Annotated in this window: 50 protein-coding genes and 2 pseudogenes (2 of these 52 only partly in view); 29 read left to right on the plus strand and 23 right to left on the minus strand. The window is 70.6% G+C overall.

Annotated features, from left to right (window positions below; translation table 11 throughout):
• Both ACFYZQ_RS10290 and ACFYZQ_RS10295 read left to right on the plus strand, forming a co-directional pair.
• Positions 1-709 (plus strand): annotated as a pseudogene (locus ACFYZQ_RS10290) (amidohydrolase) (it extends 532 nt beyond the left edge of the window).
• A 125-nt stretch (positions 710-834) separates the two neighbouring features.
• Complete coding sequence (locus ACFYZQ_RS10295) at positions 835-2808, plus strand: YncE family protein (protein WP_389144179.1); 1974 nt, start codon at positions 835-837, stop codon at positions 2806-2808.
• 3 nt (positions 2809-2811) lie between these two features.
• Here the strand turns inward: ACFYZQ_RS10295 and ACFYZQ_RS10300 are convergent, their stop codons facing one another.
• The gene (locus ACFYZQ_RS10300) at positions 2812-3879 is read right to left on the minus strand and encodes a hypothetical protein (RefSeq protein ID WP_389144181.1); all 1068 of its coding nucleotides are present in this window, start codon (positions 3877-3879) and stop codon (positions 2812-2814) included.
• 87 nt (positions 3880-3966) lie between these two features.
• Positions 3967-5124 (minus strand): PP2C family protein-serine/threonine phosphatase, encoded by a 1158-nt coding sequence (locus ACFYZQ_RS10305; RefSeq protein WP_389144184.1) that lies wholly within the window; start codon positions 5122-5124, stop codon positions 3967-3969.
• Positions 5125-5275: 151 nt separating this feature from the next.
• Between ACFYZQ_RS10305 and ACFYZQ_RS10310 the strand changes: the two genes are divergently transcribed.
• A complete protein-coding gene (locus tag ACFYZQ_RS10310; protein ID WP_389144187.1) occupies positions 5276-5722 on the plus strand; it encodes a hypothetical protein in 447 nt (148 codons plus the stop codon).
• Between the two features lie 126 nt (positions 5723-5848).
• A complete protein-coding gene (locus ACFYZQ_RS10315) occupies positions 5849-6781 on the plus strand; it encodes a hypothetical protein (protein WP_389144190.1) in 933 nt (310 codons plus the stop codon).
• Here the strand turns inward: ACFYZQ_RS10315 and ACFYZQ_RS10320 are convergent.
• Positions 6672-8030, minus strand: a complete 1359-nt coding sequence (locus ACFYZQ_RS10320; protein ID WP_389144193.1) for a PLP-dependent aminotransferase family protein — start codon at positions 8028-8030, stop codon at positions 6672-6674. The two genes, ACFYZQ_RS10315 and ACFYZQ_RS10320, sit on opposite strands and share 110 nt — an antisense overlap.
• A 100-nt stretch (positions 8031-8130) precedes the next feature.
• On the opposite strand from ACFYZQ_RS10320, the gene ACFYZQ_RS10325 reads away from it, so the two are divergent.
• The 4 genes from ACFYZQ_RS10325 (at position 8131) to metG (ending at position 14433) form a co-directional block, all read left to right on the plus strand.
• Positions 8131-8934: an alpha/beta fold hydrolase gene (locus ACFYZQ_RS10325; RefSeq protein WP_389144196.1), complete on the plus strand. Its 804-nt coding sequence runs from the start codon at positions 8131-8133 to the stop codon at positions 8932-8934.
• A 7-nt stretch (positions 8935-8941) separates the two neighbouring features.
• Positions 8942-10900, plus strand: coding sequence for an FUSC family protein (locus ACFYZQ_RS10330; RefSeq protein WP_389144199.1), 1959 nt, complete (start codon positions 8942-8944; stop codon positions 10898-10900).
• A 77-nt stretch (positions 10901-10977) separates the two neighbouring features.
• Positions 10978-12552, plus strand: coding sequence for a VWA domain-containing protein (locus tag ACFYZQ_RS10335; RefSeq protein ID WP_389144202.1), 1575 nt, complete (start codon positions 10978-10980; stop codon positions 12550-12552).
• A gap of 159 nt (positions 12553-12711) precedes the next feature.
• The gene (gene metG / locus ACFYZQ_RS10340) at positions 12712-14433 is read left to right on the plus strand and encodes a methionine--tRNA ligase (RefSeq protein ID WP_389144205.1); all 1722 of its coding nucleotides are present in this window, start codon (positions 12712-12714) and stop codon (positions 14431-14433) included.
• A 187-nt stretch (positions 14434-14620) separates the two neighbouring features.
• Here the strand turns inward: metG and ACFYZQ_RS10345 are convergent, their stop codons facing one another.
• The 3 genes from ACFYZQ_RS10345 to ACFYZQ_RS10355 form a co-directional block, all read right to left on the minus strand.
• Positions 14621-15241 carry a hypothetical protein gene (locus ACFYZQ_RS10345; RefSeq protein WP_389144208.1) on the minus strand — a complete coding sequence of 207 codons (621 nt, stop codon included), beginning with the start codon at positions 15239-15241 and terminating at the stop codon, positions 14621-14623.
• 122 nt (positions 15242-15363) lie between these two features.
• Entirely contained in the window at positions 15364-15825 is a 462-nt protein-coding gene (locus tag ACFYZQ_RS10350) for a lactococcin 972 family bacteriocin (protein ID WP_389144211.1), read from the minus strand.
• A gap of 194 nt (positions 15826-16019) precedes the next feature.
• Positions 16020-17375, minus strand: a complete 1356-nt coding sequence (locus ACFYZQ_RS10355) for a polysaccharide lyase family 1 protein (RefSeq protein ID WP_389144214.1) — start codon at positions 17373-17375, stop codon at positions 16020-16022.
• A 96-nt stretch (positions 17376-17471) separates the two neighbouring features.
• On the opposite strand from ACFYZQ_RS10355, the gene ACFYZQ_RS10360 reads away from it, so the two are divergent.
• Complete coding sequence (locus ACFYZQ_RS10360; protein WP_389144749.1) at positions 17472-18170, plus strand: hypothetical protein; 699 nt, start codon at positions 17472-17474, stop codon at positions 18168-18170.
• A gap of 65 nt (positions 18171-18235) precedes the next feature.
• Here ACFYZQ_RS10360 and ACFYZQ_RS10365 read toward each other — a convergent pair whose 3' ends face one another.
• The gene (locus tag ACFYZQ_RS10365) at positions 18236-19171 is read right to left on the minus strand and encodes a dioxygenase (protein WP_389144217.1); all 936 of its coding nucleotides are present in this window, start codon (positions 19169-19171) and stop codon (positions 18236-18238) included.
• A 122-nt stretch (positions 19172-19293) separates the two neighbouring features.
• The gene (gene aspS, locus ACFYZQ_RS10370) at positions 19294-21057 is read right to left on the minus strand and encodes an aspartate--tRNA ligase (protein WP_389144220.1); all 1764 of its coding nucleotides are present in this window, start codon (positions 21055-21057) and stop codon (positions 19294-19296) included.
• A gap of 218 nt (positions 21058-21275) precedes the next feature.
• Between aspS and ACFYZQ_RS10375 the strand changes: the two genes are divergently transcribed.
• Positions 21276-23363 carry a SpoIIE family protein phosphatase gene (locus ACFYZQ_RS10375; RefSeq protein ID WP_389144223.1) on the plus strand — a complete coding sequence of 696 codons (2088 nt, stop codon included), beginning with the start codon at positions 21276-21278 and terminating at the stop codon, positions 23361-23363.
• 46 nt (positions 23364-23409) lie between these two features.
• Here the strand turns inward: ACFYZQ_RS10375 and ACFYZQ_RS10380 are convergent, their stop codons facing one another.
• Complete coding sequence (locus tag ACFYZQ_RS10380) at positions 23410-24387, minus strand: pirin family protein (protein WP_389144226.1); 978 nt, start codon at positions 24385-24387, stop codon at positions 23410-23412.
• 146 nt (positions 24388-24533) lie between these two features.
• A complete protein-coding gene (locus ACFYZQ_RS10385) occupies positions 24534-25004 on the minus strand; it encodes an SseB family protein (RefSeq protein WP_388792695.1) in 471 nt (156 codons plus the stop codon).
• Positions 25005-25216: 212 nt separating this feature from the next.
• On the opposite strand from ACFYZQ_RS10385, the gene ACFYZQ_RS10390 reads away from it, so the two are divergent.
• From ACFYZQ_RS10390 to ACFYZQ_RS10420, 7 genes are all read left to right on the plus strand, one after another.
• Complete coding sequence (locus ACFYZQ_RS10390; RefSeq protein ID WP_389144229.1) at positions 25217-27058, plus strand: acyl-CoA dehydrogenase; 1842 nt, start codon at positions 25217-25219, stop codon at positions 27056-27058.
• Positions 27059-27146: 88 nt separating this feature from the next.
• Complete coding sequence (locus tag ACFYZQ_RS10395) at positions 27147-28445, plus strand: M18 family aminopeptidase (RefSeq protein WP_389144232.1); 1299 nt, start codon at positions 27147-27149, stop codon at positions 28443-28445.
• Positions 28446-28552: 107 nt separating this feature from the next.
• Positions 28553-28840, plus strand: coding sequence for a hypothetical protein (locus ACFYZQ_RS10400; RefSeq protein WP_389144235.1), 288 nt, complete (start codon positions 28553-28555; stop codon positions 28838-28840).
• 155 nt (positions 28841-28995) lie between these two features.
• Positions 28996-29616 carry a TIGR03086 family metal-binding protein gene (locus ACFYZQ_RS10405; RefSeq protein ID WP_389144238.1) on the plus strand — a complete coding sequence of 207 codons (621 nt, stop codon included), beginning with the start codon at positions 28996-28998 and terminating at the stop codon, positions 29614-29616.
• Between the two features lie 59 nt (positions 29617-29675).
• The gene (locus ACFYZQ_RS10410; RefSeq protein ID WP_389144241.1) at positions 29676-29933 is read left to right on the plus strand and encodes a DUF6458 family protein; all 258 of its coding nucleotides are present in this window, start codon (positions 29676-29678) and stop codon (positions 29931-29933) included.
• A gap of 306 nt (positions 29934-30239) precedes the next feature.
• Positions 30240-31283 (plus strand): glycosyltransferase, encoded by a 1044-nt coding sequence (locus ACFYZQ_RS10415; RefSeq protein ID WP_389144752.1) that lies wholly within the window; start codon positions 30240-30242, stop codon positions 31281-31283.
• A gap of 55 nt (positions 31284-31338) precedes the next feature.
• Positions 31339-31503 (plus strand): hypothetical protein, encoded by a 165-nt coding sequence (locus ACFYZQ_RS10420; protein ID WP_388792685.1) that lies wholly within the window; start codon positions 31339-31341, stop codon positions 31501-31503.
• Here the strand turns inward: ACFYZQ_RS10420 and ACFYZQ_RS10425 are convergent.
• The 3 genes from ACFYZQ_RS10425 to ACFYZQ_RS10435 are packed head-to-tail and all read right to left on the minus strand — an operon-like array spanning position 31500 to position 35305.
• Positions 31500-33347 carry a thioredoxin-like domain-containing protein gene (locus tag ACFYZQ_RS10425; RefSeq protein ID WP_389144243.1) on the minus strand — a complete coding sequence of 616 codons (1848 nt, stop codon included), beginning with the start codon at positions 33345-33347 and terminating at the stop codon, positions 31500-31502. The two genes, ACFYZQ_RS10420 and ACFYZQ_RS10425, sit on opposite strands and share 4 nt — an antisense overlap.
• 30 nt (positions 33348-33377) lie before the next feature.
• On the minus strand, positions 33378-34856 hold the full coding sequence (locus ACFYZQ_RS10430; RefSeq protein WP_389144246.1) for an ATP-binding protein: 1479 nt from the start codon (positions 34854-34856) through the stop codon (positions 33378-33380).
• A gap of 41 nt (positions 34857-34897) precedes the next feature.
• The gene (locus tag ACFYZQ_RS10435) at positions 34898-35305 is read right to left on the minus strand and encodes an ATP-binding protein (protein ID WP_389144248.1); all 408 of its coding nucleotides are present in this window, start codon (positions 35303-35305) and stop codon (positions 34898-34900) included.
• A 227-nt stretch (positions 35306-35532) separates the two neighbouring features.
• Here ACFYZQ_RS10435 and ACFYZQ_RS10440 point away from each other — a divergent pair, with 227 nt between their 5' ends.
• Both ACFYZQ_RS10440 and ACFYZQ_RS10445 read left to right on the plus strand, forming a co-directional pair.
• Complete coding sequence (locus ACFYZQ_RS10440) at positions 35533-36378, plus strand: helix-turn-helix domain-containing protein (RefSeq protein ID WP_389144251.1); 846 nt, start codon at positions 35533-35535, stop codon at positions 36376-36378.
• 9 nt (positions 36379-36387) lie between these two features.
• Positions 36388-36570 carry a DUF397 domain-containing protein gene (locus ACFYZQ_RS10445; protein ID WP_389144254.1) on the plus strand — a complete coding sequence of 61 codons (183 nt, stop codon included), beginning with the start codon at positions 36388-36390 and terminating at the stop codon, positions 36568-36570.
• 25 nt (positions 36571-36595) lie between these two features.
• On the opposite strand, the gene ACFYZQ_RS10450 is transcribed toward ACFYZQ_RS10445, so the two are convergent.
• Positions 36596-37459 (minus strand): calcium-binding protein, encoded by an 864-nt coding sequence (locus ACFYZQ_RS10450; RefSeq protein ID WP_389144257.1) that lies wholly within the window; start codon positions 37457-37459, stop codon positions 36596-36598.
• A gap of 220 nt (positions 37460-37679) precedes the next feature.
• Between ACFYZQ_RS10450 and ACFYZQ_RS10455 the strand changes: the two genes are divergently transcribed.
• Positions 37680-38171, plus strand: coding sequence for an LURP-one-related/scramblase family protein (locus ACFYZQ_RS10455; protein ID WP_389144260.1), 492 nt, complete (start codon positions 37680-37682; stop codon positions 38169-38171).
• On the opposite strand, the gene ACFYZQ_RS10460 is transcribed toward ACFYZQ_RS10455, so the two are convergent.
• On the minus strand, positions 38172-38990 hold the full coding sequence (locus ACFYZQ_RS10460; RefSeq protein ID WP_389144267.1) for a carbon-nitrogen family hydrolase: 819 nt from the start codon (positions 38988-38990) through the stop codon (positions 38172-38174). It abuts the gene before it with no gap.
• 180 nt (positions 38991-39170) lie between these two features.
• Between ACFYZQ_RS10460 and ACFYZQ_RS10465 the strand changes: the two genes are divergently transcribed.
• Complete coding sequence (locus ACFYZQ_RS10465; protein ID WP_389144271.1) at positions 39171-39995, plus strand: maleylpyruvate isomerase family mycothiol-dependent enzyme; 825 nt, start codon at positions 39171-39173, stop codon at positions 39993-39995.
• 82 nt (positions 39996-40077) lie between these two features.
• Here the strand turns inward: ACFYZQ_RS10465 and ACFYZQ_RS10470 are convergent, their stop codons facing one another.
• Both ACFYZQ_RS10470 and ACFYZQ_RS10475 read right to left on the minus strand, forming a co-directional pair.
• On the minus strand, positions 40078-41388 hold the full coding sequence (locus ACFYZQ_RS10470; RefSeq protein WP_389144274.1) for a nitrate/nitrite transporter: 1311 nt from the start codon (positions 41386-41388) through the stop codon (positions 40078-40080).
• Positions 41385-42059, minus strand: a complete 675-nt coding sequence (locus ACFYZQ_RS10475; RefSeq protein WP_389144276.1) for a GntR family transcriptional regulator — start codon at positions 42057-42059, stop codon at positions 41385-41387. Before ACFYZQ_RS10475 ends, ACFYZQ_RS10470 begins: the two co-directional genes overlap by 4 nt.
• A gap of 234 nt (positions 42060-42293) precedes the next feature.
• Here ACFYZQ_RS10475 and ACFYZQ_RS10480 point away from each other — a divergent pair, with 234 nt between their 5' ends.
• The 3 genes from ACFYZQ_RS10480 to ACFYZQ_RS10490 all read left to right on the plus strand — a co-directional run bounded on the left by ACFYZQ_RS10480 (position 42294) and on the right by ACFYZQ_RS10490 (position 44301).
• Positions 42294-43196: a D-alanyl-D-alanine carboxypeptidase family protein gene (locus ACFYZQ_RS10480; protein WP_389144278.1), complete on the plus strand. Its 903-nt coding sequence runs from the start codon at positions 42294-42296 to the stop codon at positions 43194-43196.
• A gap of 89 nt (positions 43197-43285) precedes the next feature.
• Entirely contained in the window at positions 43286-43837 is a 552-nt protein-coding gene (locus ACFYZQ_RS10485; protein ID WP_389144281.1) for an RNA polymerase sigma factor, read from the plus strand.
• On the plus strand, positions 43834-44301 hold the full coding sequence (locus ACFYZQ_RS10490; protein WP_389144284.1) for a hypothetical protein: 468 nt from the start codon (positions 43834-43836) through the stop codon (positions 44299-44301). Before ACFYZQ_RS10485 ends, ACFYZQ_RS10490 begins: the two co-directional genes overlap by 4 nt.
• Here the strand turns inward: ACFYZQ_RS10490 and ACFYZQ_RS10495 are convergent.
• On the minus strand, positions 44292-45200 hold the full coding sequence (locus ACFYZQ_RS10495) for an alpha/beta fold hydrolase (protein WP_389144287.1): 909 nt from the start codon (positions 45198-45200) through the stop codon (positions 44292-44294). The genes ACFYZQ_RS10490 and ACFYZQ_RS10495 overlap by 10 nt on opposite strands.
• A 234-nt stretch (positions 45201-45434) precedes the next feature.
• Here ACFYZQ_RS10495 and ACFYZQ_RS10500 point away from each other — a divergent pair, with 234 nt between their 5' ends.
• Together ACFYZQ_RS10500 and ACFYZQ_RS10505 are read left to right on the plus strand one after the other, a co-directional pair.
• Positions 45435-45686, plus strand: coding sequence for a WXG100 family type VII secretion target (locus ACFYZQ_RS10500; RefSeq protein ID WP_389144290.1), 252 nt, complete (start codon positions 45435-45437; stop codon positions 45684-45686).
• 147 nt (positions 45687-45833) lie between these two features.
• A pseudogene (locus ACFYZQ_RS10505) lies at positions 45834-46019 on the plus strand (contact-dependent growth inhibition system immunity protein); the annotation flags it as partial.
• Between the two features lie 44 nt (positions 46020-46063).
• On the opposite strand, the gene murJ reads toward ACFYZQ_RS10505, so the two are convergent.
• Complete coding sequence (murJ, locus tag ACFYZQ_RS10510; protein WP_389144293.1) at positions 46064-47716, minus strand: murein biosynthesis integral membrane protein MurJ; 1653 nt, start codon at positions 47714-47716, stop codon at positions 46064-46066.
• A gap of 150 nt (positions 47717-47866) precedes the next feature.
• On the opposite strand from murJ, the gene ACFYZQ_RS10515 reads away from it, so the two are divergent.
• Positions 47867-48823, plus strand: coding sequence for a Bro-N domain-containing protein (locus ACFYZQ_RS10515; protein ID WP_389144296.1), 957 nt, complete (start codon positions 47867-47869; stop codon positions 48821-48823).
• A gap of 89 nt (positions 48824-48912) precedes the next feature.
• Here the strand turns inward: ACFYZQ_RS10515 and ACFYZQ_RS10520 are convergent, their stop codons facing one another.
• The 3 genes from ACFYZQ_RS10520 to pdhA are packed head-to-tail and all read right to left on the minus strand — an operon-like array spanning position 48913 to position 52551.
• A complete protein-coding gene (locus ACFYZQ_RS10520) occupies positions 48913-50334 on the minus strand; it encodes a dihydrolipoamide acetyltransferase family protein (RefSeq protein WP_389144298.1) in 1422 nt (473 codons plus the stop codon).
• 10 nt (positions 50335-50344) lie between these two features.
• The gene (locus ACFYZQ_RS10525; RefSeq protein WP_389144301.1) at positions 50345-51331 is read right to left on the minus strand and encodes an alpha-ketoacid dehydrogenase subunit beta; all 987 of its coding nucleotides are present in this window, start codon (positions 51329-51331) and stop codon (positions 50345-50347) included.
• Positions 51332-51333: 2 nt separating this feature from the next.
• Positions 51334-52551: a pyruvate dehydrogenase (acetyl-transferring) E1 component subunit alpha gene (pdhA, locus tag ACFYZQ_RS10530; RefSeq protein ID WP_389144304.1), complete on the minus strand. Its 1218-nt coding sequence runs from the start codon at positions 52549-52551 to the stop codon at positions 51334-51336.
• A 435-nt stretch (positions 52552-52986) separates the two neighbouring features.
• Between pdhA and ACFYZQ_RS10535 the strand changes: the two genes are divergently transcribed.
• The gene (locus ACFYZQ_RS10535) at positions 52987-54003 is read left to right on the plus strand and encodes a phosphotransferase (protein WP_389144755.1); all 1017 of its coding nucleotides are present in this window, start codon (positions 52987-52989) and stop codon (positions 54001-54003) included.
• Between the two features lie 48 nt (positions 54004-54051).
• On the opposite strand, the gene ACFYZQ_RS10540 is transcribed toward ACFYZQ_RS10535, so the two are convergent.
• Complete coding sequence (locus ACFYZQ_RS10540; RefSeq protein WP_389144306.1) at positions 54052-55644, minus strand: protein kinase; 1593 nt, start codon at positions 55642-55644, stop codon at positions 54052-54054.
• 345 nt (positions 55645-55989) lie between these two features.
• Between ACFYZQ_RS10540 and ACFYZQ_RS10545 the strand changes: the two genes are divergently transcribed.
• Positions 55990-56542: the 5' portion of a protein kinase gene (locus ACFYZQ_RS10545; protein WP_389144308.1), read on the plus strand. The gene runs 1085 nt beyond the window's last position; 553 of the gene's 1638 nt are visible here — the first part of the coding sequence; its start codon is at positions 55990-55992; the stop codon falls past the right edge of the window.

The raw sequence follows: 56542 nt of genomic DNA on the forward strand, positions 1-56542 counted from the left end.
TGTACCCGCACGCGCCGGGGCTGATCATGTCCGCCTCGACGGACGTGGACATCGTCGTGCACGGCCGGGGCGGACACGGGTCCCGGCCCGAGGCGACCGTCGACCCCGTGGTGACGGCCGCGTACCTCGTCACCCGGCTGCAGACGGTCGTCGCCCGGGAGACCGCCGCCGCCGAATCGGCCGTGCTGACGGTCGGCCGGATCGAGGCGGGCACCCGGCACAACATCATCCCGTCCGAGGCGCGCATCGCCCTCAACCTGCGCACCAGTCCGAGAGGGTGCGGGAGCGCATGCTCGCCGCGATCCGCCGCATCGCCCAGGGGGAGTGCCTGGCGGCCGGGTGCCCGCGGGAGCCGGAGGTGACGGTCGGGGCGACCTTCCCGGTGACGGTGAACGACACGGACACCGACCGCCGGGTCGCCGCCGTGCACGGCGAGGTGTTCGGCGCGGCGACCGTGTTCGACCCGGGCCCGGCGATGGGCAGCGAGGACTTCTCCGAGCTGGCGGCGGGCTCGATCCCGTACTCCTACTGGTTCGTGACGACCACTGCGCACCCGGTGTGGGAAGCGGCCGAGGGCACTGACCTGAAGGAGAAGCTGCAGGGCGTGCCGAGCAACCACAGTCCGCACTTCGCTCCCGATCTGTCCACGGTCGCCCCGGGAGTCCGCACGCTCGTCTGCGGAGCACTGGCGCTTTTGTCAGTGGCATGACCTAGTGTTCGGCACCTAGGCTTCTCACATCCGCCACACACGGCCCCCAGGGGACCCACACATCAGCGGCCGTGTTCCGTGGCGCCCTTCATCATTCGTTCCGGGGGGTTCGAATCAGCGTGCGTATGCGCACCCTCACGACCGCCACGACCCTGGCGGTCCTCCTCAGCTCGGCGGCGCTCGCCGCCTCTCCGGCGTTCGCCGACTCCAGCAAGGTCCTGCCGGTCAGGTCGACCGGCGACATCGTGGTGGACGGCGTCCACCAGCGGGTCTTCATCAGCGACCCGAGCAACGGCAAGATCGTCGTCACCGACTACAGCGGCACGGTCGTCAAGCAGCTGACCTCCCTGCCGAGCGTCAACGGCCTCGCGCTGTCGGCCGACTCCGGCACCCTGTACGCGGCCGTGCCCGGCGGCACGGACGCGATCGTCGCCTTCGACACGGCGAGTGCGACCGAGTCCGCCCGCTACCCGGTCGGCGACCAGACCAACCCCGAGTACCTGGCCTTCGCGGGCGGCAAGCTGTGGTTCGGCTACGGCTCCGCCACCGAGGGCAACATCGGCACGGTCGACCTCACCGCGCCCGAGCACACCGTCTCCCTGGCCCAGGACAGCACCAGCCCCTGGTACTCCGCACCGATGCTGGACGGCGCGCAGGGCACCCTGGTGGCGGGCATGCCCGGGCTGAGCCCGACCGAACTCGGCGTGTACGACACCTCGTCCGGCACCCTCACCCGCACCGCCCGCGGCAACGTGGACGGCGGCAACATGCGCGACCTCGCCGTCACGCCCGACGGCAAGGACGTCGTGGTGGCGGACGGCTCGCCCTACTACGAGGCCGTCTACAAGACCGCCGATCTGACGGCCGAAGGGCAGTACCCGGCGGGCGCCTACCCGAACGCGGTGAGCATCGCCCCGAACGGCTCGGTCGCGGCCGGCATCGACACCGGCAGCCAACCCGACGTCTACGTCTTCAAGCCGGGCTCGCACACCGCGGTACGCGAGTACGACTTCCCCTCCACCAGCGCCGGCGGCAACGCCGACCGCCTCGCCGCCGCGGGCCTCGCCTGGGCGCCCGACGGCTCCCGGCTGTTCGCGGTGTCGTCCAACAACGACGGCGTCTACAGCCTGCGTGTCCTCGACGGCCCCACCAAGGCCGCCACCACCGTCACGGTCGACGCCCCCGCCAGTGCGCCCCGCGCCAAGAAACTCACGGTCAAGGGCAAGGTCACCTCCAAGGCCGCGCTCCCGGCCGGCACCAAGCTGACCGTCACCCGCACCGACCTGGACTCCCCGAACGGCAAGTCGCTGCCCTCGGTGACCACCAAGGCCGACGGCAGCTACTCCTTCACCGACACCCCGCCAGCCGGCGGCAAGGTGAAGTACACGGTGGCGTACGCGGGTGACGCCGACCACGCGGCGGGTTCCGGCTCCGACACCGTGGACGTCTCGCGGGACAAGCCGGCGCTGTCGATCGACAACAACGGCAAGGTGTACGCGTACGGCAAGAACGTCAAGTTCACCGCCCACCTCGGTACGACGTACAAGAACCGCACGGTGGAGATCTGGGCCGACCCGTACGGCCCCGACAAGCCCAACAAGCTGGTCAAGTCCGGCAAGGTCGACTCCCACGGCAACCTGTCGGTCACCATCGGCCTGAAGCGGGACGCCACGGTCACCGCGAAGTTCGCGGGCGACGCCCGCTACCAGCCGCGCTCGGCGGCCAGCACGGTCGGCGCGCAGGTGAGCGTGTCCACCTCGGTCAGCGGCCACTACAAGTCGAAGAGCGCGTGGGGCCAGACCTACTACTTCTTCCACAAGTCAAAGAACCCGCTGTTCACGACGAAGATGCCGTACTACCCGAACCGCGCGCAGAAGTTCGAGTTCGAGGTCTACTACCAGGGCAAGTGGTACCCCGGCGATCCCGAGTACTTCAAGCTGGGCTCCGACGGCGTCTCCAAGGTGAGTTACGGCGGCAACCACAGCGAGGACGTCGGCTGGCGGCTCCGGATCCGCTCCTCGTACATCAACAGCGCCTCCGGTGACACCGTGAACTCCACGACGCACGGCGCCTGGAAGTACTTCACGTTCACCAGCTGACGCTCAGACCTGTGTCTGGAGCTGGCGCAGGTGCTGCTGGACGTGGTCCAGCGCACCCTGCCGGCGGCCCGGCACCCTGAGCCTCAACTCCGCGAGCGCGGGCCCGAGTTCACGGGCCCGCACTCTGTCGTCGATACGCCCCCACTGGTGGTGGGCACGGTCCACGGCCGCCTCCACGGCGGGCGCGTCCGCCGCCTGACCGGCGGCCAGCCGGGCCGAGGCGACGGTCAGCCAGGTACGGCAACTGCGCACCGGGTCACCGGCGAACATCGCCAGGTCCGCGCGGACCTCGGCCCAGTGCAGCGCGTCCTCCGAGGCGGGCCCGAGCGCCCGCACCGCGGCCTGCTCGTGACGCGCGGCGACGGCGTCGGCGTCGGCGTGCCGCCCGGCCTGCACGGCGGCACTGATCTCGGCGTGCGGGTCGGCGCCACCGGGGCTCCGGGTGGCGGCCAGCACCAGGTCACGGTGGGCGCCGCCCTCCTCGGCGGTCCTGGCCAGCGCCTGCTCGTGCAACTGCTCCGTGGGCGGCCGCGACCCGCTGCGCAGAAGCGTCGCCACCGCCTTCATGTAGGACGGCGAGGCGACCTGCCGCCGGGGCGGCGGTGGCGCGATCCGCCCGTAGACGGCGTTGTTCCGGCCGGAGTCCAGGGGTGTGCCGTGCAGGTGCTCCCAGGTCTCGGCGTCCGCGTGCAGGTCGACGACCAGGGTCGTCGCGCCGGCGGGGCGCAGCCGGAGCTCCTCACGGATCCAGTGCCAGGGCAGGGCCGTGTAGCGGACGGTCGCGGGGGTGGTGCGGGCCAGCGCCAGGTGCGGCAGGTGCTGGCGGCGGTCGAGCTGGAGCTGACCGGTGACGAAGACGCTGAGCGGGCCGGGGGCGGCCGCGGCGGCGCGCAGCCGGGTGAGCACGGCCTGCGGGTCCAGCGGGTCGGCGAGTTCCACCACGTTGGCGGTGTCGGTGCCGGCGAGCACGGCGGGGGCGACGGCCGCCAGGACGGGGAGCACGGAGGCCGCGTCCACCAGGCGTCCCTTGCCCATCGGTGAGGCCGCCAGCAGCAGCACGGTTCCGGGCATCGTCCCCCCTTTGGTCGGTCAGGCCGACCGGTCGGCCCTCGACCGGTCAGAGCAGCACGGTAACCGCTGCGACCGCGAAGGTGGGTGTCAGGCCCGGAAACGTCCCCCCAGCAGGACGCCCTCGATGCGCCGCACCGCGAAGATCGTGGTGTCGTCCACCAGGTGGCCGCCGCTGTGCCGCAGCACGCCCTCGCGGACCAGCCGGGTCAGCCGGCGTGGCCGGGCGGTGCCCGGGTCGGCGGTGGTGGCGCGGGCGACCTGGCCCACGAGGTCGTAGAAGACGCCGCGGCCGTCCCGGGCCTCGGTCACCCCGTCCGTGGTGAGCAGCACGGTCTCGCCGGGGCCGAGGCGAACCCGGGCGGGCGGCGGTGGGTGGGCGGTCGGGACCAGTTCACCGAGGCCGAGGGGGAGTCGGTCACCGGCCGGCAGGGCGCGTACGCCGTCCGCGCCGATCACGAGCGGGGGCTCGTGGCCGAAGTTGACGACCTCCACGGTGCCGTCGTCCACGACGGGGAAACCGATCAGCACGGCGGTCGCGAAGCGGTCGCCGTCCGCGCGGCCCAGCGACGTGGTGTGGAAGCGGTGGCGGCCCATGCGCACCTCGAGGTGGGCGGCGACCGTCGCCAGGTCGGGCGCGTGGTAGCCGATCTCCCGGAAGGTGCCGAGCAGCGCGGCCGCCGCCTCCACCGCGCCGAGGCCCTTGCCCTGCACGTCACCGAGGAGGACGCGGGTGCCGTGGGGGCCCGGCTGGATGTCGTAGAAGTCGCCGCCCACGCGGGCCTCGGTGTCGGCGGCCAGGTAGGCGGCGGCGTGTTCCAGGCCGGCCCAGCCCGGCGGCAGCGGGCGCAGCACGGTGCGGCGGGTGGTCTCGGCGATGTCCCTCATGTGCAGCATGCGCCGTTCGCCGCGCAGCCGGACCGCGCAGGCCAGCGTGGCGAGGATGCCGCCGAGGGTGACCAGGACGAAGTCGGGCCAGCCCACCTTGTACTGGTGGAACAGGACGCTGTCCACGAGCACGTAGTCGACGACCGCCAGCAGGGCGAAGAGGGCCGTGGTCCACAGCCCGCAGAGGGCGGCGGCGATCCCGGGCACCAGGACGATCCAGGAGATGATCCGGACGTTCGCGGCGGTGTTGACGTCGACCGTCGTGATCCCGACGAGCAGCAGCAGCGGCACCACCCATGCGACGCTCCGGCCCCGGATCCGCAGGGGCTGCCTTCGGCGCAGGACCTCGCGGTCGCTCACGGTCTGCAGTGCGGCCCGCCCTTCATGCCCCAAGGGAAGCACGCGAGTGGGCCGACCGCATCCGGGAACCCGGGCCGTCCGCCCACTTGCCAGGGTGTTCCCCCGGGGTGTGCCCTGGAGGGCAGGGGCGAGGAGAGAGAGGAGTGCTCTCATGGCTCAAGCGGCACCCACGTCCGGTGCGATGACCCGGTACGGCCGTACGCCCGACGTGTTCGACGAGCGGACCCATGCGGTCGCCAGGTGGGCGATTCCCCTGGTGCTCGCCCTCGTCTACGGGTACTGGGCCGCGGCCAACACCCGCTACGGCGGTCCCGTCACCGGCTGGAACGTGCTGTTCGGCTTCGTGACGGCGATCGTGTTCTTCGCCCTGTGCGTGGGCGTGCAGTCCCTCGGCGCACACGTGCGGCGCGAGGTGCACGCCTTCCTGTGGGCGGCCCTCACCGGCATCGCGGTCGGTTTCCTGTACAGCCTGAGCGGCCGCGGCCACACCGTGCTGGCGTCCACGGGCCTGGCCCTGGCGACCGCCGCGCCGGTGTTCGCGGCGATGTTCTACCGCTACTACACCCACGAGGACGCCGCCGGCCACCGGATCAGGTGATCCCGGCCCCGGCCACGCGTGGGCCCCGGTGAGACCGCCGGGGCCCACCTGGCTCCCGTAGTCCGTGTCCCCCCGAATGCAGCCGCTCCGCTCGCGCGCCTGGACCTGCGGACGTGTCCTGGGAGCGTGTCCCCACGTCCACGGAGCGCCCTGTCGGCCGTACTGATCGTCCTGTCCTGCCTCCTCGTGCCGTTCGGCGCACTGGCGGCCTGGGCGTCGTACGCGCTCGCCGACACCGGCCGGTACGTCGCGGCACTGTCGCCGCTCGCCACCGACCCGGACGTGCGGGACGCCGTCGCGGACACGGTCGGGGAGGGCATCGTGCGCCAGGTGGACGTGGGCGGTCCGGAACGCGCCGCGGTCCTCCCCTTCGTCCACGACGCGGTGCGCTCCTTCACCCGGACCCGGGCCTTCCGCGTCGCCTGGGACGCCGGCAACCGGGCCGCCCACAGCGCCGTGCTCCAGGCGCTGCACGACGAACGCGCCGCGCACGACCGGCCGGTCACCGTCGACCTCGCCCCCGTCACCGCCCAGGTGAAACGCCGGCTCACCCAGGACCATGTGCCGCTGGCCGCCCGCATCCCGGTGCGGCACACCGCGGTCACCGTGCTCCCGGCCCGGGAACTGGCCCGCCTGAGGAAGGGGTTCCACGTGCTGGAAGTCGCCGGCTCCTGGCTTCCCGTCACGGCCGTCGTCCTCGCCGCCGCCGGGATCGCCCTCGCCGTCCACCGCCGCCGCGCGGTCACCGCCACCGCCATGGGCACGGCCCTGGGCGGCGCGCTGCCCCTCCTCGCACTCGCCGTCGGCCGCCGTCTCACCCTCGCCGACCTGCCCGACGACGTCCCCCGTCCGGCAGCCGGCGCCGTCTACGACGCGCTCACCGCCCACCTGCGCACGGCTTCCTGGCTGCTGCTCGGCTGCGGCCTGGCGGTGACCCTGGCCGCCTGGCTCACCCGGTACGCCCGGGTGTCGAGGGCCGCGCCGCCGCTGCGAGGCCGGCGAGTGTCCGCAGCGCCCGAACCAGCTCCGGCTCCGGCTCCGAGGCGAGCCCGAGCCTGACGGCGTCCGGTGTGCGGCTGGGGTCCACGCAGAAGGCCGTACCCGGCGTGACGGCGATCCCGCGCGCCGCCGCGGCGGCCGTGAAGGTGTCCGCCCGCCACCGCGCGGGCAGCTCCCACCAGGCGAAACAGGCCTGCGGATCCGACCGTACGGTGAACCCGGCGAGCTCCTCGGCGAGCAGTCGGCGCCGCCGGGCCGCGTCCGCCCGCTTGGCCGCCACCAGCCGCGCCACCGTTCCGTCCGCGAGCCACCGCACGGCCGCCTCCAGCGCGAACGCGCCCGCGCTCCAGCCCCCGGACCGGATCGCGGAGGCCACCGCCTCCACCCGGTCCGCCGGTACGACCGCGAAGCCGACGGTGAGGCCCGGCGCGACCCGCTTGGACAGGCTGTCGACGAGGTGGGTGAGCGTGGGGGCGAGGGCGGCGAGCGGGGGCTCGGTCCCCCGGTGCAGGAACGACCAGATGCGGTCCTCGACGACAGGCAGGCTCAAATCACCGACTACAGCGGCGAGTTCGGCGCGACGCCCGGCGTCCATGGTCACCGAGGTCGGATTGTGCAGGGTCGGCTGGAGGTAGAGGGCCGACAGGGGAGCGGTCCGGTGGGCGGCGGCGACGGACCGCGGGCTGAGGCCCCCGTCGTCCGCCGCGAGCGGCACCAGGGTGATGCCCAGCCGGGCCGCTATCTCCTTGACCAGCGGATACGTCAACGGCTCGACACCGAGTCGGCCGCCCGGCCGGACCAGGGAGGCGAGGGTCGCGGCGATGGCCTGGCGGGCGTTGCCGGTGAAGAGGATCCGGGCGGGGTCCGGACGCCAGGCGCCGGTGCCGAGCAGGGCGGCCACCGCGTCCCGGGCCGCGGCGTTGCCGGTGGCGGCGGCCGGGCGGAGCGCCTCGGTGAGCGCGTCCGGGCGGAGCAGGGCGGCCAGGGCGGGGGCGAGGATCTCCGACTGGCCCGGCACGGACGGGTAGTTGAGCTCCAGGTTGACCGACCGAGCGGGGGCGGCGGCTTCCGTGAGCGCCCGCCCGGCCGCCTCCGGACCGGCGGCGGCGCGCACGAAGGTGCCCCGCCCGACCTCACCCACCACCAGCCCGCGCCGCACCAGTTCTGCGTACACGCGCCCGGCCGTCGAGGCGGCGATCCCGCGCCGACGGGCGAACGTCCGCTGCGGAAGCAGACGTTGCCCCGGCCGCAGCCGCCCGGCCGCGATCTCGCCGGCGACCAGGTCGGCGAGCTGCCGGAAGTCGTCCACAACTCTCCTTGCTCTGTCAGGCAGTTGAAGCGGTGATGAGGATTGCACCGAGGGCAAAGATCTTATTGCCCCGAGCAGTCGACCACCCTAGGGTCGTCGTATGCCCCCCTTCCTCGCATACGATGACAAAGCCCCTGAAAGTCCTCAGGGACTCCCGCTCGTCCTCGTCCACGGCCACCCCTTCGACCGCACCATGTGGGCCCCGCAGACCGAGGCGTTCGCCGCCTCCCGTCGGGTGATCGCCCCCGACCTGCGTGGCTACGGCGCATCCCCCGTCGTCCCCGGCATCACCCCGCTCGCCCGGTTCGCGCGGGACATCGCCGAGCTGCTGGACGAGCTGGAGGTGGAGTCCTGCGTGCTCGCCGGGCTGTCCATGGGCGGGCAGATCGTCATGGACTGCTACCGGCAGTTCCCCGAGCGGATACGGGGCCTGGTCCTCGCCGATACCTTCCCGGCGGCGGAGACCGCGGCCGGCAGGCGGGCCCGGGGTGCCATGGCCGACCGGCTGCTGCGGGAGGGGATGCGCGGATACGCCGACGAGGTCCTGGAGAAGATGGTCGCCCCGTACGCACCGCCCGAGGTGAAGTCCCACGTCCACCGCATGATGACCGCCACCCCGCCCGAGGGCGCCGCGGCGGCCCTGCGCGGCCGCGCCGAACGCCCCGACTACCGCGACCTGCTGACCCGCGTCGCCGTGCCCGCGCTCGTGGTCGTCGGCGCCGACGACACCTTCACCCCGGTCTCCGACGCCGAGGCGATGCACGCCGCCCTCCCCGACTCCACCCTGCACGTCGTCGAGGGCGCGGCGCACATGCCCAACCTGGAACGGCCCGAGGCGTTCAACAGGGCGCTGGGGGAGTTCCTGGCGCGGGTGGACAGGGGGCTCGTACCCTCGCGACGATAATGGGCGCATGCCCCGAGAGTTCCCCATCGGCCTCACCCCTCCCGACTGGCTGATGCGGAACCTCCAGTCCCGGCGGGCCCCCGTCAACCTGCCCGCCATGGCACGTGCGGGGATCGGGATGTCGGCGCCCCTGGCCGTCGGCCTCGCCACCGGACACGTCCAGTACGGCGCGCTCGCCTCCATGGGTGCCCTGTCCGGAGTCATCGGCGACACCGCCGACGCCTACCGCATGCGGCTCCTCAACATCGCCGTCCCCCAGCTCTTCGGCGCGATCGGCGTGACCCTCGGCGCGCTGGTCTTCGGCCAGGGATGGCTCGCCGTCGCCGCAGTCACCGGCGTGGCGCTGATCTCCGGAATGATCTCCACGATCGGAGCGGTGGCCTCGGTCTCGGGCCTCCTTCTCCTCCTGAACGCGGTCATCGGCGCGGGCCTCCCCCTGCCCGGCCCCTGGTGGCTGGCCCCGGCCCTGATGACCGGCGGCGGCCTGCTCGTCCTCCTGCTCACCCTGCTGGCCTGGCCGCTGCGGTCCGGGGTGCCGGAGCGGACGGCGGTGGCGGACACCTACCGGACCGTCGCCGCCCTGCTGGCGGCGAGCGGCACCGACCGCACGGACGAGTACGACGCCGCCCGCCACGCCGTCACCCAGTCCCTGAACCAGTCCTACGACCTCATCCTCGCCCACCGTGCCCGCCACCACGGCCGCAGCCGCGAACTCACCCGGCTGCTCGCCCAGTTGAATGCCATCACCCCGGTCGTGGAGGCGGCACCCATGGCCCACCTCGCGGGCCGGCCACTGCCACCCGAGATCCCGGCGGCGGTCAGGCACCTGGCCCAGGCGGTGGAAACGGGTTACACCGGCCCGATAGGACTGACGGCCCTCCCCACCCCCGTCACCGAGACCGCCCGCGCCGTCGACCACGCCCTGCGGCACGCGGCCGAGGTCGTCACCTCCCCCGACGTGGACCCACGGGGCATCGACGACCGCCTCGGCCGGCCCGCCGCCCTCGGCGTCCGCACCGCCCGGGCCGCCCGCAACGTCGTCCTCTCCGCACACTCCTGGCGCTACGGACTGCGCCTCGCCCTGTGCATCGGCATCGCGCAGGCCCTGGTCTCCCTCGTCCCGGTCCCCCGCTCCTACTGGGTCGCCCTCACCATCACCTTCGTCCTCAAGCCCGACTTCGGCTCGGTCTTCTCCCGCGCCCTGCTGCGCGCCCTCGGCACGGTGGCGGGCCTGCTGATCGCGGCGGCGGTCCTGGCGGAGGTGCCGAGGGGCTGGTGGGACGTCCCGGTGATACTGATCCTGGCCCCCCTGATCCCAGCCCTGACCCCGAGGGGCTACGGCTACCAGACAGCCGCGATCACCCCGGTCATCCTCCTCCTCTCGGACATCCTGAACCACCAGGGCACCGCCCTCCTCGTCCCCCGCCTGGTGGACTCCCTGCTCGGCTGCGCGATCGCCCTCGTCGCCGGCTACCTCCTCTGGCCGGAGAGCTGGCACACCCGCGTCGGCGACCGCCTGGCGAACGCGGTCGCGGACACGGCCCGCTACGTGGAGTCGGCGTTCGGTGACGCCACGGACACGACGACAGACCCGGCATCCCGCGCCCGCATGCGCCGCCGTCTCTACCGCGACCTCTCCGCCATCCGTACGGAGTTCCAGCGCGCCCTGACCGAACCCCCGCCCACCGGCCGCCGCGCCGCCGCCTGGTGGCCACTGGTCGTCGCCGTGGAACGCATCGTCGACGCGACCACGGCGGCCCGCGTCCGCGTCGGCCAGGGCGCGGCCGCGCCTTCCTCGCTCGAGGTGGACCAGGTGGTCCTGCAGCTCGACGAACTCTCGGAGGGCGTCCGTCACGCCGAATCCCTGATCGCCGTCCGCACCGACCTCACGGGCCCGTCGGGCAGCGTCCTGGAGCCCCTGCGCCAGGAGGTGGCGGCAGCGAGGGCCATTGCTTCACCGCACTGAGATCCGGGGCCGCTAACCTTACGTGTCCGTCCTGGCCAGGGATCGACGGAAACAACTCACTTCGAAGGGTTGCGCACATGGGCATTCTCACTCTCCTGCGGAACGCGTTCGGCCGATCGCGCAAGGGGCGTACCGCCGAAGCAGAGGGTGCGGACAGCACGCTTTCGCCCGAGCCGACCGTTCCGTCCCCCACGCCGGAACCCGAACCGCAGCCCGAGCCCAAGGCCCAGGTCCCCGAGCCCCGCCAGGAGCACGACCTGGTCTCGGCAGCCTTCAACAACGTGACGGTCCCGGCCCAGCCCACGGACCCGGAAATCCGCCTGGCCCCGGTGATCGACCCGGCTCCGGAGCCGGAACCCACGGCCAAGGCAGAACCCGAGGCCGAGGCCGAGGCCAAGCCGGAGCCGACCGCCAAGGCCGATCCCGAGCCGGAGCCCGAGGCCAAGCCGACCATCGAGGCCAAGCCGGAGCCGGAGCCGACCGCCAAGGCCGAGCCGGAGCCGACCGCCGAGCCCGAGCCCGAGCCCGAGCCCGAGCCCGAGCCGACCGCCGAAGCAGCCCCCGAGGCCAAGCCGGAGCCCGAGGCCAAGCCGACTGCCGAAGCAGCCCCCGAGGTCGAGGCGGAGCCCGACGCCAAGCCGGAGCCCGAGCCGGAGCCCGAGCCCGAGCCGGAGCCCGAGTCCGAGCCCGAGCCCGAGCCGGAGCCCGAGGCCAAGCCCGAGCCGGAGGCCAAGCCGACTGCCGAAGCAGCCCCCGAGGTCGAGGCGGAGCCGGTGGCCGAGGAGCCCGCCGAGATCGAGGCCGAGGTGCCGGCGGAGGCGGAGCCGGAGCCGGTCACCGAGCAGACGGACGAGCCCGCAGCCGCCGACGGCGAGAACACCCCACAGGGGCCACCCGCACCCGACGACGAAGCCAGCACGGGTGGTGCGGGTGGGAACGACCCGGCCGAAGGCGAAGCCGAGGCCGGTAAGCCCGCACCCGCACCCGCCCCCGCGACCACCCTCGCCAAGCTCAAGTCCCGCGCCCCCGCCCTGGCCACCGCCTACAAGGCAGCCACCACCACCCTCAGGAAAACCAACCTCACCGGCACCCGAGCCAAGCTCTACCTCGTCCTGGACCGCTCCGCGAGCATGCGCCCGTACTACAAGGACGGCTCCGCCCAGGCCCTGGCCGAGCAGACCCTCGCCCTCGCCGCCCACCTCGACCCGGAGGGAACGGTCCCGGTCGTCTTCTTCTCCACGGAGGTGGACGGCACCGGCGAGCTCACCCTCACCGACCACGAGAACAAGATCGACGACCTGCACGCAGGGCTCGGCCGCATGGGCCGCACCAGCTACCACGCCGCGGTCGAAGCCGTACTCGCCCTGCACGACAAGACCGCCGACCCCACCGCCCCCGCCCTGGTGATCTTCCAGACGGACGGCGCCCCCGACGCCAAGACCCCGGCCACCCAGTCCCTCACCGAGGCCGCGAAGACGCACCCCGCCGTCTTCTTCTCCTTCGTCGCCTTCGGTGAGCACGACAACAAGGCCTTCGACTACCTCCGCAAACTGAAGACCGACAACACGTCCTTCTTCCACGCGGGCCCGGCCCCCCGCGAGCTCACGGACACCGAGCTCTACGAGGGCGTACTGGCGACCTGGCGCCCGTAACCCACGCAGCCCTTCCCGCACCGCGGAACGCCGCCCACTTCTCAGCACCTAAAACGGGAAGCGGGCGGCGTACCCATGTCGGCTACGATTTCAAGGTTCGTAGACGACCCGGAAACCACGAGATCGTCACTCCGTGCAGCGACTTGGGAGCAGCCCGCGATGGCTCGACACCTCATCACCAGCGCCCTTCCGTACATCAACGGAATCAAGCACCTGGGCAACATGGTGGGGTCCATGCTCCCGGCGGACGTGTACTCCCGGTACCTCCGCCAGCGCGGCCACGACGTCCTCTACATCTGCGCGACGGACGAGCACGGCACCCCGGCGGAACTCGCGGCGAAGGAGCAGGGCCTCCCGGTCGCCGAGTTCTGTGCCCAGGCCCACGACGCCCAGAAGGCGGTCTACGACGGCTTCGCGCTCGCCTTCGACCACTTCGGCCGCAGCTCCAGCCCGGAGAACGTCGAGATCACCCAGCACTTCGCCCGCAGGCTGAACGAGAACGGCTTCATCGAGGAGCGGGCCATCCGCCAGGTGTACAGCCCGACCGACGGCCGTTTCCTCCCGGACCGCTACGTCGAGGGCACCTGCCCGCACTGCGGCTACGACAAGGCCCGCGGTGACCAGTGCGAGAACTGCACCCGCGTCCTGGACCCGACCGACCTGATCAACCCCCGCTCCGCGATCTCCGGCTCTACCGACCTGGAGGTCCGCGAGACCAAGCACCTCTTCCTCCTGCAGTCCAAGCTGCAGCACGAGGTCGAGGCCTGGGTCTCCCGGCACGAGGAGGACTGGCCTCAGCTCGCCTCCTCCATCGCCCGCAAGTGGCTGAACGAGGGCCTGCACGACCGGGCGATCACCCGTGATCTGGACTGGGGCGTCCCGGTCCCGGCGGACACCTGGCCGGAGCTCGCGGCCGAGGGCAAGGTCTTCTACGTCTGGTTCGACGCCCCGATCGAGTACATCGGCGCGACGAAGGAGTGGGCGGACGCCGCCCCCGCCGGAGAGACCCGGGACTGGAAGTCCTGGTGGTACGAGGCGGACGACACCGTCCGCTACACCGAGTTCATGGCGAAGGACAACGTCCCGTTCCACACGGTGATGTTCCCGGCCACGGAACTCGGCGTCCGTGAACCGTGGAAGAAGGTCGACTACGTCAAGGCCTTCAACTGGCTGACGTACTACGGCGGCAAGTTCTCCACCTCGCAGAAGCGCGGCGTCTTCACCGACCAGGCCCTGGACATCCTCCCCGCCGACTACTGGCGCTACTTCCTGATCGCCAACGCCCCGGAGTCGGACGACTCGTCCTTCACCTGGGAGCACTTCACGGCCACCGTCAACAAGGACCTCGCCGACACCCTCGGCAACTTCGTCAACCGTGTCCTGTCCTTCTCGAGGAAGCGGTTCGGCGAGGAGGTCCCGGCGGGCGGTGAGCCGGGCGAGGCGGAGCGGAAGCTGGGCGAGGAGATCGCCGCCCTGCTGTCCGAGTACGAGACGCACATGGAAGCCCTCCAGTTCCGCAAGGCCGCCGCCGCCCTGCGCGCCCTGTGGTCGGCCGGCAACTCCTACCTGGAGGAGAAGGCCCCCTGGCTGGAGATCAAGACCGACAAGGACGGCGCGGCCCTCACCCTGCGTACGGCGATGAACCTGATCCACCTGTACGCGGTGGTCTCCGAGCCCCTCATCCCGGCCACCTCGGCTGCGATGCGCGGCGCCTTCGAGCTGGCGGACGACACCGCCACCTGGGTTACGCCGGACGAGGCCAAGGCCCTCACCGCCGTCCCCGCCGGCACCCCGTTCACGGTCCCGCCGGTGCTGTTCGCGAAGCTCACGGACGAGGACCTGGCGGCGTACAAGGAGCGCTTCGGCGGCGAGGAAGGCTAGGACGCGGTGCTCTTCCCCCGCCTGGAGGAGAAGCCGACCGCGTAACCCGTGAGCCGTACGGCAACGCGCCCCGCTCCCGTTTCTCACCGGGAGCGGGGCGCGAACGTCTCATGAGTTCGAGGGCGCATGAACACGGCCCTCGCCATGGCCATCGGGCTGCCTCACGTGGAGGCGATCTCATGCCCGGCTAGGCACGGGCTTGGTCTGCCGGATGGTTGCTCTTTCCCTGCCACACAGCCACGACGAACAGAGCGACGACAGCGACTATCGCCACGACGCGAGTGACCTGCCATGTAGTGACGACCAATTGGACCTGCAAAGGAGCCGGATAAGCCAGGCGCATGGTGGTCTCGACCACGACTACCAGTGGGAGCAGGAGCTGGAAAGGGAAACGATACGGTCCGGTACGTGAGAATTTCCCGGCTATTCCGCAGAGGGGCCCCAGGATGCAGGCGACCACGCTCCAGAGCCCGATCATGGAGAGAAGTTCACCGTATGCGAAATACTCGGTCTTCCCGGTGGTGTCACTCAGGTCGGCTCGCAGGTAATCCCCTTGAGCGGCCTTCGTCAAGTAGTACGCCACCACGCTCACCCAAAGGGATACGACGCCGAGGACAACGGCTCCCTTTTTCGTAGTGCTCGCCATGCCAGAAAAATAGGAAACGGCGGCATACGCCCACCCGGCACTCAACGTGGCAGAGATGACTTGGCCGGCCTGCCCATTCACCGACCCGAACACGGGACCGAGAATCCCTACGGCCGCAGAAGCCGCCAGAACCAGCGTGGGCCTCAAGATCGAGGAAGGCATGAGCGCACCTTACAGTGGGGGTGAAGGTCGTGAGCGAGCAGCGGGTATGCGCGGCTTGGCCGCCACCGTGAAGAAGGTGGCGGCCAAGCCGTCAATCAGCACATTCTACGTTGAGGTGCCGTTTAGTAGACGCCCCAGTAGGCGTTGCAGGTGTGGGCCGTACCGGCCTCAGCCGACGCCTTCGCCCAGATGTCCTTCTCGCGAATGTCCTTGTCGGTGGCGTCAGCGATGGAGACGCTGGCCGAGTGCTTCTTCGTCGGGTGGATGTAGTTCGAGTAGCAGACCTTGTAGACACCATCGAGGGCGGTACCGTAGTTCCAGGTGCCTCCGCCCTTGCTCACCTTGGGGGTGATGATCCCCTTGGTGCCCTCGGTGAAGGTCACCTTGCCCCACTCCTTGGGCTTCTCACCGTGCGGGCCGATAAGCGCCGCCGGGGGCTTGTCGCCATGGGCGGCGGAGAACGTCTGGTAATGCACCGGCGCCGAGGCCGGGGTAACCGCGGTCGCGGGTCCCGCCGCGGCAAAGGTCCCGATGGCCGCCATCATGGACGCGGCTATGGCCATCTTCTTGGCAGGCGTCTTCACTGTGATTTCCTCCCGTTATGAAAAGGGCTGGTGGTCGGCGTGAGTGCCACGCGCCAACCCCGGTGATCATCTTGCCGTGACCTTGGTCTGCTGTAAAGCGTTTATTTGCATTGGAAGACGTGTTCAACGTCTCAACTCACCAGCGCATGGGCCTCGTTGACGCCGCGAGAGGACGAACCACCCACCCGCATCGTCTAGTTCAGCACCCCGGCCCCCGTCGTCGTCGCCAGCGACGTCGGCAGGTTCTTCGCCGACGTCTCCAGGCCGGCGGTCAGCGTCGGGGTCCAGTTGACCGTGGTCTTGATCTTCTTCGAGTTCTCGGCGTTGTACGCGGCCACCAGGTCGGTCGCCGTGCCGTTCACGAGGTTGCCGCTGCCGGCGACCGAGCCCGTGCCGTCGCCGCTCAGCAGCTTGGAGACCTTCTGGCTCGTGGGGATCTTCCAGTAGTTGTCCTCCGCGACCACCTGGGCCTTGGCTCGGGAGTTGATGCTGTACTGGAGCACGTAGCCGTTGACGGTCGCGGTGTCGTAGAGGTTGTTGTAGATGTGCACCTGGCCGATCCGGGCCAGGGGTGCGCGCTGCACGACGCCCTTCCACACGTTGTGGTGGATGGAGACGTGCAGCTTGCCGGTGCTGTCGGTGTCGCTGCTGCCGATGAGCATCGTCTTGTCGTGGTTGGTGAACTGGTTGCGTTCGACGGTCACCAGGTCCGAACCCTTGGTGATGTCGAGGGCGCCGTCGTGGATCTGGTATTCACGGCCGAAGTACTTCGCGTTGGCGCTGTCGAAGTGCGGGGCGTCGGTGAACGTGTTGTGGTCCGCCCAGACGTGGGTCGCACCGCGCAGGGTGACCGAGTCGTAGTTGGAGTTCCAGTTGCCGTCGTCGCCGTCGGTCGGGTCCCACTGCGGGAAGCAGTCCTCGGTGGCGGAGAAGGTCAGGTTGCGGACGATGACGTTGTCCACGCTCTGGATCTGGAGCATGCCGCCCGTGATCCCGGCCTTGGTGCCCGGCACACCGACGATCGTGGTGTTGGCCGGCACCTTGAAGGTGACGTTCTTCGCCTGCTTGGTCTGGGCGGCGGCCCGGGCCTTCTCCTGGGTTCCGGAGGGCAGCTTGGAGCGGCCGTAGGTGGCGGGGTCGAAGGCCTTCAGGTAGGCGGACAGCGAGTAGCCGGTGCCGGACGCGTAGTCCGCGCAGGTCAGCTTCTTCCCCGCGTCGTCGGTGTTGGCGTCGATGGTCCCGCTGACCTTGATGATCCGGGGCGTCGTGTCGGACGCGGACCCCAGCGCCTTCACGAGCTGGGCGCGGGTGGAGACGGTGAAGGTGTGTGCCGCGTCGGCCTTCGCGCCGCCGGTCGTACCGGATCCGGATGACGCCCAGCCGTCCTTGGCGGCCGGCGTCTGGTGGTACAGGTCGGTGCCGCTCGCGTTCGCGTTCATTACGAAGAAACCGGCACCGGCACCGGCGACCACGGCGGCGGCGGAGACGACGAGGACGCGCCGCGTACGGAGGGACCGGCGGTGCGAGGGGCGCTGCGAAGGGGATGCCACGGAGGAGTCCTTACATGCGGATTCGGCTTACGACTCGTCAGTGGCCTCAGGTGGCGGGAAGGTTGCCGCTCTTGGGGAAGACTTCCCGGGGTGAACCTGTCGCACCTCCCCCAGCCCGGACCGGAGGCCCACCTCCGCCTCCTCGCCGACGTCTTCGCCGTGGCCGCGCCCGTTCCGCTGGCCCTGGCCGGCGGCTACGCCCTGCAGGCGCACGGCCTGCTCGAGCGCCCGCACGCCAACGTCGACCTGGCCACCGAGAGCACCGAGCCGATGGAGCGGATCGCCCGCGCGCTCGGCGACGCGCTCACCGCCCGGGGACGCGAGGTGAGGCTCCGGGACACGGATCCGCTCTCCGCCCATCTGTCCGTCACGGACCCGCAGACGGGCGCGCCCTCCACCGCTCTGGCCCTGCACAAGGAGACCTTCTGGAGCCCGCCCGTCCCGACCTCCTACGGCCCGGCACTCTCCCTCGAAGACGCGGTGGGTACGAAGATCCGGGCCCTCTACGACCGCGGGCTCGCCGTCGACCTGATCGACGCGCGGGCCGCCTCCGCCCGCTTCACCTGGCCCGAACTGGAGGAACTGGCCCGCCGCCACACCCGGGACGAGTTCGACCTGCCCGCCCTCCGGAGCCGCCTGGAGGGCATGGACTACTACGCGGACTCGGCGTTCACGGCGTACGGGCTGACGGAGGACGAGGTCACGGAGGTCCGTGCCTGGGCTCTGGCCTGGTCGACGGACATCGCCGAGCGGCTGCTGGAGGAGGGGGCGTCCCCGGACGAGCCGGGGGAGTGAGGTGCGCGGCGCACGGTGCGGCCTCCCCCGCCGCCCTTCGCGGCAAGGGAGGCTCGCGGTCGGGGTCAGCTCGCCGAAGCGGAAGGTGACGCCGAGGAGGTGGGGCGGGGGCCGGGCCCGTCCTGACCGTCGTTCGTCGTGCCGGGGTCGACGCCCAGGGTCAGGTGGGCGCGTACGCCACGGGCGATGTGCTTCCGGTCGTACTTGAGGTAGAGGAGGCCGCCGTCGTGCCCGTTGTCCGGGTAGATGGTGTCCTCGTCGAGGGTGGTGCGGGTGGTCATGTTGCCGGCGTACGGCTCGACCGACTCGGTCAGCAGGACCGACTTCTCGTCGAAGAACAACTGGCCCGTGTGGCAGGTGTGCCCGCCCTCGTAGCCGGCGTCCGTCCACTCGCCGTCCACGTGCACCTTGACGTGGATGTGGACGCAGCGGCCCTGGTACCAGCCGGGGAAGACCGTCCTGAAGGTGACGAGGCCATGCCGGTCGGTGTGCCAGGTGCCGCGCAGGAAGCGGTCGTCGTCCGTCGGGTCCTGATGTCCGCCGCCGCCTCCGCCGGGGCCGCCGGTGGGGGGTTCGCCGGTGGGGGTGCCGGTCGGGGGCTCGCCCGTGGGCGCCGGGCCGCCACCGCCGCTGCCCATCGCCTCGTAGCCCGAGTAGACGCCCACCGCGTTGCAGTGCCAGATGTCGACGGCCGCGTTCCGGAGCGGCTTGCAGGTCTCGGAGTCGATCACCTTGAGCGTGAGGGTCAGAGGGATGCCCTCCTGGTCCTCGGTGACGTCCTGGCGGATCTTGTCGGCGTCGATGTAGTACGGGCCCTCGACCAACTCGGACGTGAGCGTGTAACACGCGTCGCCCGTGGCCTCGGAGGTCGCCTCGTCCGCCGAGGCGTTCGCCGCCAAGGTGCCGGCGACACCCACCGCGGCCACCGTCGCACCGCCGGCGACCAGGACCTTGCGACGGGTCAGGTCTGCTCGGGATGAAGCCTGTTCGTTGTCTGCCATGGGCCGGGAAGCTAGGTGCGAAGCCTGTCAGTGACCTTGGAAAACGGCACTGACTCGTCAGACACAACGAGGAAGGGCTCGAAACCGACGCCGGTTTCGAGCCCTTCCTGCCCAGCTGTGCCTTACTTCGGCTGCGGCTTGCGCACCTGCAGGTGCAGCTCCTTCAGCCGCGCCTCCTCCAGCTCCGTCGGCGCGCCCATCATCAGGTCCTGGGCGTTGCCGTTGAGCGGGAAGGCGATGGTCTCGCGGATGTTGGGCTCGTCGGCCAGCAGCATGACGATGCGGTCGACGCCCGGGGCGATGCCACCGTGCGGCGGGGCGCCGAAGCGGAAGGCGCGCAGCATGCCGGCGAACTTCTCCTCGACGGTCTCCCGGTCGTAGCCCGCGATCTCGAAGGCCTTCAGCATGATCTCCGGCTCGTGGTTCCGGATCGCGCCGGAGGACAGCTCGACGCCGTTGCAGACGATGTCGTACTGCCAGCCCAGGATGTCCAGCGGGTCCTGGGTCTGAAGGGCCTCGAGGCCGCCCTGCGGCATGGAGAACGGGTTGTGCGAGAAGTCGATCGCGCCGGTCTCCTCGTCCTTCTCGTACATCGGGAAGTCGACGATCCAGCAGAAGCGGAAGACGTTCTCCTCGAAGTGCCCGGCCCGCTTGGCGGCCTCGACCCGCACCGCGCCCATGATCTTGGAGACCTCGTCGAACTCGCCCGCGCCGAAGAAGACGGCGTGACCGGCCGACAGGGACAGCCGCTTGGTGAGCTCGGCGACGTTCTCCTCGGTGAGGAACTTCGCGATCGGGCCGGTCAGCGAGCCGTCCTCCGCGACACGGACCCAGGCCAGACCCTTCGCGCCCAGCGTCACCGCGAAGTCGCCGAGCTGGTCGAAGAACTTGCGGGGCTGCGCGGAGACGTCCGGCACCGGCAGCGCGCGTACGTGCTTGCCCGCGAAGGCCTTGAACTCCGAGCCCTCGAAGATGTCGGTGATGTCCACCAGCTCGAGCTGGGCCCGCAGGTCCGGCTTGTCCGAGCCGTACTTCAGCATCGCCTCGCGGAACGGGATCCGCGGGAAGGGCGAGGTGACGTGACGGCCGCCCCCGAACTCCTCGAACAGCTCCGTCATGAGCTTCTCGATCGGCTGGAAGACATCCTCCTGCTCGACGAAGCTCATCTCGACGTCGAGCTGGTAGAACTCGCCCGGCGAGCGGTCCGCGCGCGCGTCCTCGTCACGGAAGCAGGGCGCGATCTGGAAGTAGCGGTCGAAGCCGGAGATCATCAGCAGCTGCTTGAACTGCTGCGGGGCCTGCGGCAGCGCGTAGAACTTGCCCGGGTTCAGCCGGGAGGGCACGACGAAGTCGCGGGCGCCCTCGGGGGAGGTGGCGGACAGGATCGGCGTCGCCATCTCGTTGAAGCCCAGCGCCGTCATCTTGTGCCGGATCGCCGAGATCACCGACGTGCGCAGCATGATGTTGCGGTGCATGCGCTCGCGGCGCAGGTCCAGGAAGCGGTACTCCAGGCGCCGCTCCTCGTTGACCCCGTCCTCGGTGTTGATGGTGAAGGGCAGCGGCTGGGCGGCACCCAGCAGCTCGACCTCGCCCACCTCGACCTCGATCTCACCGGTCGGCAGGTCGGGGTTCACGTTCTCGGTTCCACGTGAAACAACCTTGCCGTCGACACGGACCGTCGACTCCTTCGAGACCTTGTCGAGGGCCTCGTAGGCGGGCGTGCCGGGGCGGGCGACGAGCTGCGTGATGCCGTAGTGGTCGCGCAGATCGATGAAGAGGATGCCGCCCAGGTCGCGCCGATTGTGCAGCCAGCCACTCAGCCGGACGTCGGTGCCGACGTCAGAGGCGCGGAGCTCGCCGCAGGTGTGGGACCTGTACCGATGCATCGTCGTTCATCCAGTCTTCGCGGATCGGGAATCTCCGGGGCCCGGTGCCCGGACCTCCCCAGGGTACCGGGCACCCCAAGATCGGCTCCCCACGATTAAGAGAGGCACACGCCACCGGGAGGAGAGACGGGCACCGGGCAGGAGAAGGCACACGTCCTTCGGGTATTCCATGGCGGTATCGGTGGCAGTCACGGATCGCCTCTTCTTAAAGTGGGGCAATGCGCACTGGCGAGGCCCTGCCAGCCGCGGGGGACGTCCTCGCCACCCTCGCGACCGGCCTGTGGCACTGGAGCACCGGCAACGAACTGGTCACCGTGGACGCGGAAGCGGCAAGGCTGCTGGGGCTGCCCGCCGAGCGGGCCACCCTCACCGAGGCCCAGGCACGCTCCCGGCTCCATCCCGTCGACTGGAACGAGATCACCGCGGTGATCCAACTGGCGGTGGCCGAGGGCACGCTCGCGGAGGTGCGGGTCCGGATCATGGACGAGCACTCCCGGGTCGTCCGGGTCGTCCGCAGCCGCTCCAAGCCGTCCTTCGACCCGGTGAAGAAGGCGTACGAGGTGATCGGCACCCTCCAGGAGGTCACCGAACCTGGCCCGGGCCCCTCGGCGGGCCGCCGTACGGTCACCGGTGACTGGCGGCGCTCCCGGGAGGCGTTCCTGCTGGACGCGGGCCGGGCTTTGGCCGAGGCGCGGTCCACGGCGGAGGTGCTGCGGGTCGCGGACGGGCTGGCCATGCCGGGTTTCTCACCGGACCGGCTCGCGGTGTTCGGCGTCCAGGGCGACCGGCTGACGATCATCGGACAGCACGGGGACCGGTCCGGCGACGACGGACCCTTCACGCAGATGCCGCTGGAGACCGACTATCCGGCCGCCGAGGTGGTGCGGACCGGCCGTGCCGTCTATCTCTCCTCGCCCGCCGACTACAAGTCCCGCTACCCGGTGGCCTGGCCGCTCGCGCAGCACTTCGGCCGGCAGTCCTGGGCGTTCCTGCCGCTGACGGTGGCCGGCCGCACGATGGGTGCCTGGATGGCGGCCTTCAGCCACCCGGTCGCCTTCACACCGGACGAGCGGTCGGTGCTGACCACCGTGGCCCGCATGCTCGCCCAGGCCCTGTCCCGGGCCGGGGTCGCGGACTCGGAGCGGGAGCTGGCCGAGGGGCTCCAGCGTTCCATGCTGCCGTCACTGGGCCCGCGGATCCCGGGGATGTGCGTCGCCGCCCGCTACATCCCGACCGGGGGCGGGCTGCAGGTCGGGGGTGACTGGTACGACCTGATCCCGCTGCCCGGCGGCCGGTTCGCCCTGGCCATCGGTGACGTGCAGGGCCATGACGTGCGGGCGGCCGGACTGATGGGGCAGTTGCGCATCGCCCTGCGCGCGTACGCCGCCGAGGGCCACCGCCCGGACGCGGTGCTCTCGCGGGCCTCGCGCTTTCTGCACGGGATGGCCGGCGACGGGGCGGACGCGCGCTTCGCGACCTGCCTGTACGCGGAGGCCGACCCGGCGACCGGCGTCCTGGAGATCGCCCGCGCCGGGCATCCGGACCCGGCGATCCGGATGGCGGACGGGACCGTGATGACCCGGCCGACGGCGGGCGGGCTGCCGCTCGGCATCGACCCGGACGCCGACTACCCGACCACGCGGTTCACCCTCGAGGCCGGCGAAACGATGATGATCTGCACCGACGGCCTGATCGAAGCCGGCGGGCACGACATGGAGACCGGCTGGCGGCGTATCCGCCGCATCCTCGAGGGGCACCTCCCGGATCCGGACGGCGACGATCTGGAGCCGCTCGCCGACGCCCTGGTGCAGGCGGTGCACGGACCGACGGGAAGCCGGCGCGAGGACGACATGGCGGTGCTGCTGCTGTCCCGCACCGCGGCAGGCGTCCGGCCGGGTACGGCCCCGCGGGCCGGGACGCGCCGCACCCTGATGTCGGTGGCGCAGGCCGAGCCGGAGCGGATCGCCGAGGCCCGCCAGCACGTGCGGGAGCTGCTGCACGACTGGACCTCGGACGACCAGGTCGACTCCGCGGTCCTGCTGGTCTCCGAGATGGTCACCAACGTCCTGGTGCACACCGACGCCGACGCCATGCTGCTCGCCGAGGTCACCGGCGACAAGGGCGAGCGCCGGCTGCGGGTGGAGGTCACCGACGCCGGCGACGACCTCCCGCACCGGCGCCGCCCCGGCGAACTTGCCTCCTCCGGCCGCGGCCTGCTGCTGATCGAGCTGCTCGCGGACTCGTGGGGGGTGGATCCGCGCGGCGAGGGCAAGAGCATCTGGTTCGTGCTCCGCGAGGGGGCGTGAGCGCCCGGGCGGGCCAGGACCGCACCCGGGCGCTCACCTGGGAGGCTCAGCCCTGCGGGCCGCTCTCCGTCATGCCGTGCACCGCCGGGACCGTGCCCAGGCGGCCCTTCTGGAAGTCCTCGAAGGCCTGCTGGAGTTCGTCGCGGGTGTTCATGACGAACGGGCCGTAGTGGGCCATCGGCTCGCGGATGGGCTGTCCGCCGAGGAGGACGACCTCCAGGTCGGGGGTGTGGGAGTCCTGCTTCTCGTCCGCGCGGACCGTCAGGGAGCCACCGCTGCCGAAGACCGCCGTCTGGCCCAGGTGGACGGGGCGGCGGTCGGTGCCGACCGAACCGCGGCCCGCGAGGACGTAGGCGAGGCCGTTGAAGTCCTCCCGCCAGGGCAGCGTCAGTTCGGCACCCGGCGCGAGCGTCGCGTGGATCATGGTGATCGGCGTGTGCGTGATGCCGGGGCCGGCGTGGCCGTCCAGTTCACCGGCGATGACCCGCAGCAGCGCGCCGCCGTCGGGCGTGGTGAGGAGCTGGACGTTGCCGCCGCGGATGTCCTGGTAGCGCGGGGCCATCATCTTGTCCTTGGCGGGGAGGTTCACCCACAGCTGCAGGCCGTGGAAGAGGCCGCCGGACATGACGAGGGACTCCGGCGGGGCCTCGATGTGCAGCAGGCCCGAACCCGCGGTCATCCACTGGGTGTCGCCGTTGGTGATGGTGCCGCCGCCACCGTTGCTGTCCTGGTGGTCGAAGGTGCCGTCGATGATGTAGGTGACGGTCTCGAAGCCGCGGTGCGGGTGCCAGGGGGTGCCCTTTGGCTCGCCCGGCGCGTAGTCCACCTCGCCCATCTGGTCCATCATGATGAACGGGTCGAGGTGGCGGTAGTTGATCCCGGCGAACGCCCGGCGCACCGGGAAGCCCTCACCCTCGAAACCGCTCGGCGCGGTCGTGACGGCGAGCACGGGACGTGCCACGGCGTCCGCGGGCGCGGTCACCCGGGGCAGCGTCAGCGGGTTCTCGACGGTCACTGCAGGCATGTCGGTACCTCCTTGTGCGGCCAGTTTAGTTGAGCGTTGAACTTTCTGCCACCAAGAACAGAGAAGGCCCGGTGGGAATTCCCTCCGGGCCGTCGGGTGCCGTCGAAGTGGCCGCGCAGGTGGCCGCGCAGGCCGGCGAGGAGCTGTCAGCCGTACATACGGCGCATCGCGAACTCCACCATCTGCTCGACCGCCTTCGCGTCGAAGACCATGCGGTGCTCGCCCTCCATGTCGAGGACGAAGCCGTAGCCGGTCGGCAGCAGGTCGATGACCTCGGAGCCGGTGATGACGAAGTACTTGGACTCCTTGCCCGCGTACCGGCGCAGCTCCTTGAGGGAGGTGAACATCGGGATCACCGGCTGCTGGGTGTTGTGCAGGGCGAGGAAGCCGGGGTTGTCACCGCGCGGGCAGTACACCTTGGAGGTGGCGAAGACCTGCTGGAAGTCCTCGGCGGCCATCTGACCGGTGGTGAAGGCGCGCACGGCGTCCGCGAGCGAGGGCGGGGACGGCTCCGGGTAGAGCGGCGGCTGCTGGCCGTACCCGCCGAGGCCGCCGGGCTGCTGCGGCGGGGCGTACTGCTGCTGAGCGCCGCCCACGTTCTGGTCGTAGCCGTACATGCGCGTAAGAGTACCGAGACCGCCCCCCGCACAGCAGGCCCGTCGAGCGTTCTCGGCCCGTTTCCGGGCGTGCGTATGTAGACCCTTCTCACACTTGACCGGTGGGGCTTGCTTCTTATTACTGGCGGGTAGCATCATCGTAGCCACTTGTTGGTACGTGAACCAGATGCGAGGAGCCAGTGCCTCGCCGAGTCCTATACGGAGCCGTCACCATGGGGCACTACAAGTCCAATCTCCGCGACATCGAGTTCAACCTCTTCGAAGTGCTCGGCCGCGACAAGCTCTACGGCACCGGCCCGTTCGAGGAGATGGACACGGACACCGCCAAGAGCGTTCTGGAGGAGCTGACCCGCCTCGCCGAGAACGAGCTGGCCGAGTCCTTCGCGGACGCCGACCGCAACCCGCCGGTCTTCGACCCCGAGACGAACACCGCGCCGGTCCCGGCGTCGTTCAAGAAGAGCTACAAGGCCTTCATGGAGTCGGAGTACTGGCGTCTCGGCCTGCCCGAGGAGATCGGCGGCACGACCGCTCCCCCGTCCCTGATCTGGTCCTACGCGGAGCTGATCCTCGGCGCCAACCCGGCCGTGTGGATGTACTCCTCCGGCCCCGCGTTCGCCGGGATCCTCTTCGACGAGGGCAACGAGGTCCAGAAGAAGATCGCCCGGATCGCGGTCGAGCGGACCTGGGGTTCGACCATGGTGCTCACCGAGCCCGACGCGGGCTCCGACGTGGGCGCCGGCCGTACCAAGGCGATCCAGCAGGAGGACGGCTCCTGGCACATCGAGGGCGTGAAGCGCTTCATCACCTCCGGTGAGCACGACATGGAGGAGAACATCCTCCACTACGTCCTCGCGCGTCCCGAGGGCGCCGGCCCCGGCACCAAGGGCCTGTCCCTCTTCCTCGTCCCGAAGTACCTCTTCGACTTCGAGACCGGCGAGCTCGGCGAGCGCAACGGCGTCTACGCCACCAACGTCGAGCACAAGATGGGCCTGAAGGCCTCCAACACCTGCGAGATGACCTTCGGCGACCGCCACCCCGCCAAGGGCTGGCTGATCGGCGACAAGCACGACGGCATCCGCCAGATGTTCCGCATCATCGAGTTCGCGCGGATGATGGTCGGCACGAAGGCGATCTCCACGCTGTCCACCGGCTACCTCAACGCGCTGGAGTACGCCAAGGAGCGCGTCCAGGGTCCGGACCTGGCGAACTTCATGGACAAGACCGCGCCCAAGGTCACCATCACCCACCACCCGGACGTGCGCCGCTCCCTGATCACGCAGAAGGCGTACGCCGAGGGCATGCGCGCCCTCGTCCTCTACACCGCCTCGATCCAGGACGCGATAGCCGTCAAGGAGGCCGCCGGCGAGGACGCCTCCGCCGAGCACGCCCTCAACGACCTGCTCCTGCCGATCGTCAAGGGCTACGGCTCCGAGAAGGGCTACGAGCAGCTCGCCCAGTCGCTGCAGACCTTCGGCGGCTCCGGCTTCCTGCAGGAGTACCCGATCGAGCAGTACATCCGCGACGCCAAGATCGACACCCTGTACGAGGGCACCACCGCGATCCAGGGCCAGGACTTCTTCTTCCGGAAGATCGTCCGCAACCAGGGCGCCGCGCTGAACTCCCTCGCCGAGGACATCAAGAAGTTCCTCGCGCTCGGCACCGGCGGCGAGGAGCTGGCGGGCGCCCGCGAGCACCTGGCCAAGGCCGCGGTCGAGCTGGAGGCCATCGTCGGCCTGATGCTCACCGACCTCGCGGCCACCGAGCAGGACGTCAAGAACATCTACAAGGTCGGCCTCAACAGCACCCGCCTGCTGATGGCCTCCGGTGACGTCGTCGTCGGCTACCTGCTGCTCAAGGGCGCCGCGGTCGCCGCCGAGAAGCTCGAGACGGCTTCCGCGAAGGCTGTGTCTTCCAAGGATGTGGCGTTCTACACCGGCAAGATCGCCGCGGCGAAGTTCTTCGCGGCCAACGTCCTGCCGGGCGTCACCCTGGCCCGCAAGGTGGCCGAGGGCGTGGACCTGGACCTGATGGAGCTGGACGAGGCCGCGTTCTGATCCGGCCGTCCCGTCCTTCCTGAACAGTCACGAGGGCCCGCTCCCGGTAAGGGGGAGCGGGCCCTCGTACGTCGTTAAGGTGAAGACTATGAGCGCACCCTCCCGCTTCGACCGCGGCCACACCGACGACCTGATGTCCTTCCTCGCGGCGAGCCCGTCGCCGTACCACGCCGTGGCGAACGCCGCCGAACGGCTGGAGAAGGCCGGCTTCAGGCAGGTCGCGGAGACGGACGCATGGGACGGGACGACCGGCGGCAAGTACGTGCTGCGCGGCGGCGCCATCGTCGCCTGGTACGTCCCCGAGGGCGCCGCCGCCCACACCCCGTTCCGGATCCTCGGCGCGCACACCGACTCCCCCAACCTGCGGGTCAAGCCGCAGCCGGACGCCGGGGCGCACGGCTGGCGCCAGGTCGCCGTCGAGATCTACGGCGGGCCGCTGCTGAACTCCTGGCTCGACCGCGACCTGGGGCTCGCCGGGCGGCTGACGCTGCGCGACGGCTCCACCCGCCTGGTCAACATCGACCGGCCGCTGCTCAGGGTGCCCCAACTGGCCATCCACCTCGACCGGTCGGTGTCGTCCGAGGGCCTCAAGCTCGACAAGCAGCGGCACCTGCAGCCGGTGTGGGGCCTCGGCGGCGACGTGCGCGACGGCGACCTGATCGCCTTCCTGGAGCACGAGTGCGGGCTGCCGGCGGGCGCGGTGGCCGGCTGGGACCTGATGACGCACTCGGTCGAGCCGCCGGCCTACCTCGGCCGAGACCGCGAGCTGGTCGCGGGCCCGCGCATGGACAACCTGCTGTCCGTGCACGCGGGCGTGTCCGCCCTGGCGGCCGTCGCCGGCTCCGGTGAGCCGCTGCCCGCCATCCCGGTACTGGCCGCCTTCGACCACGAGGAGAACGGCTCCCAGTCGGACACCGGGGCGGACGGGCCGCTGCTCGGCACGGTGCTGGAGCGTTCGGTGTTCGCGCGCGGCGGCGGTTACGAGGACCGGGCGCGCGCCTTCGCCGCCACCGTCTGTCTGTCCTCCGACACCGGTCACGCGGTCCACCCCAACTACGCGGAGCGGCACGACCCGACGCACCACCCGCGCGTCAACGGCGGCCCGATCCTCAAGGTCAACGTCAACAACCGCTACGCGACGGACGGTTCGGGCCGGGCCGTGTGGGCCGCCGCCTGCGAGAAGGCGAACGTCCCCTTCCAGAGCTTCGTCTCCAACAACTCCATGCCCTGCGGCACCACCATCGGCCCGATCACCGCGGCCCGGCACGGCATCCGCACCGTCGACATCGGCGTGCCCATCCTGTCGATGCACAGCGCCCGCGAACTGTGCGGCGCGGACGACCCGTACCTGCTGGCGAACGCGCTGGGGGCGTTCCTGGAGGGCTAGGGGGGCGGGCGGCCGGTCAGGCCTCCGGACCGGGCCGCATCGGCCGAAGTCGCCCCAGCTCTCGCGCAAGCGGCCTCCGGCGCCGACTCGCGTGAGAGCATCCGTCCATGAGCAGCGGCCCGGAAGTGAAGGCTCTCGCGATCAACGTCACGATCCCGGAGGCGCTCCGCTGGACGGACACCCGACGCGGTGAAGTGTTCGAACTGACCACGCTCACTGTCCGGCTCCTCCCGGACGGCCACCTCGCCGCAAAGGCTTACGGCCGACCGGTCGGCGGCGGTCGCGGGGCATACGTCTCGTTCCCCGTCCCCGACAAACCCGAACTGGCGGCCCTGGTGGCCGAGGCGGCCGGCCGCGCCGGGGCACTGTGGGCCGCCCATCGCGGTCTCGGCTGAGGTTGTCGGCGTCGGCACCATGTGCCGCCCGCCGGCATTGCCCCTGACCGCCGGACAGGCCGCCGACGGCCCGCGGTTCCGCGCCCGCGTCCACGACAGGCTCGACGACACCCTCACCGCCACGGCCCGACCTCTCCGCCGAGACCGGAAACGAGATGAGCACCGTGACCTCAGTGATCGACCGCATCGACGCCGCCCTCGACATGGCACACGGCATCGTCGAGACCACCACCCCCGGCCAACTCCAGGCGCCGTCCTTCTGCCCGGGCTGGAACGTCCGCTTCGAACTGAACCACCTGGTGGGCGGCATGCACATCTTCGCCGCCGAACTCACCGGCACCGACGCCGGCGCCGACCACCACGCCGACTGGCTGGGCACGGACCACCGCGCCGCCTTCACCACCGCGGCCGCCCTCGACCGCGCGGCCTGGCACCGCCCGGACGCCCTCGACACCACCGTGCGGCTGGGTTTCGGCGCCGTACCGGGTCCCACGGCGGCATTGGTCCACCTCACCGAGATCCTCGTCCACAGCGCCGACCTCGCCGTCCTCAACGGCCGGGAGGACCTCGTCGACCAGCGGCAGTGCGCGGACCTCCTGGCGACCATGCGCGCCATGGACTTCGACGCCTTCCGCCGCCCCGGAATGTTCGCCGCCGAACAGCGGGCCCCCGCGGACGCCGCCGCCCACCGGCGCCTACTGGCCTTCACCGGCCGCGACCTGGAAGCGGCGGCCCGCCCCGTGTCCGGGAACGGTCCGCGGCCGCATGCGGGTTGACAACGGGGGTACCCGCAGTTGCGGACCGGAACGGCCGGTCCGGACAGGAGGCGACAGCCATGGGCCTCGGCGGGTGCATCATCCTCATCGCCGTGGGAGCCATCCTCACGTTCGCGACCGACTGGCACATGAGCGGCGTGAACGTTCACCTGGTCGGTTTCATCCTGATGATCGTCGGGTTGATCGGTGTGGCGACGTTCAGCAGCATCGCGCGGCGCCGGCGGGTCGTGGTTCCGCCGCCGACGACCACGGTCGTCGAGGAGGAGCGGCACCACCATCACCACGGCAGCGGTTACACCGACGGGTACGGCGTCTAGATCACGGCGTCTGGATCACCACGTACGTCACGCACGGGACAAGCGGGCGCTCACGGACAAGCCGCGACATGCGACGACATCCTTGAGCATTCCGTTACCGGAACCATCTTGTCGGGTTGTGTGGAAGTCGTGAACACTCGGGCTCACTGAAGGTCTTGAGGGGACGGCGCCGAGCGCCCCTGCCCCCCGGTACCACGACGGGGGGCTCCCGCTGTGTTCCACCTGGCCGCACCGCCCCGGCACGTGCCGCGGCACGCCGCCCGCCGCGCGCACGCCGCCGCGGAGGAACCGGCCGACAGCCCGCGCCTGGCGGCCCTCATCCCCGCTCACAACGAGCAGGACCGTATCGCCGCCGCGATCGACGGACTGTGGAAGCAGGCACGGCGCCCGGACCTGATCATCGTCGTCGCCGACAACTGCACCGACGACACCGCGACGATCGCCGCCGCCCTCGGAGCCCAGGTCTTCCACACCCGGGGCAACACCCACAAGAAGGCGGGCGCCCTGAACCAGGCCATCGCCTGGGTACTGCCGCACCTGGACGACCGGGACCTGCTGCTGGTGCAGGACGCCGACACGGTCCTCAACCCGTGGTTCACCGAGACCGCCATGGCCACCTTCAACCGCAAGGTCGGCGCCGTGGGCGGCGTCTTCTACGGTGAGGACGGGGGCGGGTTCCTCGGTCTGCTCCAGCGCATGGAGTTCCACCGCTACGCCTGGGAACTGGACCGCTCCGGCGGCAAGGCCCAGGTACTCACCGGCACCGGGACCATGTTCCGGGCCCGGGTGCTGCGCGAGGTACGGGCGGCGCGCCGCTCCGGCGTGCTCGGTGGCGGCAACGGCTACTACAGCCTCGCCTCGCTCACCGAGGACGACGAGATCACCAAGGCGGTCAAGACCCTCGGCTACCGCACCATGTCACCGGCCGGCTGCGCCGTCACCACCGAGGTCATGCCCACCCTGGCCAAACTGTGGCACCAGCGGCTGCGCTGGCAGCGCGGCGCCCTGGAGAACCTCCGCGACTACGGCTGGACCCGGGTCACCGCCCGCTACTTCCTCCAGCAGTTCCTGATGGGGTTCGGCGCGCTGTCCTTCCTCGTCTACCTGACCTTCGTGACCACGTACACGGCGCTGTACGGCTGGCCCGGCCTGTCGCCGTTCTGGACCGCGATCGGCCTGGTCTTCATGGTCGAGAAAACCGTCTCCGTACGCCGCGCCGGCCCCCTGGCGGTCCTGGTCGCGGTGCTGATGATCCCGGAGATGCTCTACGACCTGTTCCAGCACGCCGTCTACTTCTCCTCGCTGTGGGGCCTGTTGCGCCGCAGCGAACAGAAGTGGGTGGCCACCTGAAACCGCCGCCCCCCACGGCCAACCTCGTATCAACCGCTCCAAGGAGAAGAAGGACATGTACGGAAGAGTGATAGGCGCCGGCACCACCGGCGCCTCGGGCGCAACGCTGGCCGCGACCGGCCTGTGGATGAACAGCATGGCGATGATGGTGGCGGCCACCACGCTGGTGGCCGCCGGGGTGGCACTGTTCAAGCTGGCGCCGCGCCCGCGCCGCCGCTAGTCGGTCGAGTCCGGCTGCCCCTCGTCCATCCCCGCGAGGACGAGCGGCAGCCGGTCCGCGCCGCCCTCGGTGAGACGGACCGGGACTCCCCAGTCCTGCTGGTGGACGTGGCAGGCGGGGTACTCGTTCGCAGGGTCGTCGTCGCACGACGCCGCCATCGCGGAGACGTGCAGGACGCCCTCGGTGATCCGCGGGTCGAGTTCCAGCGTCCGGGACAGGTCCGTGTCCGCGCCCTCACCCTTCAGCAGCAGCTCGGGCGGGGTGGAGGAGACCAGCAGGCGGGTGGAGGGCCCGTAGCGGGTGTCGAGCTTCTGCCCCGCGGGGGCCTGGAAAATGACGTCCAACCGCAGTGCGCCGGGGGCGACTTCGGTCGCCGCACGCTGGGTGCGGTGGGCGACGGACTCCACCCGCACCGCCTCCTCGGGCAGCCGCAGCCGGGTCAGCCGGTGCCGGGCGGACTCCACGACCACGATGTCCTCGCCGACGAGCACGGCGTCGCTGGGCTCGCGCAGGTCGGTGGCGAGGGTGGTGACCTCCCCGGTGGCAGGGTCGTAGCGGCGCAGGGCGTGGTTGTAGGTGTCGGCGACCGCGACGGAGCCGTCCGGCAGCGCGGTGACACCCAACGGGTGCTGGAGCAGGGCCTGTTCGGCGGCGCCGTCGCGGTGCCCGAAGTCGAACAGCCCGGTGCCGACGGCAGTGTGGACGCTGCCGTCGAGGTCCACCCAGCGCAGCGCGGAGGTCTCGGAGTCGGCCAGCCACAGCCGGTCGGCGGTCGCCGCGAGCCCGGACGGCTGCGCGAACCAGGCCTCGGCGCCCGGCCCGTCCACCAGCCCCTCGTTGGTCGTACCGGCCGTGACGGCGACGGTGCCGTCGGCCGGGTCGTACGCCCACAGCTGGTGCACCCCGGCCATGGCGATCCACACCTTGCCCCCGAAGACCGCCACGTCCCAGGGGGAGGAGAGGTCGACCTCGCGGGCCGGACCCGAGGTCGGTGAGCCCTGCCACCACTGCTTCCCGGTACCGGCGAGGGTGGTCACCTCGCCGGTGCCCAGGTCGAGGCGGCGCAGGGCGTGGTTCACGGTGTCGGCGACGACCACGGCCGCCCCGTCCTCCAGCAGCGCAAGCCCCTGCGGCTCACTGAAGGAAGCGTCCTCGGCACTCCCGTCGGCGAACCCGCGCCCGCCGGTGCCGATGCGCCGCACGACGGTCTCCCCGTCCGCGTCCAGCTCCACCAGCTGGTGCCGGGTGGTGTCGCTGACCAGGAAGTTCCCGCTGGGCAGCAGCAGCGCCTTGCCGGGGAAGCGCAGGCTCGTCGGCTGCGGCTCCGGCGCCACGTACGGCCCGTCGCCGCGCCGCAGGGTCCCCTTCGCCTCGTGCTCGGCCTCCAGCTCGGTCACCAGCCGCTCGATGGCGTGCGCGTGCCCCTCACCGGCGTGCTGCGCGACGACGTACCCCTCCGGGTCGATGACGACCAGCGTCGGCCATGCCCGCACGGCGTACTGCTTCCAGGTCGCCAGCTCGGGATCGTCGAGCACCGGGTGCTCCACCCCGTACCGCTCGACGGCGTCCACGACCGCCTGGTGCTCGGCCTCGTGCACGAACTTCGGGGAGTGCACGCCGATGATCACGACGGTGTCCCGGTGCTTCTCCTCCAGCTCGCGGAGCTCGTCGAGGACGTGCAGGCAGTTGATGCAGCAGAACGTCCAAAAATCGAGGATCACGATACGTCCCCGCAGGTCAGCGAGGCTGTACTGCTGTCCCCCGGTATTCAGCCAGCCCCCCTTGCCGACCAGCTCGGGGGCACGGACACGGGCGCGGCGGGGTGCGGGTGAGGCGGCGTTCATGCTGTCCAGGGTGCCATGGCCGGTCGCGCCTCATTCGCCCTGGTAGAGCCGGTCGAGGCCGACGAGCTGAATGGTCGGGTCGGCGTCGGCGAGCGTGCGGAGTTCGGCGGTAAAACCCGCGCCGCTGAAGCAGAGGAGCCGGGCGGCGGGGCTGTGCGAGCCGAAGCGCCTCTGCAGGAGTTCGCGGACGCGGCGGAGACGGTCGAGGTGGCCGACGCCCATGGGGTCGTTCCACTTGGCCTCGCCGATCGCAAGCAGCGTCTCCCGTCCGTCGTCCGCGCGGCCGAACACCGCCAGGTCGACCTCGTGGCTCGCCTTGGCTCCGGGGTCCGCGACCGTTCCCGACTCAACACGAGTGCGTTGTCCGCCCAGGGTCTCCACGGAGGCGTACCAGCGGGCCCACGTACGGCAGACCTGCTCGAAGTGCGGGCCGACGACCTTGCTGCGGAACGTGGACTGCGAGCGCTCCCAGACGTCCGCCGCCTGTCCTGGGCGCTCCAGGTCGCTCCACTCCGGGCGCATCAGGGCGTAGTGGAAGGTCAGGATTGGTTCGGCGATCCGATAGGCGGAGCGCTTGCCGTGGAAGGCGTCCGGCTCACGCATGATCATGCCGGTGTCCTCCAGGACCGTCAGCGCGTGGCCGAGGTCGGTGGATTTCCTCTCCAAGAAGCTCGCGATGCCGCCCCGGGTGTGGTTGCCCTGAGCGATGGCGGCGAGAACGCCGTGGTAGAGCGCGGTGTCACGCAGGTCCGACTCTTCGGCGAGCAGGAAGCGGGCCTCGCGGAAGAGGGGGCGGCCGGGATTGAGGACGTTGCGCAGTATCCAGGGGCCGAAGTCGTCCAGGTCGGTGGGAGAGTCGCCGAGGACGAACTCCCGGCCGTACGCGGGAGTGCCGCCGACGACCGAGTTGACCAGCAGGGCCAGGCGGGGATCCTCGATGCCCCAGAAGCGGGCCGCGAGCCGGTAGTCGAGCGTCGGCACGACCAGTTCGAGGCTCGCCCGGCCGCGCAGCGGTGCGGTGCCGGAGAGCAGGTTGCCCATGAACGACAGCGCCGAACCGCACAGCAGCAGCCGGACCGGCCCGCCCTCCCGGCGCCCTTGCGGGCCGAGGGCCCGCTGGAGGAGCGATGGCAGTTCGGGCGAGGCCTTGACCAGGAAGGGGAACTCGTCCAGTACGACAGTCAGCGGGCCGGTCTCGGCGGTCGCCAGCCGCATCATCGCCTCGACCGCCTCGTCCCAGTGGGCGAAGTGATAGGGCGTGCGCCGCCCCTCGAAGCGGGCCACCGCTGTGCCGAACTGGCGCAGCGACTCAGCCTCGGTCGCTTCGCTCGCCGCGAAGAAGAAACCTCCGGTGGCTCGGCAGATGGCGTCGAGGAGGAAGGTCTTGCCCTGGCGTCGGCGGCCCGAGACCACGCCGAGTGTTGCCTCGGGCCCCTGGTAGGTCGCGTAGCGGACGAGCTCGGACCACTCGAAGTCGCGGTCGAACATCGTCTCGGGTCTGACGATCATAGTGGCTCCTATAAGGGGTGCACTTATTATAGATACACTTCTCATTCCCTGAGGTCGAACCACACCGCCTTCCCCGCTGGGCGTGGCGGGCCGGCGTACGGAACGTCCGTGGCGTGGCCCCAGCGACCCCCGGTGAGGGCGTCCACCAGGTGCAGGCCCCGGCCGCCCGTCTCCCAGGTCTCGGGGGTCAGTCCCCTCATCACCGGCGGGCTCTCGTCCCCGTCGTACACGACCACCCGCAACCGCCCCTCGTCGACCGCCAGCCATAGCGCCGCGCCGTCGCCCTTGGCGTGCACGCAGGCGTTGGTGACGAGTTCGGAGGTGCAGAGGGTCGCGTCGTCCACGAGTTCGTCGCCGAGTCTCAGCTCACGGAGGACGGAGGCGACGAAGTCGCGGGCGATGCGGGGGGAGGCTTCGAGGGGAGGGCAGAAGAGGGCGTAGGAGTGCATGGGGATCAACTCCGGTGATGTGAGGGGTTGTTCATGTGCAGCCACGTTGCTGTCCGACGCCCCGGCTGTCGACGGGCCAGGGTGGCTCTTCCAACGAGGACAAGACATGCGGAAGTTGCGTATGAGTGACCGTGAGGGCACTCTCCGTGAAGTACGCCACGACCATAGCGACTCAGCCTGATACCACTCAACCAAACCGGAAAAGTACGACAAACAAGGAGAACACCATGCCGCCGAGAGCCAACCCCACCGCACGCCAAGGGCGACTCGGCGCCGAACTCCGCAAGCTGCGCGAGGCGGCGGGCATCGAGTCGCGGGACGCCGCCGCCTTCCTCGGCGTGAACCAGACCCAGATCAGCCACATCGAATCCGGCCGGTTCGGGATCAGCGAGCAGCGGTTGCGCAGATTGGCCGGGTTCTACGAGTGCGATGACAGCCAACTCGTGGACGCGTTGGTCGATATGGCAGCGCCGGGCTTCAAGGGCTGGTGGGAGGAGTACCGCGGCGTCATGCCGCCGACGGCACTCGACCTCGCCGAGCTGGAGCATCACGCGACGTACGTCTACGTATTCGAGCTGATGCACATTCCGGGAGTTCTTCAGACCGAGGACCACGTACGTGCGGCCACAATGTTCGTCGCACCTAGCTTGCCGGAGGAGGACCGAGAGACCCGTGTCTCGTTCCGTATGCACCGCCAGCAAGTAATCGCGTCGGGGACGCCGTACGACGTGATCATCCACGAAGCCGCACTACGGATGCGCGTGGGTGGCTCCAAGGTCGCCCGCGCCCAGCTCGAGCATCTTCTTCAGGCATCCGACAGGGAGTCGGTCACCCTTCGCGTCATCCCGTTCGCGGCCGAGGGATTCGCTGGAGCGGGTTTTCCCATGCAGTACGTTGGCGGGGTCGTACCCCAACTCGACACCGTGCAGATCGACACGCCACACGGCGCCGAGTTCATCGACGCCGCAGCGCGGCTGAACCGATACCGAACCCGGAGCGAGGTCATCGACAAGGCGGCGCTTCCACAGGATGCTTCCCTCGACCTCATCCGCCGTATCGCCCAGGAACTTTGAAGGAATCCCGTGCCTGAAATCCTCCGTTGGCAGAAGTCGTCCTTCTCCGGAGGCGACGCCGACACGAACTGCCTGGAGATAGCCGCCGCCACCCCCACCACCCTCCAGCTCCGCGAGAGCGACGAGCCCGCCACGATCCTCACCCCCACCCCCACCGCCCTCCACGCCCTGCTCACCGCGCTGAAACAGTGAGCAGGGCGGCAGCCGGGCCGCGCGGTCAGTCCTGGTGGACCACGTCCCTGCCGGGGCCGCCGGAGAGGGCGTCCCTGCCCGGGCCGCCGTACAGCTTGTCGTCACCGCTGTTGCCGTAGAGCTTGTCGTTGCCGGCGTTGCCGTACAGGGCGTCGTTGCCCTTGCCGCCGTAGAGCGTGTCGTCCGCGCTGCCGCCGTAGAGCTTGTCGTTGCCGTCGTCACCGGACAGGTACTGGCTTCCGGAGCCGCCGTAGAGCACGTCGGCGCCCTTGCCGCCCTGGATGATGTTGTCGCCGCCGCTCGCGTGGACGGTGTCGTTGCCGTCGCCGCCCCAGGCCAGCCCCTCCGCGCCGACGGTGATGTCGTCGTTGCCCGCGTCGCCGGAGACGTAGGCGCCGTCGAGGCTGCCGGAGTCGGTCGCCTTGTCGTTGCCCGCGCCCAGGGAGATCTCGGCGTAGAAGTAGACCTGGTCGGTGGCGTTCTTGTACGCGACCGTGTCGTTGCCGTCGCCGAGGTTCATGACCAGCGCGGCGTACGGGTCCTGGCTGTCCACGTTGGTGACCGTGCAGGAGACCTTCGTGTGGTCCGTGCCGACGGGGTAGGCGCAGTCGTGGCCCGCGCTGATCGGGACGACGTCGTCGATCACGTAGGTGATGCCCGTCCGGTCGGCGGTGAGCGCCGCGGTGACGGTGGCCTTGTTGGCCTGGCCGGCGGCGGCCTTGTAGGTGAGCTGCCAGTCGGACGGGTTGACCGACGCGGTGGCCGGCGACGGCGCGGCACCGGCGGTCGTGGCCAGGGCGAAGGGGACGCCCAGGGCGGTGCCGAGGACCAGCGCCACCGCCGGGACGGCGCGGGACATCCGGCGGCGTACGGAAGGACGAGAGGGCATTGCGGGGCCTCCAAGAGAAACGTGCGGATCGTTTGCGACTTACGCAGCGTTCGACGCGTGGCCAATGCCTCTGGTTGGGCAACTCACTTGCAGATACCGGAAGTTCAGCTGTGGGACACCCCGCCGCCAGAGGGATTCCGGGACCCCGTCAGCGGACCGGTCTCAGCCCATCGGCGTACCGGCGGCGTTTCGGACCGGCCCCCGGGGAAGCGCTGTCGGTATGAGATTCCTCGTACGCGACAGGATCCTCGGCATCGGTGACGACTACTGGATCGAGGACGACCACGGCAACAGGGTGTTCCTCGTCGACGGCAAGGCGATGCGGCTGCGGGACACGTTCGAGCTGAAGGACACCCAGGGGCGGGTCCTCATCGACATCCACCAGAAGATGCTCTCGCTGCGGAACACCATGGTGATCGAGCGGGACGGCGAGCCGCTGGCACGGATCAAGCGCAAGCGGCTGTCCCTGCTGCGCAACCACTACCGGGTGTCGCTGGCGGACGGTACGGAACTGGACGTCAGCGGCAAGATCCTCGACCGCGAGTTCGCCGTGGAGTACGACGGTGAGCTGCTGGCGGTGATCTCCCGGCGCTGGCTGCACCTCCGGGACACCTACGGCGTGGACGTCGTACGGGAGGACGCCGATCCGGCGCTGCTGATCGCGGTGGCGGTGTGCGTGATCCACCTGGCGGAGCAGGAGCGGGAGGACTGATCAGCGGCGCGGCGGTTCCAGGCCCAGGACGCGGTCCTTGAGCGCCGGGAACTGCTCCCGCGTCACGCCCACCCTCGCCGGGTCGAACTCCACCGTGAGCACCTCCTCGCCGACGCCCGCCTCGGCCAGTACCTCGCCCCACGGATCCACCACGATCGAGTGACCCGCCTGGGGAACCCCGGCGTGCGTCCCGGCCGTGCCACAGGCGAGCACGAACGCCTGGTTCTCGACCGCCCGCGCCTGAGCCAGCAGCGTCCAGTGCGCGCGGCGGCGCTCGGGCCAGCCCGCCGGGATCACCAGGGTCTCCGCGCCGGCGTCGACCAGGGCACGGAACAGTTCGGGGAAGCGGAGGTCGTAGCAGGTGGCCAGGCCCACCGTGGTCTCGGGCAGACGGGCCGTCACGAGGTCCCGGCCCGCGCCCATCAGCACGGCCTCGCCCTTGTCGAAGCCGAAGCGGTGGATCTTGCGGTAGGCGGCGGCCAGATCACCGGAGGGGGAGAAGAGGAGGGACGTGTTGTAGAGGGGGCCTTCACCCGCGGCTGAGCCGCTGTCGGATGCAGTGCGTTCGGGGATCGAGCCCGCGTGCAGCCACACGCCCGCGTCGCTCGCCGCCTTCGCCATCGCCTCGTAGGTGGGGCCTTCGAGCGGCTCGGCCTGCCGTTCGAACTCCTCGAACGCGAAGGCACCCGTCGTCCACAGTTCGGGCAGCACGACCAGGTCCGACCCGGCCTGTTCCCGGACCAGCGCGGCCGCCCGGAGCCGCCGGTCTTCGACCGGTTCGTCCTCGTTCACGGCGATCTGGATCAGCGAGGCGCGCACACTACCACCGTCCTGGCATTCGAGCCGTTCATACCGGGCCTACGATCGTCACACGAAAGCACTGCCGGGGTGCCTCTCAGCAGCGTAACTTAGCGTTCCAAGACACCCGCCGACAGCCACGTCCCGCTGGCAACGCCGCCACAACCTGCCCGTGTACCGACCGCCGAGGGGTCCCGTTCCGTGAGTCTGCATCCCACCCTCCAGCCCTACGCCGACGCCTGGACCCACTCGATCGAAGCGATATCCGAACTGGTGCAGCCGCTCGTGGAGGGCGAGTGGAACCGGCGGACCCCCTGCCCGGGCTGGTCGGTCCGCGACGTCGTCTCGCACGTCATCGGCATGGACTGCGAGATGCTCGGCGACCCGCGCCCCATCCACTCACTGCCGCGCGACCTGTTCCACGTCGTCACCGAGCACCAGCGCTACATGGAGCTGCAGGTCGACGTCCGCCGGCACCACACGGCGCCGGAGATGACCTCCGAGCTGGAGTACACGGTCATCCGCCGCAACCGCCAGCTGCGGGGCGAGTCCCGCGACCCCGGCCACAAGGTGCGCGGCCCGCTCGGCAAGGAGATCACGCTCGAGGAGTTCATGCGCATGCGGGCCTTCGACGTGTGGGTGCACGAGCAGGACCTGCGCGCGGCCCTGGGCCGGCCCGGCAACCTCGACTCTCCCGGTGCGTACGTCGCCCGGGACCTGCTGCTGGAGGCGCTGCCCCGCGTCGTCGCGAAGGACGCGGACGCTCCGCGCAGTTCGGCGATCATCTTCGACGTGCACGGGCCCGTGGAGTTCCTGCGCACCATCCGCGTCGACATCCAGGGCCGCGGCACCCTGGAGGCCACCCCCGCCCTCGGCCCGGCGGCCATCCTCACCCTCGACTGGGAGACGTACTTCCGCCTGGCCTGCGGCCGTGTCTCCCCGGACGCGGTGGCCGACCGGGTGAAGTCGGAGGGCGACCCCGATCTCGCGGCGGCGATCCTGCGGAACTTCGCGGTCACCCCGTAAGCGGCGCAGGGAGCCGGGCCGACCGGGCCGGGGGGGGCGAGGGGGCAGGGCTCAGCGGCCCCGCGTGCCCCGCGGGGGTCCGTCAGGCGGCGGGCACGTGCACCGTCTCCACCCGGCTCGCCACCAGCCGCTCCCGCTCCCGCTTGGCCGCCCGGCCGCGGAGGCGGAGGATCTGGGTGACGCCGAGGGCCTGGAGGACGAAGACGGCGGAGAAGGCGACGGTGTAGTCGTCGCCGGTGGCGTCCAGCAGGACACCGATCGCGAACAGAGTCGTCATCGAGGCGACGAAACCGCCCATGTTGGTGATTCCGGAGGCGGTGCCCTGACGCTCCGGCGGGTTGGCGGGGCGGGCGAAGTCGAAGCCGAGCATCGACGCGGGGCCGCAGGCACCCAGCACCGCGCACAGCACCACCAGCAGCCACATCGGAGCGTGGTCGGCCGGGTAGGCCAGGGTCGCCGCCCACAGTGCCGCCGTCGCCGCGACCGTGCCCAGCGCCAGCGGCAGCCGGGCGGCGTGGTGCCGGGCGACGACCTGGCCGTAGACAAGTCCGACCACCATGTTCGACAGGACGACCAGGGTGAGCAGTTCACCCGCCGTGGCACGGGTGAGGCCCTGGGCCTGGACGAGGAACGGCAGGCCCCACAGCAGCAGGAACACCATCGCCGGGAACTGCGTGGTGAAGTGCACCCACAACCCCAGCCGCGTGCCCGGCTCCCGCCAGGAGGCGGTTATCTGCCTACGGACGTAGACCGCGCCCTGGTGCCGGGAGGGCTCCGGCTCGCAGCCCTCGGGGTGGTCCCGCAGGAAGAGCAGCACCAGCACCAGGACGACCGCGCCGGCGACCGCGCTGCCCGCGAACGCCGGGGTCCAGCCGACCCCGTGCAGCAGCCGGGCCAGCACCAGCGTGGAGACCAGGTTGCCGGCCATCCCGGCCAGCCCCGCGAACTGCGCCACCTGCGGCCCGCGCCGGGCCGGGAACCACCGGGTGCCCAGCCGCAGCACGCTGATGAAGGTCATCGCGTCACCGCAGCCGAGCAGTGCGCGGGAGGCGAGCGCCGTGCCGTACGAGGGCGAGAACGCGAAGCCCAGCTGCCCCACCGTGAACAGCGCGGCGCCGATGCTCAGCACCTTCTTGGTGCCGAGCCGGTCGACGAGCAGGCCGACGGGTATCTGCATGCCCGCGTACACCAGCAGCTGCAGGATCGAGAAGGTCGACAGCGCCGAGGCGTTCACATGGAAGCGGTCGGCCGCGTCCAGCCCGGCGACGCCCAGGGAGGTACGGAAGATGACCGCGACGAAGTAGACCGTGACGCCGATCGACCACACGGCGACGGCGCGCCGGCCGCCCGGCGGGTCACCCGGAAGGGTGGTGTGGGCACTCGTCACGCTCATCGGACCTCTCCCCGGGCGAGATGCGAGAACCAGCTCACATGCCGGTGCACGACCCCCACCGCCACCTCCGCGTCGCCCGAGCGCAGCGCCTGCAGTATCTCCTCGTGCTCGGCGAGGGTCTTGGCGATCCGGTCGGGGTGGGAGTGCATCACCGCGACACCCATCCGAAGCTGACGGTCGCGCAGCTGGTCGTAGAGGCGGGAGAGGATCTCGTTGCCGCCGCTGCGCACGATCTCGGCGTGGAAGCAGCGGTCGGTGACCGCGGCCGCGGCCAGATCACCGGCGGCGGCCTGCGCCTTCTGCCGCGCGAGCAGTTCCTCCAGCCGCTCGATGAGCCCGGACGGGGCGGGTACGGCCTTGCGGGCGGCGTGCTCCTCGACCAGCAGCCGGGTCTCCACCACGTCGGCGATCTCCTGCGCGGAGACCGGCAGCACCAGCGCGCCCTTCTTCGGGTAGAGCTTGATCAGCCCCTCCGCCTCCAGCCGCAGCAGTGCCTCGCGGACCGGCGTGCGCGACACCCCCACGGCCTCTGCCAGCTCACCCTCGGTGAGCAGGGTGCCGCCCTCGTAACGGCGGTCCAGGACACCCTGCTTGACGTGGCTGTAGACACGGTCGGCGGCGGGCGGTTGCTTCAGGGGTGCGGGGGGTGCGGCGGACGGCACGGAAGGCATGCGCACATCTTAGATACAACGCGTACGCATGATCCTCGACCGTCCAGGATGCGGACCCCGCGTGTCCCGTCGGCACCGCGGGCGTCACCTATCTCACAGCCGGAATACGGAAGTCCCCCGAGAAGCCGCACAACCATGTGTGCTACTTACGTGTCAGACACGTGCGGCCCCACTCCTGTGCCACCTCAACTCGGCCGCATTATCTAGGGCATTCGAGACAATCGGGGTATTTACTTGATTACCGGCATTAAGGGCATCCGTATTCGCCGAGCCGCCGCCGTCGCCATCACGTCCGGCGCCATGCTCGCCACCGGAGCCCTCACCGCGGCACCCGCGCAGGCCGTCACCGCGCCCTCGATCGTGGCCAAGGGCGGGTACGTCATGAACAACGCCAACGCCGCGACGCTGTACACCAAGGCCGCGGACACCCAGCGATCCACCGGCTCGACCACGAAGATCATGACCGCGAAGGTCGTGCTCGCGCAGTCGAACCTCAACCTCGACGCCAAGGTGACGATCGCGAAGGAATACAGCGACTACGTCGTCAGGAACAACGCCTCCCAGGCGCACCTGATCGTCGGCGACAAGGTGACCGTCCGCCAGCTCCTGTACGGCCTGATGCTGCCGTCGGGCTGCGACGCCGCCTACGCGCTGGCCGACAAGTACGGCACCGGTTCCACCCGTGCCAAGCGTGTGGCGAACTTCATCGGCAAGATGAACACCGCCGCGAAGAACCTTGGCCTGACGCACACGCACTTCGACTCGTTCGACGGCATCGGCAACGGCGCCAACTACTCGACGCCGCGCGACCTGACGAAGATCGCCAGCAGCGCGATGAAGAACTCCACGTTCCGCACGATCGTCAAGACCAAGAAGTACACGGCCAAGACGATCACCAAGACCGGCAGCACTCGCACGATGCCGACTTGGGAGAACACCAACACGCTGCTCAGCAGCTACAGCGGCACCATCGGCGTGAAGACCGGCTCCGGCCCCGAGGCGGGTGCCTGCCTCGTCTTCGCCGCCACGCGCAACGGCAAGACCGTCATCGGCACGGTCCTGGCCTCCACCGACTACGCGCAGCGCGCGAAGGACGCCACCAAGCTCCTCGACTACGGCTTCGCCAAGCTCGGCTGACGCCCACTCCGGAAGAACGGGCCCGTCGTCCACACGACGGGCCCGTTCTTCTGCGTTCCGGGACTCCCCTCGCATAGCCTGATGCCGACATGCGCGTCCAGGGGGAGGGTGAAGGCGGCGCCGATCCGTGGGAAGCGGCGGCCGCGCTGGTCCGGGCGGCGCAGAGCGGGGACGCTCTGGCCATGGACGAGCTGCTGACGCTGGTGACGCCGTACGTGACACGGCTGTGCGGGCCGATCGCACCGGTGGACACCGCCGACGCGGTGCAGGAGGCGTTGGTGGCGGTCTTCAAGGGCGTGCGCGGACTGCGCGATCCGCTGGCCTTCTACGGCTGGGTGCGTACCGTCACAGTTCGCGAGGCGGTACGGGTCGCGCGGCGTACGGCGGTCGAGAAACCGGCGGATCCCGACGACCTGGCACGGCTCGGAGAGCTGCGGGCCGGTTCGGACGGGGAGTTGCCGACGGACGTGCGGGACGTGCTCGCGCGGTTGCCGGTCCGGGACCGGGCGGTCCTGGTGCTGCGCGAGCTGGAGGACCTTGACGAGCGCGCCGTGGCCGATCTGCTCGGCATAGCCCCCGGCACGGTCAAGTCCCGGCTGCACCGGGCCCGTGCCTCGTTCCGGAAGGCGTGGTCGCGGTGAGTGGCGAGCTGGACGATCCGGTGCTGCGGCTGCGTGTGCTGGCCGCGGGACTGCACGCCGGTATGTACGCCGAGGAGCACATCGCCCTGCCGTACGAGCGTGTGTGGGCGGTCGCCTCCGACCTGTCCGGAGAGCTGCCCCGTCTGGTGGGCTTCCTGCGGGAGTTCCGTGTCCCCCCGGGCGACGCCGACCGTGCGCGCGCCCTGGCCGTGGGGCGTTCGGGGCTGACCGAGTCGTTCGAGGTACGACTCTCCCCCGGCTGGTGCCTGATGCAGTCCCGCCTGGTGGTGGGCGGCATGGCGGCCCTGCCGGAAGGCGACGGAACACGGTTCGCGGTCCTCGGCGCGACGCGTCCCACCGCCCTGCGGCCGGTCCAGTGGCTGTACGGCCGCCTGCTCGGCGAACGGCGCGGGAAGGCCTTCGTGCGCCGGGTCGCCGAGCGGGCGGCGCCGCGTCAGCGCTGAGCGGGCCCCGTGAACAGTTCGCCGATCGCTTCGGCGACCACCCGCGGGCGTTCCTGGGGGAGGTAGTGTCCCGCGCCGGGCACGAGCCGCACGGTCACATCATCGGCGTACGGTTCGGCACCCGCCAGCAGCGAGGCCGCGATCACCCTGTCCCGCTCGCCACCGAGCAGCAGGGTGGGCACCGTCAACCGGTGCCGGCGCCAGGTGCCGCGCAGCAGGGCGGGGATGTCGTGCAGCACGTACTGCCAGAACAGCGACTGCCCGGCGTGCGCGGCGGCCGAGGTGGCGGCGGCGTACTCGGCGAGTTCCGCCTCCTGCCAGACGGCGGGGTCCGCGACCTGGTGCCGCAGGAGGAAGCGGGTGAAGCCGGGCCGGTGCCGCAGGACGGCCCGGCCGAGCACCGGGTACTCGACGCACGCGGTGTACCACATCCGCCACAGGTTGGGCAGGACCGCCCGATGCCGGGGCCAGGGGTGGGACATGTTCAGCGCCAGGTAGCCGACGAACCGCTCCGGCGCCCGCAGGCACAGCCGGAACCCCAGGTGGGCGCCCCAGTCGTGGCCGACCAGACCGACCCGCTCAAGACCCAGCGCGTCGAGCAGCCCGAGGGCGTCCTCGACCAGTGCGTCCATGTCGTACCCGCGCGGCGTCCCCTCCGACCAGCCGAACCCCCGCAGGTCCGGACAGATCAGCCGGTGCTGGTCGGTGAGGAGGGCTGCGACCTTGTGCCAGGCGTACCAGTGCTGCGGAAAGCCGTGCAGCATCAGCAGCGGCTCACCGGAGCCGCGCGCGTACTCGGCGACGTGCAGCCTCGCGCCCCTCACCTCCAGCCAACGATGCTCGGCACGCGTGCCCTTCGGCATCGGCCGGTCGGACCCGACCACGATGTGCGGTGCCACGAGTGACCCCTCTCAAGCCGGCGCGGTCCCCCACCGGGCCCGCATCGCAGGGTCAGGAGCCCCGGCCGGGACGAAAGGTTCCCCGGACTTTCCCGGAGGTGTGGACACCAGCCATGCCGGTTGCGGCCGGGCTGCCGGACACCGTGTGATGACTCGGTGACGAGCACCAGCTCCGATTCCGAATAACCGTACGATGACAGCCGGTTGCAACCGTGACGGGGGGATACCGCACGTATGAATGCTCAGCAGGGTGGAGGGCCCGATCTCAAGGTTTCCGATTCCGGGCTGAAGAAGCTCGCGGATGACCTGCACGACATGCAGGATCACCTGAACAGGCAGGTCAGGCGCATGGACGGGCTCGTGGGCCAGGTAGAGGCCGGGTGGCGCGGGCCCGCAGCGACCGCATACCGCGAGTTCCACCGGGCGGCGGCCGAGGACGCGGTACGCATCCGTCGGAACCACTCGAGCCGCCGTTCAGCGTCGTGACGTCCATGCCGGTGAACTGAGAATTTCCCTGAGGGAAACACCTTGCTGTCCTTCACATGGTCCGCCTTTGACAGAGGCCCGGTGGCCAGAGTCTTCGATCTCGCGATCATGTGCCAGGAATCCGGGCAGAAATATGCACTCACCGACGAACTTGTGGCCTTCGTACGGTTGGTGCGCTCGTCCAACGAGCTCCTCACCTTGGCTCTCGACGAGTCCGACTACGCCCAGGCCGTTGCCGAGCTGGGCATGGAGGTCGACCCGCCCGCGCCGTACTCACCCGGTGGCTGGCTGGCCGCCGTCGCCGATCGGCTCGGCCTGCCGACGGCCGGCTAGGGCCTGTCCGGCGGATCAGGCCGCAGGAAACGGACGGTGGGCGTTCAGCCCAGGCCGGGCAGCCGGCGCAGTTCGCCGACCTTCAGCAGACGGCCGAGCAGGAGGTAGACGACAGCCAGGGCGAGCGTCCCCGCGAGGGTGGCGAGGGCCGTCGGCACGGTGCCGTGACCCAGGGCGGTGCCGCAGGCCCGCGCGGCCGCCCAGCCCGCCCCCGCCGCACAGGCTGAAGCGGTCACCAGCTTGATGTAGGTGACCCGCACGGTTCCGTCGTCGAGCCGGCCGCTCGCCTTCCTGGCCAGCAGACGTGCGGTGAGGGCGAGCCCGACCAGGTAGGAGAGGGAGTAGGCGCCTGCCATGCCGGTGACCGCCCAGCGGGTGGGCAGCAGCAGGTGACAGGCGGTGACGAGGGCGATGTTCCACGCCCCGATCCACACCGACATCAGGAACGGCGTACGGGTGTCCGCGAAGGCGTAGAAGCCGCGGAGCAGCAGGTACTGGGCCGAGAACGGGATCAGGCCGAGACCGAACATCTGGAGCATGTGGCCCATCGGTCGGGCGGAGGCCGCGTCCCCGGCACCGTGCGCGAAGATCAGGTTGGTGATCTGCGGCCCCAGCGCGAGGAAGAGGAAAGCCGTCGGCACGATGACGACCCCGCTGATCCGCAGCGCCCGGGACAGATCGGCGCGCAGGTCGGTGATCCGGCCCTCGGCGACGGCCTTGCTCATGCGCGGCAGCAGTGCGGTGACCAGGGAGACCGTGACGATGGACTGGGGCAGCAACCAGATGGTCTGCGCGTAACTGTACGCGGTGTAACCCACGCCGGAGTTCTGCAACTTCTGGTCGGCGGCGGCGGCGAAGCGGGTGACCACGGCGAGCGCGACCTGGTTGGCCAGGACGAAGAGCAGGGTCCACTTGGCCGCGTGGACGCCGGACCCCAGTCCCGTACCGCGCCAGTCGAAGCGGGGACGGAAGCGGAAGCCGGCGGCGCGGGCGAAGGGGATCAACGCGAGGGCCTGGACCGCGATGCCGACCGTGGTTCCGACGCCGAGCCAGCGCACCTGCGTGTCGGTGATCTTCGCGACCGAGTCCGGCACGGTCATCAGGCTCAGATAACCGCCGAACATGGCCAGGAGCACGACGTTGTTGAGCACCGGCGTCCACATCATCGCGCCGAACTTCTCTCGGGCGTTGAGGACCTGTCCGTAGATCGAGAAGAGGCCGTAGAAGAAGATCTGCGGCAGCAGGAACCGGGCGAAGACCACGGTGAGCCGGAACGCCTGGTGGTTGTCGGGAGTGTCCGACATGTAGATGCGCACGATCAACGGCGCCGCCCACACCGCGAGCGCCGTGCCGACGGCCAGCACGGTGACGACCAGGGTCACCAGACGCTGCTCGTAGGCCTTTCCGCCGTCGGGATGGGTCTTGCGGGCCCGCACGAGTTGCGGCACGAGGACGGCGTTGAGCGCGCCGCCGATCAGCAGTGTGTACAGGCTGGTCGGGACGGTGTTGGCGGTGTTGTACGTGGTGGCCAGCAGCCCATTGCCGAGCGCCGCGCCCTGCAGAGCCGTCCGGATCAGCCCGGTCGCCCGGGAGACGACGGTACCGACCGCCATGAGCGCGGAGGAACGCGCGAGTCCGCCTTTCTCCTTGTCACGCCGTTTGGCGTGCCGCGCTCCGCTGTTTATCCCCGTCACCATGCGTTCAAGATACGGCAGTTGAGATCAGGGGTGTTCAACTCCCTTCCTGCAAGCGGAATCCTCGATCTTCGCTCGCAATTGTGAATATCAAGGCTCCAGTTGGCATATTCGATTTGCTCCGCTCTACGTTCCGCAGCGGAGGTGGTTCACATGATCGAACCAAGCAAGCGACGCGACGCCGCCGAACGGCGGGACGCGATCGACGTCAGCGACTTCGTCTACGCGGCGACCGGCGCCCGGGTGCGCCGACTGACGATGCCGGACGGGAGCCATTGGTTTCCGGCGGTGGATGTCTGCAAGGAGCTGGGGCACACCAACCCGCAGAAGGCGCTCTCCGACCATGTCCCGGAAGAGCATCGAGAGAGTCTCGAGACCCTAACTGGAGGTTACGGTCTCAGCATTCCCGCAGGTAGGGAGTGGCGTCGAGACCTGAATGTCATCTCTCTCCAGGGTCTCATCCGCCTCGTCCAGGCATGCACGAAGCCCACCTGCGAGCCCTTCAAGCAGTGGGCCGCCGAAGTGATCGAGACAGTTCAGCGGGAGGGTTCCTACTCTCTCGAAGAGGCCGAGGTGCAGCCCCTCGACCCGACCGCGCCGGTCGCGTACGCCATGCCGGAGCAGGTCGCGGAGGCCATCGTCCGGCTCGAGGCGCACAACCTTCAGCTGGACGAGCAGCTTGCTAACGCACAGCAGGAATCCCTCGAACTGCAAAGGGAGATGCTGGCCACCCAGAAAGCCACCCTCGCCGTGCAGCAAGCCATGGTCCGGGCGATGGAACGCATCGCGGACCGGCTCGACGCTCTCGCCCTCGAACGTCGGGCGCCCGGTGGTCGTCTCACGGTGCTGCCCACCACGGAATCACTGCTGGCCGACTGGCGGCACCGGCTGTCCGTGACGGAGGACGTGTGGACGGTGGCCGTGGTGATCGCCCCGGTCCTCGTCGAGCAGGGTGAGCTCCGCGAACCGCTCGAATCGATCGCGGCCCGTACGGGGCTTCCGGTGCGCCGCGTCAACGAGTGCCTGCGCCTGCTGCAGAAGCACGCCTGCATCCGTTCACAGGGTGCGGCGGAGTCCGGGGCGCCGGTGTACGTGCTCAACCAGGCCTGAGTAATCCCGGGAGCAGGGCGGAGGGGGCGGTCGCAAGACGAAGTTGCGGCCGCCCCCTCCGGCATTCCGAGACTATCGGGTGACGCTCATCACACCCAAGTCATCAACCGCTTCGGCTGCTCCAGAACCGCCGCCACATCAGCGAGCACCTTGGAGCCCAGCTCCCCGTCCACCAGACGGTGATCGAAGCTGAGCGCCAGCGTCATCACCTGGCGGGGCTTCACCTTGCCCTTGTGGACCCACGGCTGGAGCTTGATCGCGCCGACCGCGAGGATCGCGGACTCGCCGGGGTTGAGGATCGGTGTGCCGGTGTCGACGCCGAAGACGCCGACGTTGGTGATGGTGACCGTGCCGCCCTGCATCGCGGCGGGGGAGGTCTTGCCCTCCCTTGCCGTCGACACCAACTCGCCGAGCGCCTCGGCCAGTTCCGGGAGCGTCTTGGCGTGCGCGTCCTTGATGTTCGGGACGAGCAGGCCGCGCGGGGTGGCGGCCGCGATGCCCAGGTTGACGTAGTGCTTGAGCACGATCTCCTGGTTGGCCTCGTCCCAGGACGCGTTGATCTCCGGGTTGCGCCTGATGGCGACCAGCAGGGCCTTGGCGACCAGCAGGAGCGGGTTCACCCGCAGCCCCTGCATGTCCTTGTCCTGCTTGAGCTCCTCGACCAGTTTGATCGTGCGCGTCACGTCGACCGTCACGAACTCCGTGACGTGCGGTGCCGTGAACGCCGAGCCGACCATGGCCTGCGCGGTGGCCTTGCGGACGCCCTTGACCGGGACGCGGGTCTCGCGGGCCGAGTCGTACGTCGGCGCCGCCACCGGCGCCACCGCAGGAACGGGCGCGGGCGCGGCCGTCACCGGCTCGGGAACCGCTGCCGTCGGGGCCGCCGCCGCGTGGACGTCCTCACGCGTGATGATGCCGTCCGGGCCCGACGGGGTGACCGTGGCCAGGTCGACGCCCAGGTCCTTGGCCAGCTTGCGCACCGGGGGCTTCGCCAGCGGGCGGGGCTTCACGGCCGCGGTGCCGTGGCCGTTCAGCTCGGACTGGACCTCCGCGGAGGCCTGGGGGACCGCGACCTCCGGGCCCTTGCGGGGGCGCCGCTTCGTCGAGGAGGCGGCGACGCCGTACCCGACCAGTACCGGCTGGCGTCCCGAACCCTCCGCCTTCGGCTGCTCCGCCTCGGGCGGCTCCGGCCTCTTCTCCGCGGGAGCCGCGGCAGCCGCCGGAGCCGTGGGAGCCGCCGGAGCCGCCCCGCCGGACACGTCCACCGCGATGATGGGCGTGCCCACGTCCACCGTGGTGCCCTCGGGGAAGCGCAGCTCGCGGACCACGCCGTCGTACGGGATGGGCAGTTCGACGGCCGCCTTGGCGGTCTCGACCTCGCACACCACCTGGCCGTCGGTGACGGTGTCGCCCGGCTGCACGTACCACTTGAGGATCTCGGCCTCGGTCAGGCCCTCGCCGACATCCGGCATCTTGAACTCACGCACGGATGCTTCCGTCATCGTCGTCACGACCCTCTCCTCAGTACGCCAGGGCGCGGTCGACGGCGTCGAGCACCCGGTCCAGGCCCGGCAGGTACTCCTCTTCCAGGCGGGCCGGCGGGTACGGGGTGTGGTAGCCGCCGACCCTCAGCACGGGGGCCTCCAGGTGGTAGAAGCACCGCTCGGTGATCCGGGCGGCGATCTCCGCGCCGGAGCCGAAGAACACCGGTGCCTCGTGGACCACGACCAGTCTGCGGGTCTTCTCCACGGACGCCTGGATGGAGTCGAAGTCGAGCGGGGAGACCGAACGCAGGTCCAGGACCTCCAGGTTCTTGCCCTCCTCGGCGGCCGCGTCGGCGGCCTCCTGGCAGAGTTTGACCATCGGCCCGTACGCGACGAGGGTCAGGTCGGTGCCCTCGCGGGCCACCCGCGCCTTGTGCAGCGGGCCGGGGATCGCCTCGGTGTTGACCTCGGCCTTGTCCCAGTAGCGCCGCTTCGGCTCGAAGAAGATCACCGGGTCGTCGCTCTGGATGGCCTGCTGCATCATCCAGTACGCGTCGGAGGCGTTCGACGGGGAGACGATCTTCAGGCCCGCGACGTGCGCGAACAGGGACTCGGGGGACTCGGAGTGGTGCTCGACGGCGCCGATGCCACCGCCGTAGGGGATGCGCACGACGACCGGGAGCTTGACCTTGCCCAGCGAGCGGGCGTGCATCTTCGCGAGCTGCGTGACGATCTGGTCGTACGCCGGGAAGACGAAGCCGTCGAACTGGATCTCCACCACCGGGCGGTAGCCGCGCAGGGCCAGGCCGATCGCCGTGCCGACGATGCCCGACTCGGCCAGCGGGGTGTCGATGACGCGGCTCTCGCCGAAGTCCTTCTGCAGGCCGTCGGTCACCCGGAACACGCCACCGAGCTTGCCGACGTCCTCACCCATGATGACGACCTTGGGGTCCGCCTCCAGGGCACGGCGCAGCGACTCGTTGATCGCCTTGGCGATCGGCAGCTTCTTCACCGTCTCCACCATGGTCAGGCCCCCTCTCCCGCGGCGAAGCCGCTTTCGGACTCGGTCGCGAACGACGCCTGGTAGGCGGCGAACTGAGCGCGTTCCTCGTCGACGAGCGTGTGCCCGTCCGCGTACACGTTCTCGAAGATGGCGAAGTGGTCCGGGTCCGGCATGGCGCGGACCGCTTCGCGCACTCGCCTGCCCAACGCCTCGCTCTCGGCCTCGAGTTCCGCGAAGAACCCCTCGTCCGTGTGGTTTGAGGCCTCCAGGAACCGGCGAAGCCGCAGGATCGGGTCCTTGGCCTCCCAGGCCTCCCGCTCCTCGTCGGCCCGGTACTTGGTCGGGTCGTCGGAGGTGGTGTGGGCTCCCATGCGGTACGTGTACGCCTCGACCAGGGTGGGGCCCTCGCCGCTGCGGGCGCGCTCCAGCGCCCACTTGGTGACCGCGAGGCAGGCCAGCACGTCGTTGCCGTCGACACGGACGCCGGGGAAGCCGTAGCCCTGGGCGCGCTGGTAGAGCGGGACCCGGGTCTGCCTCTCGGTCGGCTCCGAGATCGCCCACTGGTTGTTCTGGCAGAAGAACACCACGGGGGCGTTGTAGACCGCGGAGAAGGTGAACGATTCGGCGACGTCGCCCTGACTGGAGGCGCCGTCGCCGAAGTAGGCGATGACCGCCGAGTCCGCGCCGTCCTTGGCGACGCCCATCGCGTAGCCGGTGGCGTGCAGCGTCTGGGAGCCGATGACGATCGTGTAGAGGTGGAAGTTGTTGCTGTTCGGGTCCCAGCCGCCGTGGTTCACACCGCGGAACATGCCGAGCAGGTTGGTCGGGTCGACCCCGCGGCACCAGGCGACACCGTGCTCGCGGTAGGTCGGGAAGACGTAGTCGTCGTCGCGCAGGGCCCGGCCGGAGCCGATCTGCGCGGCCTCCTGGCCGAGCAGCGACGCCCACAGCCCGAGCTCCCCCTGGCGCTGCAGGGCGGTGGCCTCGGCGTCGAAGCGGCGGGTGAGCACCATGTCGCGGTACAGGCCGCGGAAGTCCTCGGCGGTGAGCCCGGCGACGTACTTGTCGTACACGGCGTTGGCTGCGTGCTTGACGCGCTTGCCCTCGGGGGTCAGCAGCTGCACGAGCTCCGGGTCGGCGCTCTTCGAGGTGGTGCGGGTGGTGCGCTTGGTGCCGGTGGTGCCGGCCTTGCTTCCGGCGCTGCGTCGCGGCTTGGGCGCGGCAGTGCTGTCCACGGTCACGTGTGCTCCTCCGTCGGTCCGGCCCCCGGGGTTGCCGGTGAGGCCAGTACGGCTCACCTGGTCTCGGCCACCGGGCACGGGGTGGGTGCCACTCGGCCGGGAACAGGCGTGACAGGTGCCCCGGCGAGCGCCCTGCAACGGTCACGTTACCCAGTGCGCCACATTTCTGTGAAACCCCTCCTGACCTGCGATTTTGCTTGGATTTCCAAGTAAATCGGTCAGGACTGGAAGCGCGCTGGTCACAGCCTTGCAGGAGGCCGGAGCAACGGCACGTTATCCCGCGCACCCGGGGAACGGGAAGAGTTCGAGTCGTGCGGCGAAGTAGCCGACGTGACCGAAAGCGACCGCCCGCGACTGCCTGTGACAAGGCCCAGCTCACGGGGACCGACGGTGCCCTACCATCTGCGCGTGCCGCGCTCATGTGTACCACCCCCCATCCCCCATGCGCCCCCTCTGGGCACCCTGCTCCGGCTTTACGCCGCCGGTTCCGCCGTCACCTGCGAGCCCGTCGACCAGGGTCTGCTCAACCGCGGCTACCGCCTGTGCACCACCCGCGGCCGCTACTTCCTCAAGCACCACTTCGACCCGGACACCGCCGACCCCGCCGCCATCGAACGCCGGCACCTGGCCACCCAGCGCCTGGCCGCCCTCGGTGTCCCGGTCGCGCCGCCCCTCGCCCACCGCGACGGCCGCACGGTCGCCGTCGTCGGCGGCCACGCCTACGCCCTGCACCCCTGGATCGACGGCAGGCACCGCCACGGCGGCCAACTCACCACCGGCCAGTGCGCCCGGCTCGGAGCGCTGCTGGGCGCGGTGCACGCCTGCCTGGAACGCGTGATGCCGCCCAAGGGACGGACCCGCCCCGCCACCAGCCCCCATCCCGTGGAGAGCGCCGACCCCGCCGACACCTTCGCCCTCATCGACGACCTGCTGGCCCACGTCCGCCGCCACCGCCCCTTCGACGCCTTCGACGACCTGGCCCGCCACCGGCTGCTGGAACGCCGGGCCCTCCTGGAGCAGCACGCCGGCCGACGCCCGCCGCGCGGCGGGCCGGTGGGCTGGGTGCACGGCGACTTCCACCCCTTCAACCTGCTCTACAAGGGGGACGCTCCGGCCGCGATCGTCGACTGGGACCGGCTCGGTGTGCAGCCCCGCGCGGAGGAGGCCGTACGCGCCGCCGCGATCTTCTTCGTACGGCCCACGGGAACCCTCGACCTGCCGAAGGTGCGGGCGTACGCGCGCGCGTACCGGCGTGCGGCCGGGGCGACGCCCTCCGAGCTGGCCGCCGCCGTGCACCGCGTCTGGTGGGAACGCCTCAACGACTTCTGGATGCTGCGCTGGCACTACGAACGCGGCGACACCCGCGCCGACCCCCAGTTCCCGGCGGCCTCGGCGCTCGCCGTGTGGTGGACCAGGGAGTACGACGCGGTGTGCGACGCGTTCGTGGAGTGACGCGGCTCAGCCGGCCGTCGCCCCCGCGTCAGTCGGCGTGGGCGTCCTTCAAGGATTCTCCCCGTCGCCCGCCGTGCTTCCCGGGTCCGTGCCGGTGCCCGGGTCCGTCCCTCCCGGGTCCTGCGGCTCGGACTGGGTCGCGGTCCCCGGGTCCTGGGGCTCGGACTGGGTCGCGGTCCCCGGGCCGGTCGGCTCGCCGGTCGGTTCGCTGCTGGGCGTGTTCGACGGGGTGTACGACGGCGTGGTGGGCGAGGAAGGCTGCCAGTTCCCGCCACCGCCGCCGCCCGAACCGTCGTCCGTGTTGGTGTTGGTGTCCGTGGGCCGGTCGGTGTTCTCGTCGGTGGGACTCTTGCTGGGCTTCGACTCCTTCTTGGAGTGCGTGCTCGTCGGCGACTCCTTGGTGCCCGGGCCGCCACTGTCGTTGCCCGTGCGATGCAGCGCCAGCGCGACGCCCGCCACGACGGCGATCACCGCGAGCACGGCGAGGATCCATAGCTTGCCGCGGCCGCTGCCCTTGTTGCCGTGCCCCTCGAAGCCGCCGTCGTCGCCGCTGCCGTACCCGGCGGGCAGGATCGTCTGCGGGATCTGCGTGGTGCCCGAGGCGTCCGCGGAGTGCGGCATCACGGTCGTACCGGCGAGACCGGCCGCCGGGGTGCGCCGGCCGTCGTGCACGTCCACGGGGCCGGTGTTCCAGGTGCCGGTGTGACCGCCCTGGTCGTACAGCATCTGCAGGCCGTACTGGACCAGGCCGCGCATCTCCTCCGCCGTCTGGAAGCGGTCGTCCGGCTCCTTGGCCAGCGAGCGCACGACGAGGCCGTCGAGTTCCGGCGGGCAGCTCTCGGTGACCTGCGACGGCGGCACCGGCTTGTCCTGGACGTGCTGGTAGACCACCGACAGCGGGGTCTCGCCGGTGAAGGGGGGCCGCAGGGCGAGGAGTTCGTACAGCAGACAGCCCGTGGCGTACAGGTCGGAGCGGTGGTCGACGGCCTTGCCGAGCGCCTGCTCCGGGGACAGGTACTGCGGGGTGCCCATGACCATGCCGGTCTGCGTCATCGTCGTGGACGCCCCGTGCAGGGCGCGGGCGATGCCGAAGTCCATCACCTTGACGGCGCCGTTGTGGGTGATGATGACGTTGGCGGGCTTGATGTCGCGGTGCACGATGCCGTGCTGGTGCGAGTAGGCCAGCGCCTCCAGGACCCCGGAGACGATGATCAGGGCCTGCTCGGGGCCCGGCGCCTCCGCGTTCAGCAGCAGGTCGCGGATGGTGCGGCCCTCGACCAGCTCCATCACGATGTACGGCACCGACTGGCCGCCGACGAAGTCCTCGCCGGAGTCGTACACGGCGACGATCGCGTGGTGGTTGAGCCCGGCCACCGACTGTGCCTCGCGGGTGAAGCGGGCCTTGGAGACCGGGTCCTCGGCCAGGTCCGCGCGGAGCAGCTTCACGGCGACCGTCCGGCCCAGGCGTACGTCCTCGGCCGCGAAGACCTCGGCCATGCCGCCCCGTCCGAGCCTGTGGGTCAGCCGGTACCTGCCGTCGCCGACGAGCCCTCCGTTGCCCCACATCTCCGGCGTCTCTGACATGCCGCCGCCAGACGCCTCGGGGTCGGACGGGCCCTGGGCGCTGTGCGTCTGTGCCATCGGTCCTCGCCGTCGTTTCTGCCCGCGGTGCGCGCGGTGTTGTTACGGTCTCCGTCGGCCACGCTACAGCCTCCGCGCAAGCCTCCGGTCCGGGATCGGATCCGGGACCGGCCCGAGACGGACCGGCCATCAAACCTCTAGCACGCGCTGTCTTGCAAATTCTGTGTACCTGACGTACCCCCGCTGTAACTCTTCCGCGACGCTTCTTTCGCTTACGGTCACGGAACGGGCACCGCGCTTGACGTGCCACGGCCCTGGGGCAGACTTGGCCGGGAATAGCACATTGGATCAGTGGACGCGGGGTCACCGGTTTCCGGTCACCGGCGGCTATGGGGGACGCAGCACATGAGCCAGGACGGCCCACAGGGCCGGTACGAGGGGCGGGCTCTCGCCGGCGGCCGCTACCAGTTGCGCGACTTGCTCGGCGAAGGCGGCATGGCCTCGGTGCACCTGGCGTACGACGCCGTACTGGACCGACAGGTCGCCATCAAGACGCTGCACACCGAGCTGGGGCGGGAACAGGCCTTCCGCGAGCGCTTCCGCCGCGAGGCCCAGGCAGTGGCCAAGCTCACGCACACCAACATCGTCTCGGTCTTCGACACGGGCGAGGACTCCCTCGACGGGACGACCACCCCGTTCATCGTCATGGAGTTCGTCGAGGGCCGCCCGCTGGGCTCGGTCCTCGAGGAGGACATCAGGCAGTACGGCGCCATGCCCGCCGACAAGGCGCTGAAAGTCACCGCGGACGTGCTGGCCGCGCTGGAGATCAGCCATGAGAGCGGCCTGGTCCACCGGGACATCAAGCCGGGCAACGTGATGATGACCAAGCGCGGTGTCGTCAAGGTCATGGACTTCGGCATCGCCCGCGCCATGCAGTCCGGGGTGACCTCGATGACCC

It is taken from the genome of Streptomyces sp. NPDC001843 (assembly GCF_042891955.1).
In the GTDB taxonomy this organism is placed as follows: domain Bacteria; phylum Actinomycetota; class Actinomycetes; order Streptomycetales; family Streptomycetaceae; genus Streptomyces.

What these genes read in the sequence shown, in the direction of transcription:
- ACFYZQ_RS10295 (WP_389144179.1), top strand. Translation starts at nt 835, where the DNA reads ATGCGCACCCTCACGACCGCCACGACCCTGGCGGTCCTCCTCAGCTCG.
- ACFYZQ_RS10300 (WP_389144181.1), bottom strand. Translation starts at nt 3,879, where the DNA reads ATGCCCGGAACCGTGCTGCTGCTGGCGGCCTCACCGATGGGCAAGGGA.
- ACFYZQ_RS10310 (WP_389144187.1), top strand. Translation starts at nt 5,276, where the DNA reads ATGGCTCAAGCGGCACCCACGTCCGGTGCGATGACCCGGTACGGCCGT.
- ACFYZQ_RS10325 (WP_389144196.1), top strand. Translation starts at nt 8,131, where the DNA reads ATGCCCCCCTTCCTCGCATACGATGACAAAGCCCCTGAAAGTCCTCAG.
- ACFYZQ_RS10330 (WP_389144199.1), top strand. Translation starts at nt 8,942, where the DNA reads ATGCCCCGAGAGTTCCCCATCGGCCTCACCCCTCCCGACTGGCTGATG.
- ACFYZQ_RS10335 (WP_389144202.1), top strand. Translation starts at nt 10,978, where the DNA reads ATGGGCATTCTCACTCTCCTGCGGAACGCGTTCGGCCGATCGCGCAAG.
- metG (WP_389144205.1), top strand. Translation starts at nt 12,712, where the DNA reads ATGGCTCGACACCTCATCACCAGCGCCCTTCCGTACATCAACGGAATC.
- ACFYZQ_RS10345 (WP_389144208.1), bottom strand. Translation starts at nt 15,241, where the DNA reads ATGCCTTCCTCGATCTTGAGGCCCACGCTGGTTCTGGCGGCTTCTGCG.
- ACFYZQ_RS10365 (WP_389144217.1), bottom strand. Translation starts at nt 19,171, where the DNA reads ATGGCAGACAACGAACAGGCTTCATCCCGAGCAGACCTGACCCGTCGC.
- aspS (WP_389144220.1), bottom strand. Translation starts at nt 21,057, where the DNA reads ATGCATCGGTACAGGTCCCACACCTGCGGCGAGCTCCGCGCCTCTGAC.
- ACFYZQ_RS10375 (WP_389144223.1), top strand. Translation starts at nt 21,276, where the DNA reads ATGCGCACTGGCGAGGCCCTGCCAGCCGCGGGGGACGTCCTCGCCACC.
- ACFYZQ_RS10380 (WP_389144226.1), bottom strand. Translation starts at nt 24,387, where the DNA reads ATGCCTGCAGTGACCGTCGAGAACCCGCTGACGCTGCCCCGGGTGACC.
- ACFYZQ_RS10385 (WP_388792695.1), bottom strand. Translation starts at nt 25,004, where the DNA reads ATGTACGGCTACGACCAGAACGTGGGCGGCGCTCAGCAGCAGTACGCC.
- ACFYZQ_RS10390 (WP_389144229.1), top strand. Translation starts at nt 25,217, where the DNA reads ATGGGGCACTACAAGTCCAATCTCCGCGACATCGAGTTCAACCTCTTC.
- ACFYZQ_RS10395 (WP_389144232.1), top strand. Translation starts at nt 27,147, where the DNA reads ATGAGCGCACCCTCCCGCTTCGACCGCGGCCACACCGACGACCTGATG.
- ACFYZQ_RS10400 (WP_389144235.1), top strand. Translation starts at nt 28,553, where the DNA reads ATGAGCAGCGGCCCGGAAGTGAAGGCTCTCGCGATCAACGTCACGATC.
- ACFYZQ_RS10405 (WP_389144238.1), top strand. Translation starts at nt 28,996, where the DNA reads ATGAGCACCGTGACCTCAGTGATCGACCGCATCGACGCCGCCCTCGAC.
- ACFYZQ_RS10410 (WP_389144241.1), top strand. Translation starts at nt 29,676, where the DNA reads ATGGGCCTCGGCGGGTGCATCATCCTCATCGCCGTGGGAGCCATCCTC.
- ACFYZQ_RS10420 (WP_388792685.1), top strand. Translation starts at nt 31,339, where the DNA reads ATGTACGGAAGAGTGATAGGCGCCGGCACCACCGGCGCCTCGGGCGCA.
- ACFYZQ_RS10425 (WP_389144243.1), bottom strand. Translation starts at nt 33,347, where the DNA reads ATGAACGCCGCCTCACCCGCACCCCGCCGCGCCCGTGTCCGTGCCCCC.
- ACFYZQ_RS10430 (WP_389144246.1), bottom strand. Translation starts at nt 34,856, where the DNA reads ATGATCGTCAGACCCGAGACGATGTTCGACCGCGACTTCGAGTGGTCC.
- ACFYZQ_RS10435 (WP_389144248.1), bottom strand. Translation starts at nt 35,305, where the DNA reads ATGCACTCCTACGCCCTCTTCTGCCCTCCCCTCGAAGCCTCCCCCCGC.
- ACFYZQ_RS10440 (WP_389144251.1), top strand. Translation starts at nt 35,533, where the DNA reads ATGCCGCCGAGAGCCAACCCCACCGCACGCCAAGGGCGACTCGGCGCC.
- ACFYZQ_RS10450 (WP_389144257.1), bottom strand. Translation starts at nt 37,459, where the DNA reads ATGCCCTCTCGTCCTTCCGTACGCCGCCGGATGTCCCGCGCCGTCCCG.
- ACFYZQ_RS10455 (WP_389144260.1), top strand. Translation starts at nt 37,680, where the DNA reads ATGAGATTCCTCGTACGCGACAGGATCCTCGGCATCGGTGACGACTAC.
- ACFYZQ_RS10470 (WP_389144274.1), bottom strand. Translation starts at nt 41,388, where the DNA reads ATGAGCGTGACGAGTGCCCACACCACCCTTCCGGGTGACCCGCCGGGC.
- ACFYZQ_RS10475 (WP_389144276.1), bottom strand. Translation starts at nt 42,059, where the DNA reads ATGCCTTCCGTGCCGTCCGCCGCACCCCCCGCACCCCTGAAGCAACCG.
- ACFYZQ_RS10485 (WP_389144281.1), top strand. Translation starts at nt 43,286, where the DNA reads ATGCGCGTCCAGGGGGAGGGTGAAGGCGGCGCCGATCCGTGGGAAGCG.
- ACFYZQ_RS10500 (WP_389144290.1), top strand. Translation starts at nt 45,435, where the DNA reads ATGAATGCTCAGCAGGGTGGAGGGCCCGATCTCAAGGTTTCCGATTCC.
- murJ (WP_389144293.1), bottom strand. Translation starts at nt 47,716, where the DNA reads ATGGTGACGGGGATAAACAGCGGAGCGCGGCACGCCAAACGGCGTGAC.
- ACFYZQ_RS10515 (WP_389144296.1), top strand. Translation starts at nt 47,867, where the DNA reads ATGATCGAACCAAGCAAGCGACGCGACGCCGCCGAACGGCGGGACGCG.
- ACFYZQ_RS10525 (WP_389144301.1), bottom strand. Translation starts at nt 51,331, where the DNA reads ATGGTGGAGACGGTGAAGAAGCTGCCGATCGCCAAGGCGATCAACGAG.
- ACFYZQ_RS10540 (WP_389144306.1), bottom strand. Translation starts at nt 55,644, where the DNA reads ATGGCACAGACGCACAGCGCCCAGGGCCCGTCCGACCCCGAGGCGTCT.